This window comes from Methylobacter sp. (genome assembly GCF_036845245.1).
Lineage (GTDB): Bacteria > Pseudomonadota > Gammaproteobacteria > Methylococcales > Methylomonadaceae > Methylobacter_A.
Genome location: NZ_DAIUEH010000010.1, coordinates 1 through 57671, shown reverse-complemented (window position 1 = coordinate 57671; position 57671 = coordinate 1). Strand labels below are relative to the sequence as shown.

43 protein-coding genes and 3 tRNA genes (1 of these 46 running past the window's edge) are annotated in these 57671 nt (G+C 47.0%); 35 read left to right on the top strand and 11 right to left on the bottom strand.

The window, feature by feature from the left end:
* The 7 genes from V7051_RS06380 to V7051_RS06350 all read left to right on the top strand — a co-directional run.
* Positions 1–1671, top strand: the 3' portion of a protein-coding gene (locus tag V7051_RS06380; RefSeq protein WP_333874102.1) for an LTA synthase family protein. 204 nt of this gene lie to the left of the window's left edge; only the last 1671 of its 1875 coding nucleotides appear in the window; the start codon falls outside the window, past its left edge; the stop codon is at positions 1669–1671.
* A gap of 116 nt (positions 1672–1787) precedes the next feature.
* Entirely contained in the window at positions 1788–3047 is a 1260-nt protein-coding gene (locus V7051_RS06375) for a formylmethanofuran dehydrogenase subunit B (protein ID WP_333874101.1), read from the top strand.
* A 9-nt stretch (positions 3048–3056) separates the two neighbouring features.
* The gene (locus V7051_RS06370; protein WP_333874100.1) at positions 3057–4724 is read left to right on the top strand and encodes a formylmethanofuran dehydrogenase subunit A; all 1668 of its coding nucleotides are present in this window, start codon (positions 3057–3059) and stop codon (positions 4722–4724) included.
* Between the two features lie 19 nt (positions 4725–4743).
* Positions 4744–5040, top strand: a complete 297-nt coding sequence (locus V7051_RS06365; protein WP_333874099.1) for a DUF1640 domain-containing protein — start codon at positions 4744–4746, stop codon at positions 5038–5040.
* On the top strand, positions 5037–5933 hold the full coding sequence (gene fhcD, locus V7051_RS06360) for a formylmethanofuran--tetrahydromethanopterin N-formyltransferase (RefSeq protein WP_333874098.1): 897 nt from the start codon (positions 5037–5039) through the stop codon (positions 5931–5933). The genes V7051_RS06365 and fhcD overlap by 4 nt, the downstream gene beginning before the upstream one ends.
* Positions 5930–6745, top strand: coding sequence for a formylmethanofuran dehydrogenase subunit C (locus tag V7051_RS06355; RefSeq protein WP_333874097.1), 816 nt, complete (start codon positions 5930–5932; stop codon positions 6743–6745). The genes fhcD and V7051_RS06355 overlap by 4 nt, the downstream gene beginning before the upstream one ends.
* Positions 6746–6847: 102 nt before the next feature.
* On the top strand, positions 6848–7702 hold the full coding sequence (locus V7051_RS06350) for a radical SAM protein (RefSeq protein ID WP_333874096.1): 855 nt from the start codon (positions 6848–6850) through the stop codon (positions 7700–7702).
* Between the two features lie 8 nt (positions 7703–7710).
* On the opposite strand, the gene V7051_RS06345 is transcribed toward V7051_RS06350, so the two are convergent.
* Positions 7711–7962, bottom strand: coding sequence for a hypothetical protein (locus V7051_RS06345; protein ID WP_333874095.1), 252 nt, complete (start codon positions 7960–7962; stop codon positions 7711–7713).
* 207 nt (positions 7963–8169) lie between these two features.
* On the opposite strand from V7051_RS06345, the gene V7051_RS06340 reads away from it, so the two are divergent.
* The 9 genes from V7051_RS06340 (at position 8170) to V7051_RS06300 (ending at position 16853) form a co-directional block, all read left to right on the top strand.
* Positions 8170–8254, top strand: a tRNA-Leu gene (locus V7051_RS06340).
* 111 nt (positions 8255–8365) lie between these two features.
* Positions 8366–9655, top strand: a complete 1290-nt coding sequence (gene tig / locus V7051_RS06335) for a trigger factor (protein WP_333874094.1) — start codon at positions 8366–8368, stop codon at positions 9653–9655.
* Positions 9656–9670: 15 nt separating this feature from the next.
* The gene (gene clpP / locus V7051_RS06330; RefSeq protein ID WP_333874093.1) at positions 9671–10318 is read left to right on the top strand and encodes an ATP-dependent Clp endopeptidase proteolytic subunit ClpP; all 648 of its coding nucleotides are present in this window, start codon (positions 9671–9673) and stop codon (positions 10316–10318) included.
* Between the two features lie 87 nt (positions 10319–10405).
* Positions 10406–11680, top strand: coding sequence for an ATP-dependent Clp protease ATP-binding subunit ClpX (gene clpX / locus V7051_RS06325; protein WP_333874092.1), 1275 nt, complete (start codon positions 10406–10408; stop codon positions 11678–11680).
* 160 nt (positions 11681–11840) lie between these two features.
* Positions 11841–14273, top strand: a complete 2433-nt coding sequence (lon, locus tag V7051_RS06320; protein ID WP_334181128.1) for an endopeptidase La — start codon at positions 11841–11843, stop codon at positions 14271–14273.
* Between the two features lie 194 nt (positions 14274–14467).
* Positions 14468–14740: an HU family DNA-binding protein gene (locus V7051_RS06315; RefSeq protein WP_333874145.1), complete on the top strand. Its 273-nt coding sequence runs from the start codon at positions 14468–14470 to the stop codon at positions 14738–14740.
* A 13-nt stretch (positions 14741–14753) separates the two neighbouring features.
* A tRNA-Val gene (locus tag V7051_RS06310) sits at positions 14754–14829 on the top strand.
* 6 nt (positions 14830–14835) lie between these two features.
* A tRNA-Asp gene (locus V7051_RS06305) sits at positions 14836–14912 on the top strand.
* Positions 14913–14990: 78 nt separating this feature from the next.
* The gene (locus V7051_RS06300) at positions 14991–16853 is read left to right on the top strand and encodes a SurA N-terminal domain-containing protein (protein WP_333874090.1); all 1863 of its coding nucleotides are present in this window, start codon (positions 14991–14993) and stop codon (positions 16851–16853) included.
* Positions 16854–16917: 64 nt separating this feature from the next.
* Here V7051_RS06300 and V7051_RS06295 read toward each other — a convergent pair whose 3' ends face one another.
* Positions 16918–17700, bottom strand: a complete 783-nt coding sequence (locus V7051_RS06295) for an enoyl-ACP reductase FabI (protein ID WP_333874089.1) — start codon at positions 17698–17700, stop codon at positions 16918–16920.
* Positions 17701–17747: 47 nt separating this feature from the next.
* Here V7051_RS06295 and V7051_RS06290 point away from each other — a divergent pair, with 47 nt between their 5' ends.
* From V7051_RS06290 to V7051_RS06270, 5 genes are all read left to right on the top strand, one after another.
* Positions 17748–19946 (top strand): ABC transporter substrate-binding protein, encoded by a 2199-nt coding sequence (locus V7051_RS06290; protein ID WP_333874088.1) that lies wholly within the window; start codon positions 17748–17750, stop codon positions 19944–19946.
* Entirely contained in the window at positions 19943–20920 is a 978-nt protein-coding gene (locus V7051_RS06285) for an ABC transporter permease (RefSeq protein WP_333874087.1), read from the top strand. Before V7051_RS06290 ends, V7051_RS06285 begins: the two co-directional genes overlap by 4 nt.
* Positions 20920–22263, top strand: coding sequence for an ABC transporter permease (locus V7051_RS06280; RefSeq protein ID WP_333874086.1), 1344 nt, complete (start codon positions 20920–20922; stop codon positions 22261–22263). Before V7051_RS06285 ends, V7051_RS06280 begins: the two co-directional genes overlap by 1 nt.
* A complete protein-coding gene (locus V7051_RS06275; protein WP_333874085.1) occupies positions 22256–23860 on the top strand; it encodes an ABC transporter ATP-binding protein in 1605 nt (534 codons plus the stop codon). The genes V7051_RS06280 and V7051_RS06275 overlap by 8 nt, the downstream gene beginning before the upstream one ends.
* Before the next feature lie 97 nt (positions 23861–23957).
* Positions 23958–24425, top strand: a complete 468-nt coding sequence (locus tag V7051_RS06270; RefSeq protein WP_333874084.1) for a CreA family protein — start codon at positions 23958–23960, stop codon at positions 24423–24425.
* A 176-nt stretch (positions 24426–24601) separates the two neighbouring features.
* Here the strand turns inward: V7051_RS06270 and V7051_RS06265 are convergent, their stop codons facing one another.
* Positions 24602–25183, bottom strand: a complete 582-nt coding sequence (locus tag V7051_RS06265; RefSeq protein ID WP_333874083.1) for a Uma2 family endonuclease — start codon at positions 25181–25183, stop codon at positions 24602–24604.
* Between the two features lie 185 nt (positions 25184–25368).
* Positions 25369–26682, bottom strand: coding sequence for a TRZ/ATZ family hydrolase (locus V7051_RS06260; protein WP_333874082.1), 1314 nt, complete (start codon positions 26680–26682; stop codon positions 25369–25371).
* Positions 26683–26742: 60 nt separating this feature from the next.
* Between V7051_RS06260 and mtnA the strand changes: the two genes are divergently transcribed.
* The gene (gene mtnA / locus V7051_RS06255; RefSeq protein WP_333874081.1) at positions 26743–27783 is read left to right on the top strand and encodes an S-methyl-5-thioribose-1-phosphate isomerase; all 1041 of its coding nucleotides are present in this window, start codon (positions 26743–26745) and stop codon (positions 27781–27783) included.
* Positions 27773–28492: a sulfate transporter CysZ gene (gene cysZ, locus V7051_RS06250; protein ID WP_333874080.1), complete on the top strand. Its 720-nt coding sequence runs from the start codon at positions 27773–27775 to the stop codon at positions 28490–28492. Before mtnA ends, cysZ begins: the two co-directional genes overlap by 11 nt.
* 71 nt (positions 28493–28563) lie before the next feature.
* On the opposite strand, the gene V7051_RS06245 is transcribed toward cysZ, so the two are convergent.
* On the bottom strand, positions 28564–29592 hold the full coding sequence (locus tag V7051_RS06245; RefSeq protein ID WP_333874079.1) for an STAS-like domain-containing protein: 1029 nt from the start codon (positions 29590–29592) through the stop codon (positions 28564–28566).
* 136 nt (positions 29593–29728) lie between these two features.
* Between V7051_RS06245 and V7051_RS06240 the strand changes: the two genes are divergently transcribed.
* The 3 genes from V7051_RS06240 to tusC are packed head-to-tail and all read left to right on the top strand — an operon-like array spanning position 29729 to position 30705.
* Entirely contained in the window at positions 29729–29947 is a 219-nt protein-coding gene (locus tag V7051_RS06240) for a hypothetical protein (protein ID WP_333874078.1), read from the top strand.
* 6 nt (positions 29948–29953) lie between these two features.
* A complete protein-coding gene (gene tusD / locus V7051_RS06235) occupies positions 29954–30343 on the top strand; it encodes a sulfurtransferase complex subunit TusD (protein ID WP_333874077.1) in 390 nt (129 codons plus the stop codon).
* A gap of 5 nt (positions 30344–30348) precedes the next feature.
* Complete coding sequence (tusC, locus tag V7051_RS06230; RefSeq protein WP_333874076.1) at positions 30349–30705, top strand: sulfurtransferase complex subunit TusC; 357 nt, start codon at positions 30349–30351, stop codon at positions 30703–30705.
* Between the two features lie 95 nt (positions 30706–30800).
* Here the strand turns inward: tusC and ettA are convergent, their stop codons facing one another.
* The 3 genes from ettA to V7051_RS06215 all read right to left on the bottom strand — a co-directional run bounded on the left by ettA (position 30801) and on the right by V7051_RS06215 (position 36922).
* Positions 30801–32468 (bottom strand): energy-dependent translational throttle protein EttA, encoded by a 1668-nt coding sequence (gene ettA / locus V7051_RS06225; protein WP_333874075.1) that lies wholly within the window; start codon positions 32466–32468, stop codon positions 30801–30803.
* Between the two features lie 1271 nt (positions 32469–33739).
* Positions 33740–36346, bottom strand: coding sequence for a PAS domain S-box protein (locus V7051_RS06220; RefSeq protein WP_333874144.1), 2607 nt, complete (start codon positions 36344–36346; stop codon positions 33740–33742).
* Between the two features lie 132 nt (positions 36347–36478).
* On the bottom strand, positions 36479–36922 hold the full coding sequence (locus V7051_RS06215) for a host attachment protein (protein ID WP_333874074.1): 444 nt from the start codon (positions 36920–36922) through the stop codon (positions 36479–36481).
* Between the two features lie 283 nt (positions 36923–37205).
* On the opposite strand from V7051_RS06215, the gene dnaE reads away from it, so the two are divergent.
* Entirely contained in the window at positions 37206–40688 is a 3483-nt protein-coding gene (gene dnaE, locus V7051_RS06210) for a DNA polymerase III subunit alpha (protein ID WP_333874073.1), read from the top strand.
* Positions 40689–40791: 103 nt separating this feature from the next.
* Here dnaE and V7051_RS06205 read toward each other — a convergent pair whose 3' ends face one another.
* Positions 40792–43245, bottom strand: coding sequence for an Rne/Rng family ribonuclease (locus tag V7051_RS06205; RefSeq protein ID WP_333874072.1), 2454 nt, complete (start codon positions 43243–43245; stop codon positions 40792–40794).
* Positions 43246–43743: 498 nt separating this feature from the next.
* On the opposite strand from V7051_RS06205, the gene rluC reads away from it, so the two are divergent.
* From rluC to V7051_RS06175, 6 genes are all read left to right on the top strand, one after another.
* A complete protein-coding gene (gene rluC, locus V7051_RS06200) occupies positions 43744–44703 on the top strand; it encodes a 23S rRNA pseudouridine(955/2504/2580) synthase RluC (protein ID WP_333874071.1) in 960 nt (319 codons plus the stop codon).
* Positions 44687–45340 (top strand): HAD family hydrolase, encoded by a 654-nt coding sequence (locus V7051_RS06195; RefSeq protein WP_333874070.1) that lies wholly within the window; start codon positions 44687–44689, stop codon positions 45338–45340. Before rluC ends, V7051_RS06195 begins: the two co-directional genes overlap by 17 nt.
* A 6-nt stretch (positions 45341–45346) precedes the next feature.
* On the top strand, positions 45347–46312 hold the full coding sequence (gene sppA, locus V7051_RS06190) for a signal peptide peptidase SppA (protein WP_333874069.1): 966 nt from the start codon (positions 45347–45349) through the stop codon (positions 46310–46312).
* Between the two features lie 238 nt (positions 46313–46550).
* Positions 46551–46805, top strand: coding sequence for a PepSY domain-containing protein (locus tag V7051_RS06185; RefSeq protein WP_333874068.1), 255 nt, complete (start codon positions 46551–46553; stop codon positions 46803–46805).
* Between the two features lie 25 nt (positions 46806–46830).
* Positions 46831–47508: a response regulator transcription factor gene (locus V7051_RS06180; RefSeq protein ID WP_333874067.1), complete on the top strand. Its 678-nt coding sequence runs from the start codon at positions 46831–46833 to the stop codon at positions 47506–47508.
* A 100-nt stretch (positions 47509–47608) separates the two neighbouring features.
* The gene (locus V7051_RS06175; RefSeq protein ID WP_333874066.1) at positions 47609–48952 is read left to right on the top strand and encodes an ATP-binding protein; all 1344 of its coding nucleotides are present in this window, start codon (positions 47609–47611) and stop codon (positions 48950–48952) included.
* A 58-nt stretch (positions 48953–49010) separates the two neighbouring features.
* On the opposite strand, the gene V7051_RS06170 is transcribed toward V7051_RS06175, so the two are convergent.
* On the bottom strand, positions 49011–52451 hold the full coding sequence (locus V7051_RS06170) for an AAA family ATPase (protein ID WP_333874065.1): 3441 nt from the start codon (positions 52449–52451) through the stop codon (positions 49011–49013).
* A gap of 227 nt (positions 52452–52678) precedes the next feature.
* On the opposite strand from V7051_RS06170, the gene V7051_RS06165 reads away from it, so the two are divergent.
* Positions 52679–54820 (top strand): AMP-binding protein, encoded by a 2142-nt coding sequence (locus V7051_RS06165; RefSeq protein WP_333874064.1) that lies wholly within the window; start codon positions 52679–52681, stop codon positions 54818–54820.
* Between the two features lie 240 nt (positions 54821–55060).
* Complete coding sequence (lplT, locus tag V7051_RS06160) at positions 55061–56230, top strand: lysophospholipid transporter LplT (RefSeq protein ID WP_333874063.1); 1170 nt, start codon at positions 55061–55063, stop codon at positions 56228–56230.
* A gap of 40 nt (positions 56231–56270) precedes the next feature.
* Here the strand turns inward: lplT and V7051_RS06155 are convergent, their stop codons facing one another.
* A complete protein-coding gene (locus tag V7051_RS06155; RefSeq protein ID WP_334181127.1) occupies positions 56271–57614 on the bottom strand; it encodes an MFS transporter in 1344 nt (447 codons plus the stop codon).
* Positions 57615–57671 lie beyond the last annotated feature (57 nt).

Here is a 57671-nt window from a genome sequence, read left to right as displayed (position 1 = left end):
CAAAGTAAAATTCATAAAATCATTGCTATTAGCGTATTTATTGTTTGTTTATATAGCCTGTTTTTTATCGAGCTATCGGAATGGACATTTTGGGATGAGTTCGGGGTCAGGTTTAATTTTATTGCCGTTGATTACCTGATTTATACACACGAGGTCGTTAACAATATCATTGAATCCTATCCTTTGGGCTGGTTGCTGTCGGCTATTTTAGTCGTTACCGTGATTTGTTTTTGGTCGGTAAGAAAAGCGTTATCTGATACGTTTAATGCCAGCGAATCGTTTTTGTCGCGACTGAAAATTACCGGCGTTTTACTGTTGCTGCCGGCGATAAGTTACGCTGCGGTAGGATCGACATGGTATCAATTTTCAGCCAATACTTATCTTAATGAGTTGGCAGCCAACGGGCCTTATCAGTTTTTTTCTGCATTTCGAAACAACGAACTGGATTACCGGCGTTTTTACAAGATAGGCGATGATCAGCAGCTATCCTCTGTTATCAAAAAACAGCTGAGCGTCGAAAATAGCTCCGATAATTTATATGACATCAAACGACTGGTTAAACCGGCAGGCGAAGAGAAACGGCTGAATATCGTTTTAATTACCGTCGAGAGCTTAAGCGCCGAGTTTTTAGCGACCTTCGGCAATAAAGAGAATATCACACCGTTCATGGATGAATGGTTTAAACAAGGTTTATTGTTTACCAATTTCTACGCGACCGGCACCCGGACTATCAGGGGGCTTGAGTCCTTAACTTTATCCATTCCGCCTATTCCCGGTCAGGCTATCGTCAAGCGGCCTGACAACGGCAATTTGTTCAGCTTTGGCCGGGTTTTACAGCAAAAAGGTTACGACACCGCGTTCTTATACGGTGGCCGGGGTTATTTTGACAATATGAACGCGTTTTATTCTGGTAACGGTTACCGCATTGTTGATCAGACTGATTTCACTGAAGAAGAAATGACCTTTACTAATGCCTGGGGTGTTTCCGATGACATCATTTTTAAGCGTACCCTGAAAGAAGCCGACAAAGATTTTCAAGACAACAAGCCGTTTTTCTTTCAGATCATGACCACCAGTAATCATCGTCCCTTCACTTATCCTGGAGGAAAAATCGATCTTCCTTCAGGCAGCGGTCGGCAAGGCGCGGTTAAATATACCGATTTTGCGATACACCAATTTATCGAGCAGGCCAAAACCAAGCCCTGGTTTGATAACACTATATTCGTGATGGTTGCAGACCACTGTGCCGGTAGCGCGCGCAAAATCGAGCTACCTGTGGACGAATATCATATTCCGTTGTTTATTTACGCGCCCAAACATGTGCCGGCAGCAAGAAACGACGTTTTATCTAGCCAGATCGACGTCGCTCCAACGGTGCTTGGGTTTTTAAATAGCAGCTACGAAAGCCAGTTTTACGGGCGCGATATTATGCAGACGCATAAAGATGAAGGTAGGGCGCTGATCAGTAATTACCAGAAGCTGGGCTTGTTTAAAGACAATAAATTGGTGTATTTGTCGCCTCAACAAAAAGTCGATGTGGTCGATGATCCTTTAGGCGCGCATAAGCCGCTGGATGTGGATGCGGCCGTCCCGCTGGTAACGGAAAATATGGCTTATTACCAGTCGGCGGACTATGTTTGGTCGCATCGTTTGAGTCAGTATCAGCGCTAATATAAACGCATATGCCACATAACAGATAGTTGATTTAGGGAGATACCTAGAGTTGTACCAATAGAGGTCATCTGTCACAATAACCTTATTATAGTGACTAACATAAGGACGGCCCCATGGCTGAGATAACTGAAGTACCTAGCCCTTTTTGCGGTATCGGCACGGATGACCTGAACATTCAGGTTGACGGTGTATCGCTGAAGGTGGTTAAAAACGGCTGTGCGGTTAATACACCCGCTTTTGAACAGGCTGTTACCGATACCAGTCCAAGAGTAGATGGTAAGAATGTCAGTCTGGATGTGGCCGTAGCGAAGGCAGCGGCGCTATTAAGAAATACCAACCAGCCGGTTATCGGCGGTTGCGCAACGGATGTCAACGGGATGCGGGCGTTGCTGGCATTGGCGGACCGTAGCGGTGCTGTGGTCGATAACATGAATTTTACCGGCGCACGCAATAACTTTCTGGCCTTGCAGGATTCCGGCTGGATGAATACGACGCTGGCGGAAGTAAAAAACCGTTGCGATTTGTTGCTGGTGGTCGGCGTCGACCTGGAAAGTTTTTCACCGCGCTTTTTCGAGCGTTATCTTTGGAATGAAGAATCGATGTTCCTGGATGATACCGGCAAGCGTGAGATTATCTATTTAGGTAAAGCGCCTTCCGGTGATGCTTCTACTTCACCTAGCGGCCAAAAAGCGCAGGCTTTTGAATGCGCAAACGAAGATTTGCCCGATGTTGTTGCCGTGTTAAGGGCGCTGGTTAAAGGCAACCCGATTCGGGTCGATTCAGTCGGCGGCATTGCTGTAGCTGATTTACAAGCTATTGCCGACAAATTAAAAGCGGCAAGCTATAGCGTAGTAACTTGGGCGGCCGGGGCATTGGCTTATAGCCAAGCCGAATTGACGGTACAGACCATTTCTGAAATGGTTAAAGAAATTAACGACCAAAATACCCGCAGTTCCGGATTGCCGTTAGGCGGTAAAGAAGGCGATCAGACCGCTAACCAGGTTTGCGGATGGACTACCGGTTACCCGGCACGCACGCGCTTTTCCAGCGGTTTTCCTGAATACGATCCTTATTTGAATGACGCCAATTTCCTGCTAAGCAACGGCGAGGCTGATGCGTTGGTTTGGGTTCAGGCATTTAATGCTAAAGCCGTACCGCCGGTAACCGCTTTGCCGACTATTGTCGTAGGCCGTTCCGGGATGACATTTGCAAAAGAACCGGATGTGTTCATTCCTGTCGGTACGCCGGGTATTGACCATGTCGGTCATGCTTATCGTATGGATAACGTAGTCGCAATTAGGCTGAAAAAATTACGCGAATCCGGCCTGCCCAGTACGTCTGACGTACTCAATGCCATTGAACAAGCTTTGTAGGTAAATAATATGTTGATTAGATTAACAGGCGGGGCTGTTTATGATCCTGCCAGCGGGATTGATGGCGCGAAACAGGATATTTACATTCAGGACGGACGCATCGTCAATAAGCCTGTCGGCGATTTTAAAGTCGATAAAGAATACGATTTAAAAGGCAAGGTGGTAATGTCCGGCGCGATCGATATGCATACGCATATTGGCGGCGGTAAAGGCAATATCGCCAGAACTTTGCTGCCGGAAGATCATCGTGCCGATCCAGTTACGCGCACTGATATTACCCGTTCCGGCTGCGGTCATGCGATGCCCAGCACTTTTGTGACCGGTTATCGTTACGCGGAAATGGGCTATACCGCCGGTTTTGAACCTGCCGTGTTGCCGATTAACGCACGTCAGGCGCATATGGAAATGGCCGATATTCCTATCCTGGATAAAGGCGGTTATGTGTTGATGGGCAGTGACGATTATTTGCTGCGTATGCTGACCGCAAAAAAAGACCAAAAAGCTATTAACGATTATGTTGCTTTCACCATGCAGGCCGCTAAAGCCATTGGCGTTAAAGTCGTTAATCCCGGTGGCATTAATGCGTTTAAGTTTAATCAGCGCAAACTGGATCTGGACGAGCAAAATGTTCATTATGGTGTGACTCCGCGTGAAATTTTGCGCGTATTGGCGACAGCCGTTAAGGAGCTGGGTATCACGCATCCTTTGCATGTGCATGGTTGTAATTTGGGCGTGCCGGGCAATATGAATACCACGCTGGACACCATTCAGGGCATAGGCGGCTTGCCAATGCATTTGACCCATATTCAGTTCCATAGTTACGGCAAGGAAGGGGATTTCAAGTTCTCATCGGGTGCGGCGCAGATTGCCGAAGCCGTCAATAAAAACAAAAACATCACTATCGATGTTGGGCAGATTCTGTTCGGGCAAACCGTAACCGCGTCCGGCGACAACATGCGTCAACATGCCAATCATAAGCATGCCAGCCCGAATAAATGGGTGACGATGGATATTGAATGTGATGCCGGTTGTGGCGTTGTGCCGTTCAAATACAAAGACCAGAACTTTGTTAATGCGTTGCAATGGGCGATTGGTTTGGAAACTTTCCTGCTGGTTGATGATCCTTGGAGGATTTTCCTGACCACGGATCATCCGAACGGTGCGCCATTTACCAGTTATCCGCATTTAATCCGCTTGCTGATGGATAGAAGTTTCCGTAACGATATGCTGGCGACGATTCATCCTGAAGCGCAAAAAATGACGACATTGGCGTCAATTGAGCGTGAATACAGTTTTCAGGAAATCGCGATCATGACCCGCGCCGGTGCAGCCAGATTAATCGGGTTAAAAGATCGCGGCGGCTTGAGTGCGGGCAATTGGGCGGATATTACCGTTTATACCGATAATGTCGACCGGCAGCTGATGTTTGAAAAGCCGGATTATGTGTTTAAAGACGGTGAGTTGGTGGTAGTTGACGGCAAGGTCGTTCATACCAAATGGGGTACGACTCATGTCGTTAAACCTGATTTTGATGCGTCGGTAGAAAAGGATTTGCAGAAATATTTTGATCGGTTCCTGACCATGAAACTTAGCAACTTTAAAATCAGTGATGATGAGATTACTGAAGATGGCCGCGGCAGCTTGACGGTGCATCCGCTTAAGGGGGATGTGGCATGATGGGTAAGGGTATTGAATAATGACAACATTGGCCTTTGATACCTATGCGTTTATTCGTAAGCTGAAAGAGTCGGGTATAACCGAGGAGCAAGCGCGGGCGCAAGTAGAAGCACTGAGTTTGGCTTTTGAGCAATTTCAATCTGAATTGCACTTATCCGAGTCTGCCACCAAGCAGGATATTAGAGAGGGTGAATTAAAGCTGGAGTTAAAAATTGCTGAAACTAAAGCCGAATTGGTTCGCTGGATTGTTGGAGCTGGATTTTTACAAACGGCCTTGATCGCCGCATTATTAATTAAACTGAGCGCTGGAATATGATTATTAACGGTGTAGCTATAGACGCAACCTTTGCAGAAGCTTTCCCGATGAAAGCAACGCGCGCAATCATCACTGCACAAAATGAAAAATGGGCGATGATTTCGGCCCAAGCCATGACCGGCTTTGCCACGTCGGTAATTGCCTGCGGCTGTGAAGCTGGGATTGAACGGGTTCTTGATCCATCCGAAACCCCGGACGGTCGTCCCGGTGTATCTATCATGATTTTTGCGATGGGCGGCAAAGGCTTGGCCAAGCAGCTTGAAACCAGGGCGGGACAGTGCGTATTGACATCGCCGACCTCAGCCCTGTTTGCCGGCATTGATGGCGGTACGCGCATCGCGTTAGGTAAAAACCTGCGTTATTTCGGCGACGGGTTTCAGGTCGCTAAACTGATTGACGGTAAGCGTTATTGGCGTATTCCTGTGATGGATGGCGAGTTTTTAACCGAGGCGACGACCGGGCAAGTCGATGCAGTCGGCGGCGGCAACTTTTTGGTATTGGCTGAATCGCAACCGCAAGCTCTGGCAGCCTGTGAAGCGGCGATTGAAGAAATGCGTAAGTTTCCTAATGTGATTATGCCTTTCCCTGGCGGAGTGGTACGTTCCGGCTCCAAGGTCGGTTCAAAATATGCGAATTTAGGCGCATCGACCAATGACGCCTTCTGCCCGACTTTAAAAGGCATGACCAAAACCGATCTTTCACCGGAAATCGAATCAGTCATGGAAATCGTCATAGACGGTTTAACCAAGGAAGACATTGATAAAGCCATGCGTGTCGGTATTCAGGCGGTGTGCGACTTAGGCTCTGCGAATGGCATCAAACGCATTAGTGCGGGTAATTACGGTGGCAAGTTGGGGCCGTTTCACTTTCACTTACAGGAGATTATGGCATGAGTGCTTTAACCTTTACGTTGCGACAAAGACCGGATCAACGCGTGGATATGTCGCCACTGGTTTGCCAGAAACTGGCAAGTTTGGAACTCACTGAAATCGCAGCGATTACCTTGCAGAATGGCAAGCGCAAAATCCGGGTAGATGAAATATTCAGCATTTCAGGTGCCGATGCGCAAAACATCGTGATAAAAAACAGCTTTGGCAAACTCGATTTTATCGGTAAGGAACTGGACGGCGGTCGTATAACAATCGAAGGTGATGCAGGGGCTTATCTTGCGTTGGGCATGAAATCAGGAGAGATCGAAGTATCGGGTGATGCCGGTCTTTATGCGGCCTGCGAAATGAAAAAAGGTTTGTTGATTATTAACGGGAATGCCGGAGATTTTTTGGGTGCGGCTTTGCCCGGCAATAAAATGGGTATGAAAGGCGGCACCATTCTGGTGAAAGGCAATGTCGGCGAGCGTGCCGGTGATCATATGCGTCGCGGCAATATCCTGATTGAAGGCAATGCCGGTGATTATTGCGGTTCCAGAATGACTGCGGGTACTATAGCCGTCATGGGACAGACCGGCAGGTACTTGGGTTTTGCAATGCGCCGGGGTACGTTATTATTGTGGAGTCAACCGCAGGCATCGGCAAGATTTAATGATTGCGGTGCACATACATTGGCGTTTTTGCCGATATTGTTTGCATCGTTCAGAAAGCTTAATTCCAAATTTGCCGATAACTCGGCGGCCTTTAACCGAGTACAACGTTATGCCGGCGATATGTCGGAAATGGGTCGAGGTGAAGTTTTGGTTAAAATAAGCTGATCAATAGTATTCGCTTAAGGATAAACGAAAGCCTCGGTATAAAAACTGAGGCTTTTTTATTGGTTCGCCAATATATCCTTTAACCGGTTTATTCATATAGTTATGTCGATAAAGTTAACAACAACGAACCATAGCCGGGATATTGCCGGGTTAAAGTACGTATATCCGGTGCTTTCCAGGCGAGCAGGCGGCTTATCTATCGGTATCAATTTTAATACTAATAATGCCTGTAACTGGCGTTGCATTTATTGCCAAGTGCCTGATTTAAAAATCGGTGCCGCGCCGGACTTGGATTTTCAGCTTTTGGAAGATGAACTGAGGTTTTTTCTTGACGATGTGTTGAATGGTGATTTCTATCAACGTTTTCAGGTTGATGAGGATAAACAAGTCATTAAAGATATTGCTATTTCCGGTAATGGCGAGCCGACCAGCTTAAAAGACTTTGATAGGGCTGTCGCTTTGATTGGCAGAGTGGCTACAGAAGCAGGAGTTTTACCGCAGAGTAATTTTGTGTTGATTACCAACGGCAGCTTGATACATCGACCTAGCGTCCAGAATGGCCTGAAGAAATTAAAGGAGTATGGCGGAGAAGTATGGTTTAAGTTGGATAGCGCTACCGAAGAGGGTCGGGCGTTAATAAATAATGCCGGGCAAAGTTGTCAGGCAAGCGTGGATAATCTGTTGCTTTGTGCAAAGCTGTGTCCTACAAAGCTGCAAACATGTTTATTGGATTACGATAAACAGGGATTATCCCCGAAGGAAAAAGACGCATTTGTTGATTTGCTGAGAAATATTAAAACAAAGGGCTGTGTGTTGAACGGGGTAATGTTGTATACGATTGCGAGACCGTCTCTTCAGCCGGAATCTAGTCGGTTGGAGAGACTGCCGGTAGAGGTCCTGAATACCTTTGCTGATGAAATCAGGCTTTTGGGTTTTGATGTTTTGGTGAGTTACTGAGTGGTATGTTAACCCTTGATATCCAATAGCGACCCAATCGTTTTTTTATCGGCTTCAAGTAGTTTAGCTGCGGCAGATGTTTCAAGTTCAGCTTCTTTCAGGCTAAGCACTGGCTTGATGATATCACTGGAGTTGAATTCTGGACTGCCGACTTCATCGTTTTGCATAGGCAGCTTAGCTATCACTTGAGCGGCATCCGCTGATTTATGTTGAGCGGTATTGAATAGATTAACTGCGCTGGTGGTTGGTGAAATGCTCATATCGTACCCCTTATACATTAGAGTTGGCTTCAAAGTAATACTACATCCAGTATGGGTAATATGCAAAGATTGGATTTTAATTTAAAGCATAAAGTGTGAATAGCAGGGTGCTTTTAAACGCTCAGCGATTAGGTACTGGTGTGTTTTAAAATTAATAACTTGTTGTATCCGTATAATTACGGATATAATCGCAAGCTCATTCAAAGTGCGAATGTGGCGGAACTGGTAGACGCGCTGGATTTAGGTTCCAGTAGGTTATCCTGTGAGAGTTCGAGTCTCTCCATTCGCACCACCCAATTCATATTAAGAGTTAGCGATTTGTCTCGTTAACTCTTCAGTTCTTTTAAGCCGTTTACCGGTGTTCTATAAAAATTCTTATTTAAATTTTAATTGAGGTAAAGAAATGCAAGTTTCTGTCGAAAAGACATCAGAATTAAGCAGAAAGATGACTGTTAGCGTGCCTGAAGAGGTTGTTCAGGAAAAAATGGCCGCTCGCCTAAAGTCGTTAGCGCGCGAAGTTAAAGTTGATGGCTTTCGTCCGGGTAAAGTACCCCAGCATGTCATTAAGAAAATGTATGGAGATCGGGTTCGCGGTGAAATAGCGGGGGATCTGGTTGAAACCACTTACTTTGAAGCATTGAAAGAGCAGGATTTAAGGCCTGCCGGTTATCCTCATATTCATTCATCAGATGAGGCCGAAGGTTTCAAATATACTGCTGAGTTTGAAGTTTATCCTGAAATATCATTGGAAGGCGTTGAGCAAATTGAAGTGTTGCGTCCTGTTGCCAACGTTAAAGATGGTGATGTTGATGACATGATTGAAAAGCTCAGAGCGCAAAAGAAAAGTTGGAGCATTGTTGAGCGAGCATCTCAGGAAAATGATCGCGTAACAATTAATTTTTCAGGTGCTTCCGATGGCGAGAACTTTACTGACGGAAAAGTAGAAAATTATCAGGTTGAAATTGGCGCGAAACAAATGATTCCAGGTTTTGAAGAAAATCTGATTGGTCTCATTGCGGGTGCTAATAAAACCTTTGAAGTGTCTTTTCCAGAAGAATATGGGAGTGAAAAATTAGCCGGTAAAGTGGCTGAGTTTGAAGTTGAAGTTGTCAGTGTTGAGGAAGCAGTGCTGCCGGAAATCGATGACGCTTTTATCAAGGCATATGGTATTGAGGGTTCGGTGGATGCGTTCCGTGAAGATATCAGAAGTAATTTGGAAAGTGAGCTCGAACAGGCATTGCGAGGCAAACTCAAAAATGCAGTAATGAATGCGTTATATGAAAAAATTCAGATTGCCGTTCCAAATACATTGGTCGATCAGGAAATCGAAAGTATGATGAAACCATACATCGAGACTGCCAAAAGACAGAAAATGAAGCTGGAAGATTTGAAATTGCCCAGAGATGCATTTGAAGAACAGGCAAAACGTCGTGTGGCGTTGGGCTTGATCTTAGGTGAAATTATTCATAAAAACGATATTAAAGTGGACGATAATAAAGTACGCTCTACTATTGAAGACATGGCAAAAAGCTATGAACGTCCTGGAGATGTTGTTGAGTGGTATTATTCCGACGACAGCCGATTGAATGATGTACGGCAGATGGTTTTGGAAAATCAAACTATCGATTGGCTGGTTGCGCGAGCAAAAGTGTCCGATGAAGCTATAAATTTTACTGACGCAATGAGCAAATAAGGGTAAGGAGTTTAAATGTATAACCAGTATGTAAGAAATCAAATGATAGCTCCAGAAGCAGCAGGTGGTTTGGTACCTATCGTTATTGAGCAGACAGCTCGAGGTGAGCGTTCTTTTGATATTTATTCAAGATTATTAAAGGAGCGGGTGATTTTTCTGGTAGGGCAGGTTGAAGATTACTCGGCTAATCTGATTGTTGCCCAATTGCTTTTTTTGGAATCGGAAAATCCTGATAAAGATATTCATTTGTATATCAATTCGCCTGGCGGGTCGGTGACGGCAGGTATGTCAATTTATGACACCATGCAGTTTATTAAGCCTGATGTCAGCACTATGTGTATTGGTCAGGCGGCCAGTATGGGGGCCTTGCTTCTGACTGGCGGAACAAAAGGTAAGCGTTATTGTTTGCCTCACTCAAGAATGATGATTCATCAGCCATTGGGCGGTTATCAGGGGCAGGCTTCTGATATTGATATTCATGCCAGAGAAATACTGTTAATCAGAGAAAAACTGAATAAAATTCTCTCTGATCATACCGGTCAGCCGATAGAAAAGGTTCAGCAGGACACTGACAGAGATAACTTCTTAAGTGCAAATGATGCTGTTAGCTATGGTCTTATTGATCAGGTGCTGTTGAGTCGAGCAACTGTTGCTGATAAATAACGGTTGGTATTTTTTGGTATTTCAATATATTCTTTGCTCAATCGAAAGTAAAAACATCATCTCCGGATGTTTGCGGGAGTCCAATTTATGAGTAATGACAAAAACAGCAAAGATGACGATAAACTGCTTTATTGTTCTTTTTGCGGTAAAAGTCAGCATGAGGTTAGAAAGCTTATTGCGGGGCCATCAGTTTATGTTTGTGATGAATGCGTAGATCTTTGTAACGATATTATAAAAGATGAATTACAGGATGATTCCTCTTCTTTTGGTGGTGGTGAGCTGCCCAAGCCGAAAGAGATAAAAGAAGAGCTTGATAGCTATGTTATTGGGCAGGAAAATGCGAAAAAAATCTTGGCGGTGGCTGTTTATAATCACTATAAACGCCTGCGTAGTAAGTCTAAAAAAGATACCGTTGAATTAGCCAAAAGCAATATTTTGTTGATTGGGCCAACGGGGTCAGGAAAAACCTTACTGGCTGAGACATTGGCTCGTTTACTTGATGTACCTTTTACCATCGCTGATGCAACTACGCTGACAGAAGCCGGATATGTAGGTGAGGATGTAGAAAATATCATTCAGAAAATTCTACAAAAATGTGATTATGATGTAGAGAAGGCTGAAACAGGTATCGTTTATATCGATGAGATCGATAAGATTTCCAGAAAATCCGATAACCCGTCAATTACCCGTGATGTTTCAGGTGAAGGTGTTCAGCAGGCTTTATTAAAATTGATTGAAGGAACTATTGCTTCGGTTCCTCCTCAAGGTGGACGCAAGCATCCACAGCAGGAGTTTTTGCAAGTTAATACGGCAAATATCCTGTTCATAGTCGGAGGTGCTTTTGCCGGTTTGGATCGAGTCATTAAAGATCGCTCGGAGAAAGGTGGAATCGGTTTCTCAGCTGAAATAAAGACCAAAGACGAGTCTAAAAATATCGGACAACTCTTTGCCGAAGTCGAGGCTGAAGATCTGATTAAATACGGATTGATTCCTGAGTTTGTTGGCCGCCTTCCGGTTGTCGCAACATTAGAAGAATTGGATGAGAAAGCATTGGTGCAGATATTGACCGAACCTAAAAATGCGCTGATCAAGCAATATAAGCATTTATTTGAGATGGAAGGCGCTGAGCTGGAATTTCGCGATGATTCTTTGGTTGCGATTGCACGTAAGGCTATGGAAAGAAAGACGGGTGCAAGAGGGCTAAGGACAATTGTTGAGAATGTTCTGCTGAACACCATGTATGAGTTGCCGTCTGCGGATAATATCTGCAAAGTGGTAGTTGATGGGAGTGTTATTTTAGGTGAATCAGAACCTATTTTGGTATATGAAACCGAAAAGAAAAAGGCTTCTGCTGAGTCTTAAGTCTTACAATTTACTTACTGGATGATAAAAAGGGAGCTTTTATTTTAAAGCTCCCTTTTTTTTGCACTGTAGATACTTAAATTTTGAGTCGGCATCCTTGCTATTTTAATTAACGCCCCAATAACGTTCTTTTCTGAGAAATAGTTAGAAGGTTTCATTTATGGAAACGCACAAGATGACAGAGATACAACAAATAAATGCACTAATTCCGGTATTGCCGCTCAGAGATGTCGTGGTTTATCCGCATATGGTAATTCCTTTGTTTGTCGGCCGGGAAAGATCGATTGATGCTTTAGATGCAGCGATGAAAGACAATAAACAGATTTTGTTGGTCGCGCAGAAAGAAGCGGAAGTTGATGAGCCGGATATTGCTGATCTTTATGAAGTAGGTACTCTGGCTAATATTCTGCAGATGCTGAAATTGCCTGATGGGACAGTTAAGGTTCTGGTTGAAGGGATTCAGCGAAGTAAAGTATTACACTATAAAGAGACTGAAGGCTATTTTTCCGCTGTGGTAACGGAAATTTACAATATTTTAAAGCTAACCGAGCAAGAGCAAGATGTATTGCAGCGGACAGTAATTAATTCGTTTGATCAGTACGTTAAGTTGAATAATAAGATTCCTCCGGAAGTCTTGAATTCATTGTCGGGCATTGATGACCCGAGCCGGCTTGCTGACACTATGGCGGCTCATATGACTTTAAAAGTCAATGAAAAACAGGCTATTCTTGAAACGGCAGATATTGAAAAGCGCCTTGAGGATTTAATGGCATTAATGGAAGGGGAAGTTGACCTGCTGGAGATGGAGAAAAGAATCCGGGTGCGCGTTAAGCAGCAAATGGAAAAAAATCAAAGGGAATACTATCTGAATGAACAGATGAAGGCGATTCAAAAAGAACTGGGAGATATGGATGATGTCCCTAATGAAATTGAAGAGCTAGCGAAAAAAATTGAAAGCGCCGGTATGTCGAAGGAAGCCAAAACAAAAGCGGATGCAGAGCTTAATAAGCTCAAACAGATGTCGCCTATGTCTGCCGAAGCAACTGTGGTGCGTAACTATATTGACTGGATGGTCAATGTGCCCTGGAAGAAGAAAACCAAAGTGCGGCATGATTTAAAAGTTGCCGAGCAGGTTTTGGAAGCCGAACATTATGGTTTAGATAAGGTTAAAGAGCGTATTCTTGAGTACCTTGCGGTTCAGCAGCGGATGAAACAGCTTAAAGGCCCGATTTTGTGCTTGGTAGGGCCTCCAGGTGTGGGTAAAACCTCATTAGGCGAATCCATTGCCAGGGCGACCAATCGTAAATATGTGCGTATGGCCTTGGGCGGCGTGCGTGACGAAGCCGAAATTCGTGGTCATCGTCGAACTTATATAGGTTCTATGCCGGGTAAGATTTTACAGAATTTGTCCAAAATTAAGACGCGTAATCCGATGTTTTTGCTCGATGAAATTGACAAGATGGCTGCCGATTTTCGAGGAGACCCTGCGTCAGCTTTATTAGAGGTGCTAGATCCCGAGCAAAATCATACTTTTTCGGATCATTATCTGGAAGTGGATTTTGATTTGTCGGACGTAATGTTTGTTGCGACGGCTAATACCATGAATATTCCTCCTGCATTATTGGATAGAATGGAAGTTATACGTATCGCCGGTTATACAGAAGACGAGAAAATTAATATCGCAATCCGGTATTTAATTCCAAAGCAAGTTAAGAATAACGGTCTTAAGGAGCAGGAAATTCAGATCACAGAAGAAGCAGTTAGAGATGTAATTCGTTATTACTCTAGAGAAGCAGGGGTTCGAAGTCTTGAACGGGAAATTTCGAAAATTTGTCGTAAAGTGGTTAAAGATTTGTTATTGATGCCGAGTAAAACAAAAGTCGTGGTTAATTCTGAAAGCTTGGATAAATATCTAGGCGTCAAGCGATTTCATTATGGTCTTGCTGAAGAGAAGGATCAGATCGGGCAGGTTACCGGTTTGGCTTGGACCGAAGTGGGTGGCGAATTATTAACCATTGAGACAGCGGTAATCCCGGGGAAAGGCAAGCATTCAGCAACAGGTAAGCTCGGTGATGTGATGAAAGAGTCAATTGAAGCTGCAATGACGGTGGTCAGGAGTCGATCAGACATTCTGGGCATTGATAATGAGCTGTTTCAGAAGAATGATATACATATCCATGTTCCTGAAGGCGCAACGCCGAAAGATGGTCCTAGCGCCGGGGTAGGTATGTGTACCGCCATTATTTCAGCTTTGACCAAGATACCTGTTCGAGCTTCTGTGGCAATGACCGGCGAAATTACTTTACGAGGTGAGGTATTGCCTATCGGTGGCTTAAAAGAGAAGCTTTTGGCTGCTCATCGCGGCGGTATAACAACAGTTCTAATTCCTGCTGAGAATGAAAAAGACTTGGCTGAGATACCTGAAAATATTAAGCAAAATCTGAAAATAAAACCTGTCCACTGGATAGATGAGGTATTGGAAGTTGCTCTGCAATATATGCCCGTTCCTATTGAAAAAATAGAAGCTGAAGAGCAAGGGAAAAATGAAACTGAAGCGGTTAAGGTAATAAAACCGGGTCTAACCGCGCATTAATTAAATTGTGGTTTTGTCGAGAAAGTTGGCAAAACCACAAAAATCATGGCTTGCAGGGTGGTTAGTGCTTGACACTGCGTAAGTCCAGTTGTTATAAATACCGGTGTTTTTCGTGCCGTTGACAATGGGACGTAAGAATTATCGTGCTAGTCTTCTAGAATATAACTTTAAAAATGACTTCCTAAGGGGGAATGATGAATAAATCGGAACTTATTGACGCTATAGCAGAGTCTGCTGAATTGACTAAAGTGGATGCAGGACGTGCATTGGATGGCTTTATTGGAGCTGTTACAAAAGCATTGAGCAGCGGTGATTCAGTCGCTTTAGTCGGATTCGGAACATATGCGGTAAAAGAAAGGGCGGAGCGCAAAGGACGTAATCCACAGACTGGCGCTGAGATTACCATTAAGGCTGCAAAAATTCCTTCATTTAAAGCTGGTAAATCTTTAAAAGATGCTGTAAACTAGGGTTTCTTTAGTCGGGTGCTTAGCTCAGCCGGGAGAGCATCGCCCTTACAAGGCGAGGGTCGGGGGTTCGAACCCCTCAGCACCCACCAGACTTTGGAGTGGTAGTTCAGTTGGTTAGAATACCGGCCTGTCACGCCGGTGGTCGCGGGTTCGAGCCCCGTCCACTCCGCCAAAATCAAAAAGCTCCGGATCGATTGGTTCGGGGCTTTTTTTTTGATTAAAATTTAAGTTGTTTCTTTAGGACAGAGCTATGCTGACAAAGATTAGAGAAAAAGCACAAGGTGCTTTTGCATGGGGTATTTTGATAATAATTTGTGTGCCTTTTGCTTTATGGGGTATTCAGAATTATCTGGATACCGGAGAAGAAGCTCCCGTCGCTTCCGTAGGTGATAAAGATTTTTTTCAGCGCGATGTTAATAAGGCTTATGAGCAATATAGCCAGAATCTTCAAGGGATGACGATTGACGAGCAAAGCTTGAAAGCGCAAGCGCTAGAGAAGCTGATAAAGGATGAAGTTTTATTGCAGTACGTGCGTGCCAATGGTCTTGTCACAACTGATGATACCGCGCGTGAATTTATACAATCGCTGCCTTATTTTCAGGTAGATGGTAAATTCGATGACAAGCGATATAAGACAATGCTCAATTTACAAAAAATGTCTTCAGCGGAATTTGTAAACAGAATCAAGAATGCGTTGATCATGGAACAGTTTCAGCGCAGCATTATAGATAGCAGTTTTGCAACGAAATATGATGTAGAGAGCTTCTTCAAAATCCAAAATCAACAGCGCGACGTGGATTATGTCACCGTTGCGGTACAAAAGTTGGCAGAACAACCCTCAGACGAAGAAATTGCAGCCTATTATCAGCAGCATCAGGATTTATACCAAACGCCTGAGCAGGTTTCTGTAGAGTACATAGAATTGGCGCTTGAAGACATAGCCAAGACGATAGCGGTAACTGATGACAAGTTGAAAGTCTTCTATGAAGAGCAAAAAGATCAATACACCACTCCCGAGAGAAGAAAAATCAGTCATATCCTGTTCGCAATTAATGACAAGGCCGACGAAAAGACTGCGCTCGAAAAAGCTTTAAAAGCAAAAAAAGAGCTGGAGAATAAAGACTTTGCCGCTTTAGCCGCGGAAGTTTCCGATGATAAATTAACTGCTAAAACAGGTGGAGATTTAGGTCTGTTTAATGCCGGCGTTATGGAGAAAGGGTTTGAAGATGCGGCGAGTGCTTTAAAGCTCGGTGAAGTATCAAATCCCGTTAAGTCGGGATTCGGTTATCACTTGATTAAAGTGACCGAATTAGTGCCGGGTGAAATCAAACCGTTTGACTCAGTCAAGAATGAAGTAACCAAAGCATATCAGAAAGCCCAGGCCGAAAACGCTTTTTATGAAGCCGGTGAAACTTTGACCGAAATGAGTTATGAAAATCCCGATAACCTGAAAACAGTGGCGGATGCTTTAGGCGTCACTATCAAGAAATCAGCGTTGTTCACCAAAGATAAAGGCGATGGAATTGCTATTGACGAGAAAATTCGTAATACTGCCTTTACTGAAGAAGTTCTGCATGGCAACAATAGTACGCCAATAGAGCTGGGAACCGATCGTTTAGTTGTGCTACGAATGCTGGATCATAAGCCGGCTGCAGCGCGAGAGCTAAAAGATGTTAAGCAGGACATAGTGGCTGTATTGCTGACTGATAAAGCCAAACAACAGGCTGTCGAAAAAGCTCGTCAAATCAAGGCTCGTTTGCAAGCAGGAGAGTCTATTCAAACCGTTGCGGCTGAAGATAAGCTGCAAGTAAAGACAGTCGCAGGATTAACACGGAGCAAGGAAGATGTATCGTTACCGTTGAGTCAGGCGATTTTCAAGGCGGCTAAACCTGTTGGCGGCAAACCGACCGTTTTTATGGCCGAATTACCCGCCGGCGAACAAGTGGTAGTGAGTTTGTCAAAAGTAAAAGAAGGCGTAATGACTGAAGATGACAAGAAACAGATGGAACTGGCGACTAAAAATATCGCTAAAGCTTTCGGTCAGACTGAATTCAATGCGTTGATAAACAGTTTGCAGGCGGATGCTGATGTAGAGGTCAGAGCACCTAAGTAAAGCGCTGTAATCAGGAATAAAAAAGGGAGCTTAAAGCTCCCTTTTTTGTGTCAAGGTTTTTGCGTTAGGATGCTGCTAAACCGGCAATATTATAGCCGCAATCGACAAAAGTGATTTCGCCGGTAATACCTGAAGCCAGATCGGAACACATGAATGCCGCAGCATTGCCGACCTCTTCAATGGTTACATTTTTCTTTAGCGGGGCGGTATCGGCTGCTTTGTTGAGCATCGATTTAAAGTCATTAATACCCGATGCGGCAAGGGTTCTGATAGGGCCTGCTGAAATCGCATTGACGCGTGTACCTTCGGCACCTAAGGCCACGGCCATATAACGGACATTGGCTTCCAGGCTGGCTTTAGCTACGCCCATGACATTATAGTTAGGAATCGCCCTGTCGGCGCCTAAATAAGTCAGGGTCAACAGAGAACCGTTACGGCCTTGCATCATCGCGCGTCCGGCTTTCGCCAGAGCGGTAAAGCTGTAGGAGCTGATGTCATGGGCAATCTTAAAGTTTTCGCGGGTAGTGACGTCAACATAATCGCCATTCAATGCATCGCGGGGCGCGTAAGCAACCGAATGCACGATACAATCCAAGCCATCCCAATGCTCGGCCAGCTTGCTAAATACAGTGTCGATATGCTCATCAATGCTGACATCACATTCAATAGTAATGTTGGAATCGCATTGCCCAGCCATTTCTTCGACCCTGCTTTGCAGCTTTTCATTTTGAAAGGTAAAGGCTAATTCAGCGCCTTCCCGGTGCATGGCTTGAGCAATACCCCATGCAATTGAACGGTTACTGGCTAAACCCACAATCAAGACTCGTTTGCCCTGCATAAAACCCATTATCATCTCCCAATGTTTTTGTTGTTACAATAGAGTTTCAAGTATCTATGACCCTTTTATTGATGTCCAGTCTTTTGTCTATGAAGATGCAAACCTGCAAAGCTCGTGTATTAGTTTTGATATTGTCGATTATATTTTGGGCAGGCTCGTTTTTATATGCGGTGTCGGCATCAGCACAACTGAACAACCCTTACTCCGAAGACGAGGGTAAACAGGCGGTTTTGTATGAATCATTTTCGGAGCGTCCCAAACATTTCGATCCGGCTGTAGCCTACAATGCCAACGAATATGCCTTTATCGCGCAGATTTACGAGCCGCCGTTTCAATACCATTACCTGAAACGGCCTTATCAAGTGGTGCCGTTAACAGCCGCTCGTATGCCTGAAGTTATTTACCTGAACCAAAAAGGCGAAAAGCTGGCCAATAGTGCAAATGACAGCGACATTGCATTTACCGATTATATAATTGAAATCCAGCCTGGTATTAGCTACCAACCGCACCCCGCTCTGGCTAAAAACGCTCAGGACGAGTATCAATATCACCAGTTAGACAACGCGCAAATCGACGCCGTTGCATCGCTGAATGATTTTATTGTCACCGGCTCGCGTGAGCTCACCGCAGAGGATTATGTTTACCAAATTAAACGTCTGGCGCATCCCAAAATTCAGTCGCCGATAGCCGAAATCATGAAGAACTATATTGTCGGTTTTGACGATTTTTCCAAACAGGTCAAAGATAAACCCAAGACAGCGATCAGGGATCTGCCGATAGAAGGAGCAAAAGCGCTCAGCCGTTATCAATACCGCATTCGCATTAAAGGCAAATATCCGCAGTTCAACTATTGGTTAGCGATGCCGTTTTTTTCGCCGATGCCGTGGGAAGCGGATGTGTTTTATGACCAGGCCGGGCTTGCCGACAAAAACATTACCCTGGATTGGTTTCCGATAGGTACCGGGCCTTACCTGATGGCGGAGAATAACCCGAACCGGCGTATGATTTTGCTTAAAAATCCGCTGTTTCATGTTGAAACTTACCCGGTCGAAGGCGAGCCTGAAGACAAGCAAAAAGGCTTGTTGGTCGACGCAGGAAAACAGTTGCCGTTTATCGATAAAGTGGTTTTTATGCTGGAAAAAGAAACCATTCCCTATTGGACAAAATTCTTACAAGGCTATTATGATGCATCGGGCATTGCCTCGGACAGTTTCGATCAGGCGATACAATTTACCGGTAGCGGCGGCGTCGCGTTGACGCCGTCGATGCTGGAAAAAGGCATTCAACTGCAAACTTCGGTAACAACATCCAGTTTTTACATGGGCTTTAATATGCTTGATGCGACCGTCGGCGGTGCGACCGAACAAGCCAGAAAATTGCGGCAGGCAATTGCTATCGCGGTCGATTATGAAGAGTTTATCTCTATTTTTATGAACGGGCGCGGCGTTGCGGCACAAGGCGTGTTGCCCCCAGGTATTTACGGCTTTGACGATACTAAAACCGGAATCAATCCTTATGTCTACGATAGTGAGGACGGAAAAGCGCAACGTAAAAAAATCGATGCTGCGCGGCAGCTGATGACCGAAGCCGGTTATGCCGGCGGCATAGACCCAAAAACTAAAGAAGCCCTGATTTTGTATTTCGATACCACGGCCACCAGCGTTGACGACCGTCCCAGAATGGGCTGGTATCGCAAGCAATTTGAAAAACTGGGCATCAAGCTGGTGATACGATCCACTGATTACAATCGTTTCCAGGAAAAAATGCGCACCGGTAACGCCCAGCTTTTTGTGTGGGGCTGGAATGCCGATTATCCTGATCCAGAGAACTTCTTTTTCCTGTTGTACGGCCCAAATTCCAAAGTACAGTACGGTGGCGAAAATGCTGCAAATTATCATAATCCTGAATTCGACCGTCTATTCGAGCAAATGCGCAACATGGATAACAGCGAGCAGCGTTATCGGGTTATTCAGCAGCTACAGGAAATAGTGCGACATGATGCGCCGTGGGTTTTCGGCTTTCATCCGAAAAATTTTTCACTGTTTCACGGCTGGTATAAAAATCTTAAACCGAATCTGATGGCGAATAACCAGCTTAAATATACCCGCATTGATACAGAGGCCCGAGTCGAAAAAAGGCAACAATGGAACAAACCGGTGGTTTGGCCTTTGATATTGGGCGGTGTAGTGTTTGTGCTAATGCTGATTCCGGCGGTCAATGCCTATCGCCGCCGTGCCCGGGAAACTGTTCAATGACTCAATATATTATCCGTCGGCTTTTGTATAGCCTGCCCTTGTTGATGGGCGTCAATATCTTAACGTTTGTGCTGTTCTTTGTTGTCAACAGCCCGGACGATATGGCGCGCATGCAACTGGGGCAAAAACACGTTACCGAGCAATCCATCGCCAACTGGAAACAGCAACACGGCTACGATGTGCCGCTGCTCTGGAATAGCGATGCGCAAGGCGAGAAAAAAATAACCGACACCATTTTTTACCAAAAATCGGTCGGCTTGTTTTTGTTTCGTTTCGGAGTGTCCGATAGCGGCAGGAATATCGGCGCAGACATTAAAGAGCGCGCTTGGCCCAGTCTTGCCGTGGCGTTGCCGACGTTGATCGTCGGTCTGCTGGTGAATATTTGTTTTGCGTTGATGATGGTGCTGTTCCGTAACAGTTACCTGGAACATGCAGGTATCGTGTTGTGCGTGATTTTAATGTCGATTTCCTCATTGTTTTATATTATCGGCGGGCAGTTTTTCATCGGCAAAGTCTTAAGGCTGGTGCCTATTTCCGGCTATGATGACGGTATGGCGGCAATCAAGTTCCTGGTCCTGCCGGTATTGATCGGCGTGTTTTCAGGTATCGGTTCGGGCGCTCGCTGGTACCGGACCTTGTTTTTAGAAGAAGTCGAAAAAGACTATGTGCGAACCGCAAGAGCCAAAGGCCTGTCGGAAACTCAAGCCCTGTTTCAACATGTGCTGCCCAATGCGATGATTCCTATTTTGACTGGTGTCGTGGTGGTGTTGCCGCTGTTATTTATGGGCAGTTTAATCATGGAATCGTTTTTCAGTATTCCCGGTTTAGGTAGTTATACGATTGATGCGATCAACAGCCAGGATTTCGCCATCGTTCGCGCGATGGTTTTCCTGGGTTCGGTGCTCTATGTGATCGGGCTGTTGTTGACCGATATTTCCTACACCCTGGTTGATCCACGCGTGAGGTTGTCGTAATGGTAGTGTTATGGACGGACGCGCTGATCTATTTGCTGATTGTTGTAATACTGGCGCTGGGTTTGTATCTACGCGGTAAGGAACATATTAAGCGTCCGTTACAACAGATTGGCCGCAGTAAAATCGGCATGGTGTCGCTGGTGGTATTGCTGTTTTTTGTGCTGATCGGCTTGCTCGATTCCGTACATTTTAAGCCCAGCGATGATAAGAAAAACGAAATTATCAGCCTGCTGGACAATTGGGCGACGCCGCTACGCGAGCATGGCGAGAAAACCTATTCCGCGCCATTTGCGACCACGCTGTATAGCAAGGAAATGATGACACTGGCAGACGGCTCCATGCAATGGGGGTATCCGCGCCTGGAATTTGGCGGCAGGCATTTAAATAATCCTGAGACGGAAAAAATCCCCGATATTCTACAAAAAGCATTTTATGGCTTAGCTCAAGGCGCCAGCCTGATGGTTTTTTTCATATTTCTAATGTGGGTGCTGCGTGCTAAGCAGTATCAGCGCCTCATGGGTAATTCAACGACGAAAACAGTCTTGGCGGTCGTGTTTGTTATCGTATCGTTTAGTTACGCTTTAATCTATCTATCCGGCTATTATCACGTTTTCGGTACCGATAAAGTCGGTGAAGATGTCTTTTATCAAGCCGTAAAAAGCATCCGCACCGGTTTGGTCATCGGTACATTGACCACGTTAATCATGCTGCCGATGGCGATTATCTTCGGCATTCTGGCTGGATTTTTTCGCGGTTGGGTGGACGACATCATTCAATATATCTACACCACGCTCAACTCCATTCCTGGCGTGTTACTGATCGCCGCTTCCATCCTGATGGTGCAGGTCTATATGGCCAATCATGAAGCGGCTTTTACCAGCGTTATCGTCAGGGCAGATATGCGCTTATTGTTTTTATGCATGATCCTGGGGGTGACCAGTTGGACAGGCTTATGCCGGTTGCTCAGGGCGGAAACCCTTAAACTCAGGGAAATGGAATACGTCCAGGCCGCTTCTGCGTTGGGCGTTAAGCAAGGCGCTATTTTACTGCGCCATATCCTGCCGAATGTGATGCACATCGTGTTGATTTCCGTCGTGCTGGATTTCAGTTCGCTGGTGCTGGCCGAAGCGGTATTGTCCTACATCAACATCGGCGTTGATCCGACCAGCTACAGTTGGGGCAATATGATTAACGGTGCACGGCTGGAAATGGCGCGTGAGCCAATTGTATGGTGGTCGTTATCGGCCGCTTTTGTGTTTATGTTCGCGCTGGTGCTGGCAGCCAATTTGTTTGCCGACGTGGTGCAGGATGCGTTTGATCCGAGACGGAGCGGCAATGAATAATCCGATACTGGCCGTCCGGCATCTTAGTGTTATCTTTAATCATCGGCAGACGGTAGTCGACGATATCAGTTTTGAAATCCAGGCAGGCGAAACTTTTGCGTTGGTCGGCGAGTCCGGTTCCGGCAAATCGATCACCGCATTGTCGGTACTCAGATTATTGCCGAACAATGCAATGCTGAATGCCGATGCGATTAACCTGCACGACGAAAATCTACTGAAGCATTCGGAATTTGAGCTGTGCAAAATTCGCGGTCGACGTATCGGCTTTATATTCCAGGACCCGATGTCTTCCCTGAACCCGGTGATGACCATTGGCAGCCAGATAGAAGAAGTCATCAATCTTCATTTTAATTTGTCCAGGGAAGCCGTTAAACAACGTGTGCTGGAATTATTGCAGCAAGTTGAAATACCCGAACCGCAGCAGCGCATTAAAGATTATCCGCATCAGCTTTCCGGCGGCCAGCGGCAGCGGGTGATGATTGCCATCGCATTAGCAGGTAAGCCGGATTTATTGATTGCCGACGAGCCGACCACATCATTAGATGTGACCATACAGGCGCAAATCCTGGCGCTGTTGAAAAATATCCAGCAACAAACCGGTATGGCGTTGTGGCTGATTAGCCATGACTTGGCGCTGGTGTCTACGATGGCGGACCGGGTTGCGGTCATGCAGCAGGGCAAAATCGTCGAAACCGGCGCGACCTCCGAGTTTTTTAGCCAGCCCAAACATCCTTACACCCGCAAGCTGCTGAATGCGCTGCCGTCGATGCAAAGTTGCTTAAAACACAGCACCGAGGAACAACCGCCGCTATTACAGGTCAGCGATTTTTATTGCTACTACCCGATCCGAAAAGGCATTTTCAAACGGATTGTCGATTTTGTCCGGGCAGTCGATGGCGTCAGTTTTAATATACAACAAGGTAAAACGCTGGCTTTGGTCGGCGAATCCGGTTGCGGCAAAACCACGTTGGGCAAGAGTCTGTTAAACCTGATTCCCGGCAACGGACGGGTTGTGATCAACGGCGTCGAGTTGAATGCCTTAACCGGCGAAGCTTTACGGCGGCAACGCGCCAATATCCAGATTGTGTTTCAAGACCCGTTTTCATCGATGAACCCGCGCATGCTGGTCGGCGATATCATCGCCGAAGGCATCAGAGCCTTGCATCCGGAAGTGAGTTTCGATCAGCGCAAGGCCATAGTCCGGCAATTGTTGCAGCAAGTCGATTTGCCGGAAGATTCGGCGTTGCGTTATCCACATGAATTTTCCGGCGGCCAGCGCCAGCGTATTTGCATTGCCCGCGCCTTGGCGGTCGATCCCAAACTGATCGTCTGCGACGAGCCGACCAGCGCGCTGGATGTATCGGTACAGGCGCAGATTATCCAGTTGCTGAAAACTTTGCAGCAGGAAAAAGGCGTCAGCTATTTGTTCATTACCCATGATCTTGCTGTGGTTGCGGAAATAGCCGATGACGTTGCCGTGATGTATCGGGGCAAGATCATAGAGCAGGGCAGTGTGGCCGAGGTTTTGACCAATCCCAAACAGGCTTATACCAAAAAGCTGCTGGCTGCTGTGCCTGTTTTGAAAATGGATCATTGAGAGTAAAACTTGAATAGGTTCGCGACAAGGATTTAATATCCAAAGCAGCGTTCAGGTAATAAAGACAGTATAACTTCTTAACTTTGTGGATAAACTTATGAAAAAACAAATCTTGCTTGCGGCAACAATAGTTCTCGGCTCCTTAGCTTTTACTGTGTCAGCCGAAGAAATCGGTGATGTAACCACGACATTTAAGCTGCTCGGAGCTAATCATAAAATTGTGGTTGAGGCTTTCGACGATCCTGATGTTCCGGGTGTTGCCTGTCATATATCACGCGCTAAAACAGGTGGGATGAAAGGCGCAGTCGGTCTGGCTGAAGACCCAACGGAAGCATCGATTGCATGTCGGCAAATAGGCCCAATTGATACGAGTAAATTGGATAAATTGAAAAGCGGCGATGTGGTGTTTAAAGAAAACCTGTCGCTGGTTTTCAAGACGCTGCAAGTGGTGCGTTTCTACGATAAAAAACGCAATGTCCTGGTTTATCTGGCTTACAGTGACAAAGTGATTGAAGGTTCGCCAAAGAATTCCATTTCATCTGTGCCGGTTATGAAGTGGGATTAGTCCGTAGTCTGTAGAATGGGTACAACTGCACGGATGCAGGAGGTACGACCCCACGGATGGGGAAGTAGAATCGCGTCGGGAGCAGCGATCGAGAGCAATGCAGGAGCAATTGCCGAGAGCGTTATTGGGATGGGTTTCACTTCGTGCTTACAAGTCGCGTTGCTACCCATCCTACCTCACGGCAAAACAGCCGCCATAAACGACCAATCAATGCTCAAATCCGGGAACCGTTGTACGACGGTGGGTTCATCCATGCCAAATACCCCGGGTTGTCCGTAGCGTCCTTGCTCATCCGGCGTATATACTAAAATCCAACGGTCTTCCGGGTGGATAATCCAATATTCCTGCACCCCATGCTGTTGGTAAAGGCCGCGTTTGGTGTTCATATCCTTCAGTGCGGTAGAAGGGGAAAGCACTTCAACAATCCAATCCGGCGCTCCCCGGCAGCCTTGGTTGTCCAGCTTGGACGTGTCGCAAATGACACTTAGGTCGGGTTGCACCACTGTTTCCACATTGGCGTCGGCTTCATCCTTTCGCGGCAGGCGCACGTCGAAGGGGGCGGTATAGCCTTTACAGGGCTTGCCTTGCAGGTAATTGCGGATTTGCCCCGCCAATTCAAACACAATATCCTGATGCAACCGTTGCGGTGCGGTCATCGCATACGGTACACCGTCAATCAATTCCCAATGCTCATTTTCAGGCCATTGGGCATAATCGGCATAGGTGTACTTTTGTTGCAATTCTTTTGCAGTACTCATGGTCTTTCTCCAAAACAAAAAGGTTGCACAGCCCACCCTACATGACTCCGTACCGGAGTACAAGGCTCGCCTTGTACTTGTAAAGCGTTCAAGGCCGGCTTTGAACGCCGATCGGCAGAATGGATCTATCACATTCTGTGGTTAGATTCGAAATAGGTTTAAACATACGAGCTTTCCTTTAATAATCAGCCCGACAACCGCTGCTGCCATTCGGCGATTTTCATCCGTAACTCATTAATATTAACCGTAGTCAGATGACGCTGCTTTAACAACCGCTTACCTGCCACCCATACATCGGTGACTTGCTGGCGACTGGCGGCATAAACAATTTGCGAGACAGGGCAATATAACGGCTGGGTTTCCAAATGCGATAGATCAACGGCAATCACATCGGCGGCTTTGCCGATGCTCAACGAGCCGGTTTCATGGTCCAGGCCCAAGGCCTTGGCGCCGTTAATGGTCGCCATGCGCAACGCGGTCATCGCCGGAATCGTGCTGGCGTCCCCGGCCACGGCTTTACCTAGCAGCGCCGCGGTGCGCATTTCGCCGAACATATCCAGGTCATTGTTACTGGCCGCACCGTCGGTGCCTAACGCGACATTGATACCTGCCGCGATACATTTGGCAACCGGGCAAAAACCGCTGGCCAGTTTTAAGTTGGACTCCGGACAATGCACAATATGAGCGCCGGATTCGGCAAAGCGGGCGATTTCGTCATCGCTTAACTGGGTCATGTGCACGGCGATGAACGATGCATCGATCAGCCCGAGTTCATGTAATCTTTGCAGCGGCCGCTGTCCGGTTTTTTCCTGCTCCTGTTCGATTTCATGCAGCGTTTCGTGGACATGCATATGGATCGGCAGTTCCAGTTCGTCGGCAAGGGTTTTGATTTTTTGCAAAGGTTCGTTCGAGACTGTGTACGGCGCATGCGGAGCAAACGGCGTCGAAATCAACGGGTGGTGACGTAGTTGATCATGCAGCGCCAGACCTTTCTCAATATAGGCGTCGCTGTTTTCGGCCCAAACCGTTGGGAAATCGATGACGATCAAGCCGACACTGGCGCGGATGCCGTGCTGTATTGCCTGCGCCGCAGTGATTTCCGGGAAGAAGTACATATCGTTGAAGCAGGTTGTACCGCCCAGTATCATTTCGGCTATCGCCAGATCGGTACCGTCTTTGACAAACGCCTCGCTCATCCATTTTTGTTCCAGCGGCCAGATATGGTTTTGCAGCCAATCCATCAGTTGCAAATCATCGGCAATGCCGCGCATTAACGTCATCGCGGCATGAGTGTGGCTGTTGATCAAGCCGGGCAGCAGCGCATGATTGTCCAGGTTTTCGGTCGTCGTGCCCTGATATTTTTGCCTGGCAATTTCGGTAGGCAACAGGTCGATAATTCGACCGCCATCGATAACCAGCGTATGGTGTTCATAGGTTACGGATTCCGGTTCAACGGGTATAATCCAGCGAGCGTGGATGAGGGTATCGACAACTGTCATAAGATATTCCTGTATTGGGTTACCAAATTATAACTTTTTACCATTGGTTTTTTGATAAAAATGACTATGCAAAATAAATTGACTGTACAAGCTTTGCAATGGACAGGCGATGCTTTAAAAGTGTTGGATCAGCGACAATTGCCGGAAAAAATCGTTTACGATGAATACAAGGATGCTGCCGGCGTAACAGAAGCCATTGCAAGCATGCGGGTCCGCGGCGCACCGGCCATCGGCATAGCCGCAGCTTATGGTGTGGCGCTGTCGGTGCGCAAGCATTACGCACAGTCCAATCATTGGCGGCAAAAAGTCACCGCCGATATCGCTTTGTTGGCGACATCCAGGCCCACGGCGGTTAATCTGTTTTGGGCGTTGGACCAGATGAAGGCTGTGTTGGCCAAGCAGCTTGATAATCCGATAACAGCCGTTCTGGCTTGTGCGGAGAAAATCCATGCCGATGATATTGCAGCCAACCACAAAATGGGCGAGCTGGGCGCCGATATTCTGGCTGGCGCCAAAGGCGTGATGACGCATTGTAATGCCGGCGCTTTGGCAACAGGCGGTTACGGCACGGCGCTGGGCGTTATCCGCAGCGCTTATCAAAGAGAACTGATCAATGTGTATGCGGGCGAAACCCGACCCTGGCTGCAAGGTGCAAGATTAACCGTTTGGGAATTGGCGCAAGACGGGATTCCGGCGACATTAATTGCCGATTCGGCGGCGGCATGGCTGATGAAATCCGGTGCGATTGATTGGATAGTCGTCGGTGCTGATCGCATTGCCGCCAATGGCGATGCCGCCAACAAAATCGGCACGTATTCGCTGGCCGTGTTAGCCAGACAACATGACGTAAAGTTAATGGTGGTCGCGCCGACGACGACCATAGACTGGAAAATCGACAATGGCGACCAGATAGAAATCGAACAACGCAACCAGAACGAACTATTGCCGGGGTGTTATAACAAAGAAGGTTCTTTGGTCAGTGCCTGGAATCCGGTTTTTGATGTGACCCCGGCGGAATTGATTTCAGCGATTGTGACCGAACGCGGTGTCGTGTTGAATCCTTCCGAGCAAGGTGTGAGAGGTTTAAAAAATGCAATTTAATAAAAAAGGCAATAATCCGGTGCTGGCTGTCGGCTTTTTATTTAAGGGCCTGCAATTGTTGACCAGCCCGGAATTGCGCAAGTTTATTATCATTCCGGTATTAATCAACGTGGTGCTGTACAGCGTTGCCTTAACGTTGGGTTATTTTTATATCTCGGATTTGATCGATCAGTTTATCCCCGGCTGGTTGCAATGGTTGAGCTGGATATTGTGGCCATTGTTTTTCATCAGCTTTTTTATAGCCGGTTTTTTTACCTTTACGGTATTGGCGAATATGCTTGCCGCGCCATTTTACGGCAAGTTATCGGCAAAAACGCTGGCGATGGTCAGCGGCAAGCCCTTTGCAACCGCTGAACAGCCGTTGCCTAAAGTTATTCTTGCGGAAACAAAGCGCATGGGCTATCTGGCGACCCGAGCCTTGCCGCTGCTGATACTATCGATAATTCCCGGTATTAATGTCATTGCGCCATTTCTATGGGCATTGTTCGGTGCTTGGGGGATGGCATTGGAATACTTGGCTTATCCGCTGGAAAACCAGGGCGTATTGTTTTCCGAGCAGAAAGACTTGGTCAAAAGTATCAGGCTGGGCGCGTTGAGTTTTGGCGGATTGGCAGTGCTGGGGCTTACCGTTCCGGTGCTGAATATCATCGTCGCACCGGCTGCTGTGATTGGCGCTACGCTTTATTTTAATGAGATTAAGAGGGATTGAGCGGTTAATATCTTGGTTGCGATAAAGTCCATCCGTGTCCCCCTGCACCATATTGCCGAAGAGGCACTGACTCAGTTTTTAAATCCCGCCCGTGAAATCATCTGCTCAACTTCTTGACAGGTCTTTACGTAACTCAATTTAACGTCAGGATGCTGTTTACTAAAAACCCGAAAAATCTCATCAGCAAAAGCTTGGCCAATCATTTCAACGCCTTCAAAATCAAACATAACCACTTTAAAGCGTTCGATTCGCGCCAATAATCGCTTTGCTTGCGAACGGGAAATCAATTTTTCATGTCCATATTGCGCTAAACGCACCGGTACAACAGTTCTCGCAAAGCTATAATCTTCGTCTGTAAAAGAATCAAAAACCTGCTTTATATTTCGATGTGAGTTGTTATTTAGCTGCATAGACACAGTCGTTCCAGTAATAGGAAACTCATTTTCATCAATCCAATCCACTTCCTGTTCTTGCCGATGGTCAAAAAACACATTTCCTGACAGAATCCAAAAACTATCAAACAATCGTGATGAAAAAAAGATACCTTCGCCGCTATGATTATCTGGATCGGTAGTTAATTTTCCTTTCGCCAATTCGAGCAAAGCCTGTCTTTCGTCCGTTAAGTTTAAGATTCGCTGAATCTTCTTGAATATGCCTTCTCCATTGTCGCGTATAATGATCTCGCAGTTTGCGGCGGTTCTTATCAGCTGAATATCAACTTTTGTCCCTGACGAGTGATCAATAGCATTATTGAGCATCTCGGTAAAACCATATTGCCAAATGTCCATAACATTTTCTGACATCTGACCTAATCTTGGTTCAATATCGTTTTGCCAAACAACATGCTCTTCAAGCGCTTTATTCAGTGCATAAGAATTTTCCCAGCGTTCCAAAGATTGCAAACTGTAATGCCTGCTTTGAGTTGTACCACTGAGTTGTAAAGCTTTTTGCTCGACTAAAATTTGAATATGTTTATTAACCGCTTGTCGAGATATATCAAATTTTTTTGCGGTCACATTAGCGATGTCTTTTGGATGATACGCTACATTGGCAACAATAAATTTGCGAATCTCTTCTGTTCTTTTGCGTAATTTAGTCATAGTAATAATCCTATGGTCAACTTTAATTTAACTTATTGTCAATATAAAATATATTATTGTCAATTTATATCAGTCAAGCAGATTGGGCATGCTGTTTATGCCTGACATTTATACGAATTGATTAGAGAAAATAATAATGCAAGCAATAAGACAAATTGTCGAAACCCAAAAGCTTAAAGACCTGATTGATATATCTGACGATTTCAGTTGTGACACCATTGAAATTATAGTTTTCCCAATGCTGTCCACAGAAACCGAAAAAAAACAGTTTAATCCAGAACAATTTTTTGGCGTCAGTCATTTAGAGTGTGTCGATCAATTATTTGAAAATATGCGCGATGAGAGGGAACACTAAAACCCAATGAAATTCGCAATACAAGTTAACGCCAGCCCCTATCAGTCCAATGCCGGCTATACCGCGTATCAATTTATCAAGGCCGCCTTGGCAGCGGGACATCAAGTGTTCCGGGTGTTTTTTTATCATGACGGCATTTATCACGCATTCAAATACGCGACACCGCCGGATGACGAACTCCAGTTCACCGCACAATGGAGCGAGCTGGCAAGACTGCATCAGATCGACTTGGTAGTGTGCATTTCCGCCGCCCAGCGGCGAGGCTTATTATGTAGCGACGAGGCCAAGCGGCAGGGTAAGCAGGATGATGATCTGGCTGAGGGTTTTCGTATTTCCGGTTTGGGGCAATTGGTCGAGGCTACCTTGAAAGCCGACCGCTTTATTGTATTCGGGTGAGAGCAATGAAAAGTTATTTATTTGTCCTCCGTAAACCTCCGCACAGCGGCGCCCAAGTTCAGGAAATGCTCGATATTATTTTAATTACCGCCGCTTTCGACCAGAAAGTCAGTATTCTGTTACTGGATGATGGCGTGTTCCAGCTCAAAAGCGGCCAGCATCCTGAAATCGCGGGCATGAAAGATACTGCCGCTATTTTTAAAGCGCTGGAAATCTATGATGTTAACGATATCTATACTGAGGTGGAATCGCTACAGGAGCGCGGCTTAAAGCCGGGCGATTTGTGCTTGCCTGTACAGGAGTTTTACCGGAAAGACATAGCCGGATTGATGAAGCGGTTTGATGTGGTGTTTGCGGGGTAGGGGTTTAAGCAGATATTTTAATTCACCACGAAGACACGAAGAGCACGAAGAAAAGCCAAGATAAAAAAACTTCGTGTCTTCGTGGTTTTATGTTCTTAACCAGTCAGCTTCTTATACTTCAAGCGATGCGGATTATCCGCATCGCTACCCAAGCGGCGATGACGGTCGGCCTCGTAGTCTTCATAGTTGCCCTCGAACCAGACCACATTACTGTCGCCTTCAAACGCCAGCATATGCGTGGCGATTCTGTCCAGGAACCAGCGATCATGCGAAATAACTACCGCGCAACCGGGGAAAGACAGTAACGCTTCTTCCAGCGCGCGCAGGGTTTCAACGTCCAGGTCATTGGTCGGCTCATCCAGCAGCAGCACGTTGCCGCCGGTTTTGAGCAGCTTGGCTAAATGCACACGGTTGCGTTCGCCGCCGGAAAGATCGCCGATACGTTTGCCCTGATCCGCACCTTTAAAGTTAAAACGACCGACATAAGCGCGGGATGGGGTTTCATATTTGCCGACGGTAATCAAATCCAGTCCGTCGGAAATTTCATCGAATACGGTTTTCTTCGGGTCGAGGTCATCGCGCAACTGATCAACATAGGCGAGTTGAACGGTTTGCCCCAATGTTAGGGCGCCCGAATCGGGCTTGTCGACACCGGCCATCATGCGGAACAGCGTGGTTTTACCCGCGCCGTTCGGGCCGATAATGCCGACGATGCCGCCGGGCGGCAGTTTAAAACTCAAACCGTTAAATAGCAGCTTGTCGCCGAAAGCCTTGCTGATGTTGTCAGCCTCAATCACTATGTCGCCCAAACGAGGTCCAGGTGGAATATAAATTTCCTGGGTCTCGTTGCGCTTTTGCACGTCGGTTGACGATAGTTCGTCAAAACGGGCCAATCGGGCCTTGCTTTTGGCATGTCGGCCTTTAGGATTGGAGCGCACCCATTCCAATTCTTCTTTCATGGCTTTTTGGCGGGAAGATTCTTGTTTCTCTTCCTGCAACAGACGGTTGCTCTTTTGCTCTAACCAGCTGGAGTAATTGCCTTCCCATGGAATGCCGGAGCCTCTGTCCAGTTCCAGAATCCAACCGGCGACATTATCCAGGAAGTAACGATCATGGGTGACCGCAACCACGGTGCCCGGATAATCATGCAGGAATCTTTCCAGCCAGGCGACCGATTCCGCGTCCAGATGGTTGGTCGGTTCGTCCAGCAACAGCATGTCGGGGTTGGATAATAACAAACGGCACAATGCTACGCGGCGTTTTTCACCGCCTGACAACTTGGTCACATCAGCATCCCAATCCGGCAGCCGCAACGCATCGGCCGCGACTTCAAGCTTGCGCTCCAGGTTATGGCCGTCGCAGGCGTTGACAATGTCTTCCAGGCGCGCCTGGTCGGCGGCTAGTTTGTCAAAATCGGCGTCGGGTAGCGCGTAAGCGGCATAGACCGCATCAAGCTGTTCCAGGACTGCTTTGATTTCGGCGACCGCTTCTTCGACATTGCCGCGCACGGTTTTAGTGGGATCAAGCTGCGGCTCTTGCGGTAGATAGCCGATTTTAATGCCTTTGAGCGGGACAGCCTCGCCTTCAATCTCTTTATCGATGCCCGCCATGATACGCAGCAGCGTCGATTTACCGGAGCCGTTTAAGCCCAGCACGCCGATTTTTGCGCCGGGGAAAAAAGACAGCGAGATATTCTTGAGGATATATTTTTTGGGCGGGACAATCTTGCCGACCCGGTTCATTGAATATATATATTGCGCCATAGTGTTTAGTTGATCAGTTTAATGTTAATAGAGGGTACCAGAAGTAGGCGCCTTAAGCGACCCGATGCCGGCTATTATTCCATGTTATTTAGCAATTTTTAAGTGTTGATGATGGATAGGAGGCTTTATGGGTTTAGCTTTTTATGCAAAGGCTGGACGGATAAGTCTTGATAAACCAAGGTTTGATTAAGTGAGTCGCGCAGTTTTTCTGATTGTTGTTCGACATTTTTTCCGATTCGCGCATCATTCGCAGAGTGAATCAAATCCTTCAGATTAGATGCCGGAAGTAGGTGCTTTAGGTGGCAATTTGCTATTTTCTCATTGCAGGATTCAGCCAAAATTGTACATTTTCAAAGCATCGCTAAAGTTGTTCTTTTTCGTGCATGAGAGTATGCTGAATTTGTTGTATTTGGTAGTCAAACTTTGCCACATCAATTTTCAAACATTGACATACTTGTGTCATTTGCATGAATTTTCAGAACCCCCAACAATTATTTGGAGCGAGTACTATGAGCAAAGAACAAAAAAGCAATAAAGAAGACAAGAAAAAACCGGCATTGAGTCCGAAAGAAAAGAAAGCTGTAAAAAAATCGAAGAAAGATTCCAAGAGTTAATAGATTTAACGAAAATTTAATATCATTCTTCAGGACTCCTAAGCCCGGAATAGGAGCCCTGAAGATATCAGGCCTCAAAAACCGAACGTCCAAACTTGAGCTTGATCGCTGCGGACTCATCTTGCAGTGTTTTATTGAGCTCATCAAATCCGCGACGAGCGCGACGTTTTAAAAAACTTAGCCATTACATTATTGGATCCGGCGAAACATGCTTGAGTTCGGTAAATGCCGGTTTGGTTTTTCTCCAGATTCTATATTTACCTTTAACACAAATCCATTGAACTCTTTTGAATGCTTTGGCTGGTGGATAATGCGTGATTTACGGTTGTTCGTGAATTCGGCAGATCCTAGAGCTCTTACGAAGCAATTTTGGCGGCAGAATGGGGGAATGGTTTTGATTCAATAGTATTTACGCACAGCAACAATCAGTAGCTTAGCGTTGCTTTTGAATGAGCCGTATAAAGTCCGGTGAACAGTCATAAGTCATTGATAGTTTATAAAATTCTTGGTTTGTTGAATTTTTATACGATTTAACAAAACTGTAATAAAAACCGCAAGTAAGCGATAAGTAGAACAATCAATCCACAGAGTTATCCACAGTTTTTGTGAATAACTATTGAACCTATGATTAACGATCAGTCAATAACAAGAAAGACCTTATAAGGATGCCAGTACGGCGGATAATTCATCAAAATTCAATGGTTTGAGTAAATAATGGCTGAATCCGGCCGATTGAGAGCGTTCGTAATCTTCAGTCTGTCCGTGACCTGTTAAGGCGATCAAGGTCGCTTCCTGAGCCTCCGGCAATGCACGCAGCCGTTTGGCGGTCTCATAACCATCCATATCCGGTAGACCGATATCGAGTAGCACAACCTGCGGGTGGAAAACTTGAGCCCGCTCTATTGCTTTCATGCCGCAATCGGCTATTTCGACTTCATGACCTTTTGCCTGCAACAGCATCATCATACTTTCGGCCGCGTCGGCATAGTCATCCACAACCAGAATGCGGAGTTTAGGCGTCGGTAATACAGGTTCGGCCAGCGCGGGTTCGGCAGCAGACGAATCCATCGGCAATGCCGGCAGTCGCACTTTAAATGAGCTGCCTTGACCAATGCCGCCGCTCGCTGCGGTGACCGTGCCGCCATGTATTTCCACCAGCCGACGCACCAGCGTCAAGCCAATGCCCAAGCCGCCCTGAGAATAGGCCAAGCTATGGTCGGCTTGGGAAAAAAGGTCGAAGATATGGGGCAGAATATCAGCAGAGATACCGATGCCGGTATCCTTGACTTCAATCACGGCATTGGCATCTTCACGCATCACGTTCAACATAATTTTACCGCCCTCACCGGTATACTTGGCGGCGTTGTTTAAGAGGTTAGACAGCACTTGCGCCAGCCTGACACGATCGCCGATAAGCCATTGCGGCGGCGTAGTCTGGGAAATAATCAGTTCCTGCTTACGGGACTCGATCAGCGGACGGCTGGTTTCAACAGCATTATTTATAATATCGTTAAGCTCGAAACGCTCAAGCTCCAACCTGACTTTGCCCTGCATGATGCGAGCCACGTCCAATAAGTCGTCAAGCAGCCGCACCATATGAGTCACTTGGCGATCGATAACATCGCTGCTCCATGCCAGCTGAGACGTTGTGGTTTTCTGCATTTTCAGCAGCTGCACGGCATTGCGGATGGGCGCCAGCGGATTGCGAAGCTCGTGGGCCAGCATCGCCAGAAACTCGTCTTTACGGCGGTCAGCCAGGCGTAGCGCTTCTTCGGCACGCTTGCGCTCGGTAATGTCGGTCGCCACGCCCAGCAGCTTGGTACAATGATCGTCGTCGATTAGCGGAATCTTGACCGTGCTGTACCAATGCAGGGAACCATCGGCATGCGTGACTTTTTCCTCCGGGATGATCTTGGGCTTACAAGTGCTTATGATCTCAATGTCATTTTTATAAAACTGAGCTGCTTCGTCAGTGTTGGGATTGACGCTCTCGCTGGTTAAGCCGATCAAATTTTCAATGCTGGTGCCACAAAACCGGGCTAAAGCTTCATTGCCTAAAAGAAACCGCCCCTCCGCGTCTTTGACAAAAATCACACTGGGCACGGCATCGATGACTTGTCTGAGGAAGGCGCGTTCATGTTGCAATGCCTCTTGGCTGTTTTTGATATCGGTAATATCTTCACTCGTTCCGAAACCGCCTAATAGCGCTCCATGCTCGTCAAATTCCAGCTCAGCCAGTTCACGCACCCATTTGACGTTTCGGTCCACTATAATTCGGTGTTCGATATCGTAAGGTTTGCCGGTAAGGGCATCTTGCCATGTCGCATCGACTAACTCCCGGTCTGCCGGGTGGACAGCATTAAGAAAAGATTGATAGGTTAAAGGCGTGTCTTTAGGTAGACCAAAAATTCGGAAATTTTCATCAGACCATTCCAATATATTATTGCGAACGTTCATTCGCCAGCTGCCGACATGAGCAACTGCCTGGGCACGGTTCAGGTCCATCTGACTCTCACGCAAAGCATTTTCAATTCGTTTATGTTCGGTGATATTGGTGCTCACAGTGCCAAAGCCAACTATTTTGTTGCTTGAGTCCTTCAGGGCGAAGACGTTATAGATCATCCACAACGCTGCTCCGGTTTTGAAATGCCGGAAGCGGATTTCGACATCCCCACTGCCGTTCTCGAATACTGTCGGAAAGAACTGATCCACAATAAATGCCTGGTCTTCCGGAAAAAAGAAGTCCTCGACAGGTGTTTTAAGAGCCTGTTCGAGACTGTCCAGGCCGACCAGACGCAGTCCGGCCTCGTTAATAAAAAAAGGTATGCCTTGGGTATCGCACATGCCAATAAACTCGGTGCTGCTTTTAGTCAGTGAAATATATAAGTCCCGCTCTGCTTGAGTCCGGTTGTGCTCGGAAATTTGCTGTTTAAGCTGTTCCTCGCGATCCATGACCCTATGTAATATTTGTTGCTCCTGATTGTGCAGGCGGGTAATCAATAAGCTGGACATCGCGCCTATGCCAACCAAAAGCACAAGACGCACTATTTCGCTAGGTTGAGCTATATAAAACGAACTATAAGGCTCAGTTAAAAAATAATCGCTGGTTGCCGCACTTAACAGCGTAATAAAAAGCCCGGCTCTTAACCCTCCGTACCAAGCGGCGTAAGCGATCAAGACTAAAAAAACTAATTGCTGTGACGGGCCTCCAAAAGTGAGCTGCAGCCATTTTAAAATAAACAAAATCGCCGCAGTTCCCAATATTGCAGCGATATAGATGTTGTTGAAAAAAACTTTAATGGGAACCTCTCATAGCTTTTCCATAACATGCTTCAATGCATGTTGTTAAAAAGTCATATAAAGAATTTTTAACATTGAATAAGTGGAGGTTCTTGGTCAAAGATCCGGCAAATATTGGGGAAGATGTTGGCGAATATCAGCGGCGCTCAACAGGGTGAGTTCTTTGTCGAGTTCGAGACGAACCCGTTTTTTAATCTGTTCCGGTAGATGGTTACGCAGCAAGCCAAGAAAAGAAGGGGGAGCAATAATCAGCAGTTGTTCAAACCGGTTTGTGTTATGAGCGTTTTCCAGATACTCAGTAATTCGATGTGCAAAATTGTCGGATTCATGTTTTTTCGGATCGGTAGGTTGCTCAAAAGCATGTCCGACTGCATTGGAACTCTTGATTCTTCCAGGCAGATCGGACGTTATTTCCCGGTCGTGTAAACGACCTTCAGTATGGGATAAGTCTTCGATTTCCTCTAAAGGAGAAGAAGGCGTGTCAGCAGTAAAAATGCGTGCACGAGTATTATCAGCAACGAGTATCCAGGTCAATTTCATGGTTGTTCCCTCTGTGGCGGTTTTGTTTAAATAACACGCTACTTGCAACAATATTAAACTTCATCCGCTTTTGTATGACTGATAGTAGGTGTAGGCTTTATATTACATGTTGTAAGCTTTTAGGATAGAGAAATTATGGTCTTTAATCAATAAGTAATAATACTAAGCGGCTGAAGCTAATAGTAGGTTTGGTTAATTGCCTCTATCTTGGTCGCACGAAATCTTACGGACAGGGTAAAATAGATCATCCGTAACAGTAACGTGAATCAATTTTTCTAATTTCATGCAGCCGGCATTTGTCCATTTAAGACTTCACACTGAATTTTCCCTGGTAGACGGGATTGTCAAAATAAAACCCTTGGTTAAACGCCTGGCTGAGTTAAATATGCCGGCGATTGCAGTCACTGAACACGCTAACCTGTTCTCGCTGGTCAAATTTTATAAAGCGGCATTAGGGCAGGGCATCAAGGCGATAGCCGGTTCCGATGTACTGGTTTTTAATCCGGAAGATCCCGCTACGCCGTACCGGTTGACCTTGCTGGTCAACAATCACGCCGGGTATATCACGTTGACAGAACTGATTTCAAAGGCTTATCAGGAAGGCCAGCATCAGGGTGTGCCGATGCTCAGGCAAGAATGGATAGAAGCCAATCATAACGGTTTGATTGCGTTATCCGGCGCGATGAGCGGGTGTATAGGCAAGGCGCTGCTAGCCGAAAACCATGATGCGGCCAAACGGCTGGCCGAGTTTTGGGGAGGATTGTTCGAACAAAGCTTTTATCTGGAATTGCAACGGGTCGGCAAGCCGGAAGAGGAGCGTTATATTGCCGCCGCTGTCGAGTTGGCGTTGGAAACCGGTTTGCCGGTGGTGGCGACCAATGACGTGCGCTTTGTCTATCAACAGGATTTTGCGGCTCATGAAGTGCGGGTCTGCATCAATCAGGGTCGGGTGCTGGACGATACGCGCCGTCCCAAGGATTATACCGATCAGCAATATTTACGCAGCGTCGAGGAGATGCAGGCGCTGTTTGCCGATATACCCGAGGCGTTGGAAAACACCGTAGAAATCGCCAAGCGATGTAATTTAAAACTGACGCTTGGGCAAAATTTCCTGCCGGATTTTCCGGTACCCGAAGGCATGAACTTGGGCGAGTTTATGGCCGAAGAGTCGATGAAAGGCCTGGAACAGCGCTTGCAGCATCATCCGGCGGTAGGCAAAGGCACGGACGAGGAAAACCGGCGCGTTTACTACGAACGCCTGGATTTCGAGTTGAAAATGATCACCCAGATGGGTTTTCCGGGTTATTTCATGATTGTTGCCGACTTTATCCAGTGGGCTAAAAACAATTTAATTCCGGTCGGGCCGGGGCGGGGGTCCGGTGCGGGATCGCTGGTGGCTTATGCGCTTAAAATTACCGACCTCGACCCTATCGAATTCGACCTGCTGTTTGAGCGATTTTTGAATCCCGAACGGATTTCGATGCCCGACTTTGACGTGGATTTTTGTATGGATCGCCGGGATGAGGTGATCGATTATGTCGCCCGGAATTACGGCCGCGATCATGTCGCGCAGATCATCACCTACGGTTCGATGGCTGCGAAAGCGGTTATTCGCGACGTCGGGCGGGTGCTGGGTTTTGGTTACGGTTTCGTCGATCGATTATCCAAGCTGGTCCCGTTTGAAATCGGCATGACGCTGACTAAAGCACTAAAAGACAGTCCCGAACTGAAGCAGCTTTACGATACCGAAGAGGAGGTCAAGGCGCTGATCGATATGGCGCTGTCGCTGGAAGGCACGTCCAGGAATGCCGGAAAACATGCCGGCGGCGTGGTGATTTCGCCGACCAAGTTGACCGATTTTACGCCGCTGTATTGCGACCAGGACGGCAATAACCTGGTCACCCAGTTCGACAAAGATGACGTGGAAGCGGTCGGTCTGGTCAAGTTCGACTTTTTGGGCTTGCGTACGCTGACCATTATCGATTGGGCATTGCAGGACATTAACGCCAAACATAAGAAACTGGGCAAGCCGTTGGTCGATATAACGACCATTCCACGGGATGATCCGGCTTCCTATAAGCTGTTAACCGCAGCCCAAACCACCGCCGTGTTCCAGCTCGAATCGCGGGGTATGAAAGAGCTGATCAAAAAGCTCAAACCCGACTGCTTCGACGACATTATCGCGCTGGTGGCGCTGTTCCGTCCGGGGCCGCTGGAATCGGGCATGGTCGACGATTACATCAACGTCAAGCACGGCGCCAAAGCGGAGTACGCCCATTCGTTGCTGGAGCCGATTTTAAAGCCCACCAACGGCGTTATTCTGTACCAGGAGCAGGTGATGCAAATCGCTCGTGAAATGGCGCTGTATACGTTGGGCGGGGCGGACATGTTGCGCCGGGCGATGGGTAAGAAAAAGCCGGAGGAAATGGCCAAGGAGCGGGATAAATTTACCGCCGGTGCGATAGAAAACCAGGTCGATGAAAAAATCGCCACTTACGTGTTCGATTTGATGGAAAAGTTCGCCGGTTACGGTTTCAACAAGTCGCATTCCGCCGCTTACGCGCTGGTGGCCTATCAAACCGCCTGGCTGAAAGCCCATTATCGGCCCGAGTTCATGGCCGCGGTGCTGTCTGCCGATATGGACAACACCGACAAGGTGGTGATTTTGATTGAAGAATGTAAACAGATGAAACTGGAAGTTTGTCCGCCGACCATCAATGTTTCTAAATATAAATTTACCGTTAACGATGCGGGCCATATCGTTTACGGTTTGGGCGCGCTAAAAGGAGTAGGCGAGGCAGCCATTGAAGAAATGCTGATCGAGCGGGAAACTTACGGACCGTTTTCAGGCCTCTATGATTTATGTAAGCGGGTGGATTTGCGCAAGTTTAACCGGCGGGTGCTGGAGGCGTTAATACGCGCCGGAGCTTTCGATGAATTCGATGATAATCGGGCAGGGCATCTGGCGGAGCTGCCCACGGCATTAAAAGTCGCCGAACAGCACGGAAAAAATGCGCAAACAGGCCAGAACGATTTATTTGGCCTGGCGGTTAATGCCGACTCTGCGGATGATGCAGACGCTTATTCCACTGGGGTTGAGCCCTGGTCGGAAAATGAACGGCTGGCTGCGGAAAAGCTGGTTCTGGGTTTGTTTTTAACCGGGCACCCGATCAATCAATACGAGGCTGAATTAAGGCAATTTACCAACGGAACCATAGAGTCGCTGTTGGCGAATGTAGAACGATCCAAAAGCAGGAAAATGGAAGCCCGAACGGCTGGATTGGTCGTCGAAGTGCGCACACGTCAGACCAAGAACGGCAAGATCATGGGTTTTGCGACGATTGATGACCGAACCGGCAGGCTTGAAATTGCGGCTTTCGGCGAAGTTTACGAAAAATACCGGGGCATCTTCTCCCGCGACAGTTTGTTAATTGCCGAGGGTGCGCTGGGTGTTGACGATTATTTGGGCACATTGCGCTTAACCGTCGAAAAACTGTACAGCATGGAGCAGGCCAGAGAAGCTTTTGCCCGGAGTATCCAGTTGGTATGGAATGCGGTGGACGACGATGGTTTTGTGGCGAAGTTGATCGCCGTTCTGGAACCTTTTAAAGGCGGCGGCTGTCCTGTGGGTATCGCTTATACATCAAAGGTTGCAAAAGCCAATCTACAGTTGGGAGATGAGTGGCGCGTTCATCCCACTGATGAACTGGTTGCTCGATTGAGAGCGTTGCTGGGAGGCGAGGCTGTAGAGGTGAGGTACAGGTAGAAAAGAAAGGAGCTAAAGATAGCAGCTGCCCTGTATAGCCATTCGGGGCGTCATGTTTTTAGTTGATGAAGATCGGGGCAGTGTTGCCCCGATCTTCGTTTTATTATTCCGTTTCTTGCCTTACCACTTCAACTGGTTTTGGCGCCGCTTCAACCGGTTTTGGTGTTGGGGCTGGCGTTGCTGCCGGTGCGGCGATAACTGCCGGTTTTCTGGCTTCTGAATCTTGGTTGCCAGTGTCCGCATGGCTGGGGGCATTAGCCGGAGATTCAGGACGTTCGGTTCTTTCCACTCTTTTGGCAAAATCATTATCATAAGAGCGGGGAGCCGTTGGGCGCGATTCGTCGTTGCTGTCGCTGGACGCTTCAGAGACGGTATTTGAATCGCCATTTGTTTCAGGCTTTTTATAGTTTGGATTACGCGGCCTTCTACGATTCGGTCCTCTTCTGGCATTATTCCTTTTGGGATGCTCTCCGGCAACAAGAGCAAGTTCCGGTGCGCTGGAAATAGCCTCGCTAACCTCAACCGCTTCAGTTTTAACCTGTTCGGTTTTTGCTACAGGCAAATTAGCCGGATCGAGATTACGCTTTACGTTTCTATTTTGACCGCGTGGAGGACGGTTTTGGCGAGGAGCGTCCGGGTTTTGTTCAGGCTTTGGTTTTTGTGCCTGTTCCGGCGCTTGAACTTGTTCCTGATTGGGCGTGGGATTTTGACCGCGTCCTTGACCACGTCCGCGGCCGCGGCCTCTTTCCTGGTTTTGACCTTGGCCGGGTCTGTTACCTCTGTTTTTATTCGGTTGACTCTCGTCAATCGCCTTGGTTCTTTCAATAGTTTGAACGGTACCCGCCGTTCTGGCCTTAGGCTCGGCACTGCCGGCATTGGAACCTATCAGTTTATGCCAGAAGCGTTGAATCAGGCTGGCTGATTCATTCTTGTTTTGCACCGGCGCAGGAGAGTCATGCAGGAATTCCTTGACTGCGGGTTTTGCTGTGCTCGGTTTTACTTGCTGGGCAAATTCAGGGATAGTGATGTCTTCCGCTTTGATTTGTAAATAGCTGGCTTTGCCATTTTCGCCGGACTCTTTTTCCTTGATGCGTTCAATGTCATAGGCCGGTGTTTCCAAATGCTTGCTGGGCAGGATCACAATGCCGACTTTCAGCCTGTTTTCAATTTGCTCAATGGCGCTGCGTTTTTCATTTAATAGGAACGTCGCGCACTCGATAGGCAAGTGGGCAATGACTTTTTCGGTGCCTTTCTTCATCGCTTCTTCTTCAAGAATACGCAGAACGGAAAGTGCGACCGATTCTACATTACGAATCGTACCTTGGCCTTTGCAACGCGGGCACGGTAGTTGAGTCGAGTCGCCGAGCGAAGGACGCATCCGTTGCCTGGACATTTCCAATAGGCCGAAACGCGAGATGCGGCTGGTCTGAATACGCGCGCGGTCGATTTTAAGGGCGTCGCGCAGGTGATTTTCAACGGTTTTCTGGTTTTTATTGGACATCATATCGATGAAGTCGATAACAAACAGGCCGCCCAAATCCCGTAGTCTCAGTTGGCGGGCAATTTCATCGGCCGCTTCGAGATTGGTATTTAATGCCGTTTCTTCGATATCGCTGCCTTTGGTGGCGCGTGCCGAATTGATGTCAATAGAGGTCAGTGCTTCGGTATGATCGATGACCAGCGAACCGCCGGACGGTAACGATACTTCCCGGCCATAAGCCACTTCAATTTGGGACTCAATCTGATAGCGGTTAAACAGCGGGACAGCGTCCTGATACAGTTTTGCCTTGGGCAAAAAGTGCGGCATGACTTGTTTTAAGAAGTTTTGCACCAGTTTGAAAGAGTCTTCATTGTCGATCAAAATCTCGTCAATATTACCGCGCAAATGGTCGCGTAAAGCTCTAATGATAACGTTGCTTTCCTGAAAGACCAGAAACGGTGCGGCATGTTCACTGGCAGAGCGTTCTATGGCTTCCCAGAGTTGCAGCAAATAGTTTAAGTCCCATTGCAGTTCTTCGACATTTTTGCCGCATCCGGCCGTTCTAACAATGAGTCCCATGGTTTCAGGAATCTCAAGCGCCGCCATGACTTCACGTAGGTCACTGCGGGTTTCGCCTTCTATGCGCCGTGAAATACCGCCCGCTTTAGGGTTGTTGGGCATCAACACCAAATAGGTGCCGGCCAGGCTGATATAAGTGGTTAAAGCTGCGCCTTTATTGCCGCGTTCTTCTTTTTCAATCTGAACAACAATTTCCTGACCTTCTTTAATCAGGTCTTTTATGGCTGGACGACGGCCGTCGTTTTCGACGCCATCTTGCAGTTGACGGTAGAGGGGAGAGATTTCTTTGAAAGGTAAAAAGCCGTGTTTTTCAGCGCCGTAGTTTACGAAAGCCGCTTCCAGACTGGGTTCTACGTGGGTTACTATGCCTTTGTAAATATTAGACTTTTTTTGTTCTTTCGAAGGTACTTCTATGTCAAAATCATATAGTTTTTGACCGTCTACCAAAGCAACTCGCAGTTCTTCCGGCTGCGTAGCGTTGATAAGCATTCTTTTCATTCAATATTCCTTGTTGTGTCCTGCTCCATGGTCAGATTTTACTGAACAGACTGGTTTTGGTTATCGTGTTTGTGTAGAGGGGTCTGCTAAAGCCGCTCTTACATAACTTAGTTTTTACGGTTTTAATGTTCCGTTTCTGCGTGTTGTCGTTGGTATCCCGCCCTTCACTTAGGTGAAGGCCGTGGATAGTTGCACGGACAGAGTCTAAGCAAATAAATATTTTTTCAGTCTTGGTTGTAAATTCCGTCTTAAACAGGAGTTATAAATCGTTCGTCTAGGGTCGAACGATGAACCCGAAAATCTTAAGATGATGAGCCGGCGTAAGAGTTAATCGCCAGGTTAATCATCATCGAGTAATGCTCCAAAGCAGTTTTGTTAGCGAAAACAGGAGCAAAAGCATGTTTTTTATATTAAAAAAACTTGCTTAATATAACAATCTTATTGCTATACATCAATTTAAAGAATCAATCATAGCCGGATACTGGTATTATTTGCATTATGAATAATGAAGAAAAAAGCGTAACCCCCAAAGTTCAACTGGTCGAAATCACTGAAGATTTGTGCGATCAACGGTTGGATAATTTTTTAATTGCCCGCTTGAAAGGCGTGCCTAAAAGCCGAATTTACCGGATTGTTCGTAAAGGTGAAGTGAGGGTTAATAAAGGACGCGTCGATGTTAAATATCGTCTGGTTACCGGCGATATCGTCAGAATTCCTCCGGTCAGGGTGGCCGAACGTAGCGAAGAATCGTATGTTCCACAGGGTTTGCAAGCGGCTTTGCAGCAGGGTATTTTGTTTGAAGATGAGGGCTTCCTGATCGTTAACAAACCGGCCGGTTTTGCCGTGCATGGCGGTAGCGGCGTGAGTTCCGGTATTATCGAAGGCCTACGCCTGATAAGGCCGGAAGCGCATTTTTTGGAGCTGGTTCACCGACTCGATAAAGACACCTCCGGCTGCCTGATCATTGCCAAAAAACGTAGTGCGTTGAAACTGTTGCACGAGTTGTTTCGCGACAATCATATCCATAAAACTTATGTGGCCTTGCTCGCAGGGCAATGGGCGAGAAAAAAGCTGGTCGTCACCGCGCCCTTGCTAAAAAATGTCAGTAAAGGCGGTGAACGTATGGTTGTTATCAGCCAAGCCGGTAAAGAGGCCGAGACGCTGTTTCGCCGTTTGAAATTATTTAGCGATTCGACGCTGGTCGAGGCCTCGCCAAAAACCGGGCGTACCCACCAAATACGCGTTCACGCCGCAAGCCTTGGGCATCCGATTGTCGGTGACGAGCGTTATGGCAGAGATGAAATCAACCGTGGATTTAAGGGCCGAGGCTATAAGCGCATGTTCCTGCACGCGGAAAAATTAAAATTTCAGCACCCTGTGACCGGGGAGCCGTTAACCATTTTGGCGCCTTTGCCTCAGCCATTGGAAGATTTGTTAAAACATGAAGAACAAGTTTGATTTAATCATATTCGACTGGGACGGTACCCTGATCGACTCGATAGACTGGATCGTACATTGTCTGCAAACGGCAGGAAAACAGTGCGGCTGCGATATTCCCGAAACTCAGGCGGCAAAGGATGTGATCGGCCTGAGCATTAGAAACGCCTGTAGCGCGCTATTTCCCGGTGTTGATCAGGAAACGCTGACGCAATTAACCGTCTGTTACCAGCAAACTTATTTATCCAGACAATTAGGCCGGGAAGATTTATTCCCCGGCGTTTATGAGATGTTGGTCGAACTGAAACAGACAGGTTATCAGCTGGCTGTTGCTACCGGTAAAACCAGGGCGGGTTTACAGCAGGCCTTACAGGCGACAGACACGGAAGACTTATTCTGCATCACCCGTTGCTCCGATGAAACCGCCTCTAAACCGGACCCGCTAATGTTGCAGCAGATTATGCAGCATACTAATGCGGCGAATGACCGTAGTTTAATGGTCGGCGATTCCACCCATGACTTGCAAATGGCGATGAATGCCCAAATATCATCCATAGCAGTGTCATGCGGAGCGCATCCGGAAGACATATTGCAACGATACAGTCCGTTGATGTGCTTACAGCAGCCGGCAGAATTATTGAATATTATTAGAGGTTAACAAGGCATGGACAATCAGAACACACCAGAAATTACGCGCGAATCCGGCTGGGAGCGAGAGGTTATTGAAAAACTGGCTCTTTCTGCAATCACCGAACAAACAAGAGCAAGACGTTGGAGCATTTTCTTTAAGAGCTTGATGTTCGCGTATTTGGTCGCCTTGCTCGGAATGGCTATGTATCCAAAGTTTAGCCAGAATATTGGCGGTAATAATAAAGATCATACAGCTGTTGTCGATGTGGTCGGCATGATTGCCGAAGGCAAAGATGCCAATGCCGACAGCATTATCGAAAGTTTGAGAAATGCAGTCAAAGACAAGCACACCAAAGGTATTATTCTGCATGCAAATTCGCCTGGCGGCAGTCCGGTGCAGTCGTCTTATGTTTATGAGGAAATCAAGAAAATTAAAAAAGAACATCCAGATTTGCCGATTTATGCGGTGGTCAGCGATATTTGCGCATCGGGTTGTTACTTTATTGTCTCGGCCAGCGACAAGATTTTTGTGAATCCTTCCAGCCTGGTGGGTTCTATCGGCGTATTGATGGATGGCTTCGGTTTTGTCGATGTCATGCAAAAGCTGGGCGTGGAGCGCCGCTTATTCACCGCAGGCGCGCATAAAGCCATGCTTGATCCCTTTTCGCCATCGAAAGAAGACGAAACTCATTATATACAGAGCCTGTTAAATCAAGTGCACCAGCAATTTATCGGTGCGGTTAAAGCCGGTCGCGGTGACCGGCTTAAAGAGAATCCCGACATGTTTTCAGGATTGGTCTGGACAGGCGAAGAAGGCGTGAAGCTGGGTATAGTTGACGGCGTCGGCAATCAGGACTATGTCGCCAAGGAACTGATCGGTGCAGAAACACTGGTTGACTTCACTCGGCAAGAACAGTTGTTCGATAAAATCGCAGGCAAGTTGGGGGCATCTTTCGGACAAGCAATCGGTAGTATGGTTCAAGGCGTGTCGTTGCATTAAATGTTCAGTAGCGATTCAGGGGCATCGGTTAAAATGCTCTTTGCTCAAAGCATTTTGAAAAACGCATTGGGTAGGGTGACGATGGATTTGTGCTCAACACAATTCCGTGGTTTTTAAATTACAAAGCGAGCTTTAAACTCCGGCATCTGTGATTTTGGAGTCCAAAGCTTGCTTTGGTCGTTCAAAGCCTAAGAGTTGGCCTCGCCGTATCTTTTGGGCTGATAACTCTGGATTGCCTATGAGAAATTTGCTTAAAGTAGCTGTACTTCTGTTGACGTTTGCCAATTGTTGTTTTGCAGAAAACAACCTGTTGGCAACCATCAGTTTGGATGAGGCTACCAAACAAATAATCGAAGGCACCTACAACAAAGTATTGGCCGCGCAAACGGAAATAATTGATGGCAAAGCAGTGCATGTCATTAAAGTACTGACGCCGGATGGCCGTATCCGGTATTACAAAATTGATGCCGAAACCGGTCAATTAGTCAATTAACCTCACGCATAAGCAGACTAAAAACATGCGTATTCTAGTTGTTGAAGATGAAGAAAAACTCTGCGAGCAGATCCAGCAATTCTTTGCGGATAAAGGTTTTGCCGTTGATACTGCAAATACCGGTCGCGACGGCTATTACATGGGTAAGGAATATCCTATTGATGCCGCCGTTATCGATATTGGTTTGCCCGATTTTTCCGGCATTGAACTGATCAAGCGCTTACGTAAGGATAAAGTCACAGTTCCCATCCTGATTTTAACCGCCAGAAGCCGGTGGCAGGAAAAAGTAGAGGGGCTGGAAGCGGGAGCGGATGATTATCTGGTTAAGCCTTTTCATTATGAAGAGTTGCTGGCCAGGATTAATGCGTTGATAAGGCGCTCGGCCGGAGTGGCTCATCCGGTATTAACCCATGACAACATTGAACTGGATACTGTGGCGCAAGAAGTGACCGTGTCCGGGGTCAAGCTGGAATTAACCGCTTATGAATACAAGGTATTGGAGTACCTGATGTTCCGCAAGGGCGAAGTGGTTTCAAAATCCGTTTTGACGGCGCATATTTATGATGAAGACTTTGAACGCGACAGCAATGTTCTTGAGGTTTTTATCGGTCGATTAAGAAAAAAGCTTGATCCCGACGGTACGCGTAAACCCATTGAAACCTTGCGTGGCCGAGGTTACCTGATTCATGCCGAGCGCGATTGAGTCAGTTCTCAAATATATTTTTCTTATTGATGAAAGGTAAGTTCTTGGGATACCTATTTATTAAGAACTTACGATCCGTGTTTATTCCTAAAGGCCTTGAGTGCAGATTAAATCATTAAGCTTTCGACTGCTGGTTTCGGCCGGCCTTGTGCTTGCAGCATTCTTTGCTTTGGCATCGGTGGTGCTTGAACAGGGCTTTCGTGAGAGCGCCGAACAGGCTTTAAAGGAAAAGTTACAGGTTTATGTGTATTCGCTGCTATCGGCCGCCGAACTTAAAAATTCCGGTGATTTAAGCATGCCGGCCAATTTGCCTGAGCCACAGTTTGCAACTCCGGGCTCCGGTCTTTACGGCTTTATACATTTGGCAAAAAAAAATCTGGTATGGCGTTCGCCATCGGCTATCGGGCTCAATATAGAGCCCCCGCCGGAATTAAGCGCGGGCAATTCTGCATTTTTGTTAGCCGAGCATGATCGTTATGCGCTGCATTACGCGGTCATCTGGAAAAATGTAGCCGGCGTGGAGCGCGAATATATCTTTACTGTTACTGAAGACGCCCAGTTTGTCAGCAATCAGGTGGAGCGGTTTAGAAAAACCTTAAGAGTCTGGTTATTGGCTTTAGGATTGGTGTTAATAGCGATTCAACTGACCTTGTTGCGCTGGAGCATAAAGCCTTTGCGGATTATCGTAAAAGATCTTGAGGCGATAGAAAAGGGCCGCAAAACCCATTTGGACGGGGACTATGCAACCGAACTGGAAGGTCTTGCCGGTAATCTTAACGCCTTTATCAACAGTGAGCGGGCGCATCTGGAGCGTTATCGCAATGCCTTGGCAGACTTGGCGCACAGCCTGAAAACGCCGCTGTCGATATTACGCGGCTGTGTCGAATCGTTCAGTGTCAATAAAGAAACGGTAAAAGAGCAGATTTTCCGCATGAATGAGATCGTCGAGTATCAATTACAGCGGGCTGCGGCAAAAGGCGAACATAAAACCTCCGGAGCCGTCGATTTATCGGTAATTATCAAAAAAATAAGCGCATCGCTGAATAAGGTTTATATCGACAAAAACATGATTTTCGATATGACAATAGCGGAACAAAGCCTGGTTTATTATGACGAAGGCGACCTGTATGAAATAGCCGGAAACCTGATGGATAACGCCTGCAAGTGGTGCAGGCATACAGTGAAAATCAGCGTCTCCCTGAACCAACGTAAAGGCAGGAAGAATTTTGCAGTATTACTGGAGATTGAAGACGATGGGCCGGGGATTCCGGCCGGGAAACTGGCTGAAATTCTAAAAAGAGGCGTTCGCGCCGATGAAAATATTCATGGGCACGGTATCGGCATGGCCGTCGTTCATGGATTAGTCGGGTTGTTGGGCGGACTATTGGAAGGCAAAAAGAGTGAAACCTTGGGCGGAATGAAATGGAGCGTTTATTTGGCATGATTCGCTCCACGCCGATTTCAGGGTAGTGCGGAACGGGATAAATTGTGTAAAGCCGCGCTTATGACACCTGCTTCAACATACCCATACCGTTAGGCTTTTTAACGACCTGCAGTTGGGCTTTAAAGCGTTTTTGAACCCCTTCAACATGAGAAATAACGCCGACGGTTTTTCCGTGGGTATGCAGGCCTTCCAGCGTGCTGATGACTGTGTAAAGCGTTTCCGCATCCAGGTTACCGAAGCCTTCATCGAGAAATAGCGAATCCACGGACTTGCCGCTATTGGCTAACTCGGAAAGTCCCAACGCCAGCGCCAGACTGACTACAAAACTCTCGCCGCCGGACAAGGTTTTGGGCAGCCGGTGTACATTGCCTTGGTAAGTATCCTCAACTGCCAATGCCAAGCCCTGTTCGCTGGGCATTTGCCGCAGATAATAACGGCCGCTGACTTTTTCCAGCACAGCATTGGTTTGGGATAATAACTGTTCGGCTACGCGTTGCTGAACCCGACGACGAAAAGCCATGCCGCTTTCCTCGGCTATTTGAGCGGCTTCGGCACTGCATAGACGGACAACTTCTTCCTGATCCTGTAATTGCGCCAGAATCTTATCGGTTTTTTGCTTAAGTTGCTTTTGCTCGTTCAACAGCTGTTTAAGACGTTGTGCTTCCAGATCGGCTATCGCCCGTTTTTCGGTCACGCTTTTTAGTTGGGCATCCAACTGCTCCGGATTTAGCTCAGTTGCAACCAGTGTATTTTCTGTCTCCAGCTCGAGTCGGCTTTTTTCCAGCTCTATGGTTTTGGCGTCGATTTCCTGTTCCAGTTCCGCCAGATGACGTTCCAGTTCCGGCTGATGTTGCAGCAGCTCCAATATTTCAGTCAGCTCATGCAGGCTGGTAAATTGCGTTCCCTGGATTTTGTTTTGCAATGCCTGCTTCAATACGTCGAGCTCGGCTTCCTGCTTGGTAATCAGCTGTTCTTTTTCGGCAATCAGTTTTTGTTTTTCAATTAATGCCAAATGTAAGCCGACGGTTTCTTCGCTTTGTAATTGCTGATTGTAACGCTCAAGTTTTTCATTACATGCGGCTATTTCAATTTGGCAGTGCCCGGCTTTTGCTTTTAATGTTTCCAGTTCCTCGGCTAAGCTTCTTTGCCGGAAAGCATAGCTTTGATAATCCTGGCGACGCGCATTCAGCCGGTCAAACAGCGCATCCTCTTTGCCTTTAGCGGGCATTTTTTCGCCCAGTAAGGCTAATTGTGCAATGACTTTGTCGGCTAGTTGTTGCTCTTCCTGCTGACGGGTAGCCAATACGGCGTCGTAATCGATTTCTTCGTTCGGACGTTGCCGCCATTCGGCATCCAGCTGTTGGGTGTTTAGCTGTAAGCGTTCAACCGTGGCTTCGCTCTTGGCGATCAAGGCTGCCAGCTGCTCGATACCGGCCTGTTTTTTTCGATAGTCGGCAATCACGCCGGTGATGGTTTTTAATGCGCTGATTTCGGACTTTAACCGGTGTTGCAGCAAGCCTAATTTATTGATTTTCAGGTCTTCGCTTGCCGTGTTAAGCCGGTTGCTCAAGGTTTGCCATTGGGATTTAATCTTAATCTGTTCTGTCTGGTTGGCCTGATTTTTTTCCGCCAGTTTTCGTGCTGTTTTAAGCTGTAGTTCCAGCTTGCCGGCAGCGATCATTAAGGCTTTTATTTTTGCCTTTTGATCCGTTAGAGCTTGTTGAGAGTTGGCTTCTTTCGGTGGATGCTGGCTATAAGGGTGCTTTAATGCGCCGCATAAAAAGCAAGGCTCGCCATCGACAAGATGCGGGCGCTCTGCGGCCATTTTTCTTAGCAATGTTTCACGGAAAACAGCGGTTTCCAGCGTGAGTTTAATATTTTCTTCCCGGCCGGTTTCTTGTTTTATGACTGCAAGCTCGGATTCCAGCTCTTCAATATCATGGTTCGGCTGCTCTTTGCGACCGAACAGTCCGAAAAAGCTAAAACCGCTTTTGGACAGTTTTTGATAAGCTACAGCCAGATTATAAAGTGCCCGAAAATCATTAACCCGCTCTTGTTGCTCTCGTTGAAACTCTTCAAGTTCAGCCAGGTTTTTACCCTGAGCCAGTCCTTCCAGCGCCTTTTCTGCCAGCGGTAGTTTGTGTTTTAATTCGGCAATTCTTTTATTTTCCTGCGCAATCGCAGATTTGTTATTTTTTAGTGATGCCGCCGTATTTTTTGACCATCTGGTAAATGTTTTTTGTTTTTCTTTCAGCCCAAGCAATTCAGCCCTGAGATTTTTTAATCGGCCTGTTTCGGGAAAGCTTGCCAGCAAAGATTCGTCCGCGGCGTGCTCTTCCAGCCATTTTGACACGCTAGCAAGATTGGCTGTCTTATCATCAATTTGTATGTCTAATGACTGCCATAATTCTGATTCCGATTGTTGCTGGGAAGTCAGCTGACCTATTTGCGCTCTGATTCCGGATAGGGTTTGTCCTTGTTCGGTAACTGATTTATGGGGCAATCTATCCGGAGCTGATCCTGTGCCGATATGGTTTTGTATCTGCTTAAGTTCGCTCCGGAAATCCGCCAGTATTGTTTTACTCTGATGAACTTCATGATTTTTTTCCTTAATCACGTCCAAATCGTCTTTAAAGAGCAGTGCGTCCTGGGCTATCGTCAGCTGATCCAGCTTTTGCTGCTCGCTTGATGCCGATGCTTTGGTTTGTTGCAGGGCTTTGTCCTGATCGGCAATCCGGCTTTGCAGGATTAACACATTCTGCAGCGAGGTTTTCTGCTGTTTCAGGCTGCTTTGCTCCTCCCGTAGCTCGGCCGATTGATCAATAAAATCGATCAAATCATGCTCGCAGGCTTCCAGCTTTTCCGGTTCCATGATCGGTATGACCGATAAATCCTGTTTTAAATAATCCAGGCGTTGTTGTGCGTCAGAGGCTTTTTTATTGACTTCGTTTTTATAGTCCGCATAAATATCGGTGCTGATGATTTTTTCCAGAATATCCATGCGCTCATTGTCCAGCGCGTTCAGGAATGCGGCAAAATCGCCCTGCGCCAACAGTATTGAACGGGTGAAGTTACGGAAATTCATTCCGGTAATTTCAGTAATTCGTGCGCATACTTGCTGGGATGTGGTTGCCAGCACTTCGCCGTCGCTCAAACGGGTCAGTTTCATTTCAGGTGGCGTTAATTCAGCTTCCGGGGCCGCGTCATGCCTTTGTGCATGCCAGCTGGAGCGGTATTTCACCTTATCCAGGGTAAATTCAATTTCCGAAAAACACTCCGCCGTGTGTTGGGTCATCACATGTCCGGCAGGCCGGTCAAAACGGAAAGTCTCGCCATACAGGCCCAGCGTAATGGCATCTAAAATACTGGATTTTCCGGATCCGTTAGGACCGGTAATCGCAAAAACTCCGGTGTCTGAAAAAGGCGATTGTTCAAAATCAATCCGGTTCTCGCCTTCCAATGAGTTGATATTTTTAAAATGAATATTGAGTATTTTCATTGGTTGACGACTTTAAGTTTTTGCAACAGCTGGGGATTTCTAAATAAAACATTATAACGCTGTCTGGCGATTTTTTCCCACCTATGCGACATGCTGTAATAAGCCGGAAATATAATGACTGAAGCAAAATAGTTGAGAGATAACTGATGAGTCAAAACATTGCCCGTGACTCTAGCGTTCCAAAATTAAATAAAACATCTGCTAAAATGGCGCAAGGAGGAAATTTAATGCTGAAAAAAACTTTACGTTGGCTGCTGACCTTGATTTACAAGGTTGAAATCAAAGGGCTGGACAACTACAAAAATGCCGGAAAACGCGTTCTGATCATATCCAACCACACTTCTTTTCTGGATCCGTTACTGTTGGGTGTATTTCTACCCGATGAAATCACTTTCGCGATCAATACCCAGATCTCCGAGCGTTGGTGGTTAAAGCCTTTTCTGAGGTTATCCCGCGTTTTCCCGATGGATCCGACCCATCCTTTATCCCTGAAAGATTTGATTCATCATTTGCAGCACGATACGCGCACCGTTATTTTTCCTGAAGGACGCATTACCGTAACCGGTTCGTTGATGAAAATCTACGACGGCACCGGTATGGTTGCCGATAAGTCCGAAGCGGCCATCTTGCCTGTACGGATTGAGGGGGCTGAATATACGCACTTTTCCAGGTTGCGCAATATCGTTCGCTTGCGTTTATTTCCCAAAATTACTATCCAGATTTTGCCTCATACTTTCGTTTCCCCGCCTCAAGGCTTGACCGGCAAAAACCGTCGCAAATACAGCGGGCATGTTTTGGCCGATATTATGACCGAAATGATGTTTGCGACCAGTCATTACCGGCAAACCATCTTCGCCAGTCTGCTTGAAGCGCGCAAAATACACGGCGGCAAACATACTGTTGCCAATGATCTGGAGCGAATTCCATTATCCTATGACAATTTAATTACCCGAACCGTTGTCATCGGTAATGCTTTAAAGAAGATTACGGTCGAGGGAGAAAATATCGGGGTTTTTTTACCCAATTCGACCAAGACCCTGTCGGTTATTTTGGGCCTGCAGCTTTATGGCAGGGTGCCGGCCATGTTGAATTTTTCCACCGGTTCGGCCGGTATGGTTTCTGCTTGTAACATTGCCCAAGTCAAAACGGTTTTGACTTCCCGCCGGTTTATAGAGTTGGGCAAGTTAACCGAGGAAGCCGATCACTTGGGCGAACAGGTTAAACTGGTTTATCTGGAAGATTTGGCCGCACGCCTGTCGGCTTGGGACAAGTTTCAGGCGTTGCTGCAATGCAAAACCGCAAATATCTGGTACAAACACACCCAATACAGTCCTGACAGTCCGGCGGTGGTTTTATTTACCTCCGGCTCTGAAGGTACGCCCAAAGGCGTGGTGCTGTCCCACGCCAATATTCTGTCCAATCTTAAACAGCTGGAAGCCCGGATCAATTTTAATGCGCGCGACGTGGTGCTCAACTTTCTGCCGATGTTTCATTCTTTCGGCTTTACCGTCGGCACTATGCTGCCGATATTGCATGGCATGACCACTTTTTTTTATCCAACCCCTCTGCATTTCGCGGTCATTCCTGAAATCGCTTATGAAATCAGCGCCACCATTATGTTCGGCACCAATACCTTTTTAGCCGGATATGCTAAAAAAGCCCATGCCTATGATTTTTTTAATATGCGTTATGTGGTTGCCGGTGCGGAAAAATTGCAGGAAACCACTCGCCAACTCTGGGCGGATAAATTCGGCATACGCATACTGGAGGGTTATGGCGCGACCGAAACGACGCCTATCGCCTCCGTCAATACCCCGATAGACTTTAAAGCCGGGACTGTAGGGCGATTTATGCCGTCTATGGAATATAAACTGGAGCCGGTCGAAGGCATTGAAGACGCAGGCAGGCTGCACGTCAGTGGACCCAATATCATGCTGGGTTACCTGTTGGCCGACAATCCGGGCAAGCTGGTGCCGCCCAAATCGATCTATGGCGAAGGCTGGTACGACACCGGCGATATTGTGAATGTCGATAATGAGGGATTTATCAGCATTCGCGGCCGCAGCAAGCGCTTTGCCAAAGTCAGCGGTGAAATGGTCTCATTAACCGCAGTAGAGCAGTTGGCCTCCCATGCTTGGCCGGATGCGCATCACGCTGTCATCAGCCTGCCCGATCCCAAAAAAGGCGAGCAGGTTATTTTGGTCACCACCCAAAAACAGGCGACTGTCACTGACTTGGCGGCGGCATCTAAAGGTGTGGCTCAAATATCGTTGCCTAAAAAGATTTTGATTGTGGATGCGATTCCGGTGATGGCGACCGGTAAAACCAATTATATTGCAGTGACGGAACTGGCGGCCGGCAAGGTATAAAAGAGGCTAAAGGCTAAATTCTTAGGCGATGTCCGGTAAAGAATATACCTCGTATAATTTATTTTTTATTCACCACGAAGATACGAAGGACACGAAGTTTATGTTTTTTCTTCGCGCTCTTCGTGTCTTCGTGGTGAGAAAATAATGCGTAATTCGGGTATGTTCTTTCATGGAAACGGCCTTAAACCGCAATGCAAGTATTTTTTGCCCTTCGTCCTTCGCCTTTTGCCTTAAATAATTATGAACAAACAAATCTATCCGTTACTGATCGCCCAGTTCTTATCCGCATTTGCCGATAACGCTATTTTATTTACAGTGATTGCGATGGTGATGCAATCTACACAGCTGGCCAGTTGGTATGTTCCTGCTTTGCAGAGCGCGTTTTTGGTTGCTTTCGTATTACTTGCGCCATGGGTGGGCGGATTTGCCGATAATCATTCCAAATCCAGAGTGTTGATTATCGGCAACCTGATTAAAGCGGTGGGCGCAGCATTATTGCTGTGCAAAGTCGAACCGCTGATTGCTTATTGCGTGGTCGGAGTGGGTGCGGCCATTTACAGCCCGGCAAAATACGGTATTTTGCCGGAGCTGGCAGGACATGAATTTCTGGTTAAAGCGAACAGCTGGATCGAAGGCTCCACTATTTTGGCTATTTTGCTGGGCATGATGATAGGCGCCAAGGTCGCGGATTATTCGATAGCTTGGGCGCTGATTGGAACCATCGTCATTTTTATAATCTCTGCCTTGACCACTCTGTTTTTACCGGTCAGCATTGCCAAAAAGACGACTCCCGGTTCGGTATTGCTTATGTTTTGGCGGGAAATAAGCCTGTTTTTTACTACGCCTCGATCACGCTTTGCTATTCTTGGCGGGTCTTTATTCTGGGCTGCTGCGGGAACATTAAGAGTCATTATTGTTGCTTGGGCGCCGCTGATTTTATTGTCAAAAAATGCGTCTGAAATTGCGGAACTCACCTTATTTATCGCTATCGGCATCATAGCCGGATCAGCATTGGTGCCGGGACTCATTCCTCTTGAACATTTACGGCGGGCCAGAGTCCCCGCTTATTTAATGGCTTTATTTATCGTTGCGCTGAGCCTGACTGACAGCATTTGGCCTGCCCGGTTTATGCTGTTTTTTATAGGCGTAATGGGCGGCATGTTTATCGTTCCTGTCAACGCCGCATTGCAGGAACTGGGGCAACAGAGCATCGGTAGCGGCAGTGCGGTTGCTCTGCAGGGTTTTTTCCAGAATCTCGCCATGCTGGCGGCGGTCGGCAGCTATACCTATGCCGCGTCACAACATGCCGATCCTGTTTTAGCCTTGTTGAGCTTGGGTATATTGGTTTTTATAGCGACTTTTCTGGTATCGCTGCACCTGCCGGATAATTATCCTGAAAAGCTGAGTTGATTCATCGCTGCAACAGCGCTAAGTCCGGTTTGAACACCCGTTAATCGGTATTGTCGATTATTGCAGCGGCTTTGCCTCTGCTCTCATTGACCCTGAACAGCAAAACCAGCCCGACGATAAAAAACGCTAAGGTCGACAGCAATGACATCCGGTGGTTGCCGTTGCTCCAATAATTTATCAGTCCGTAGCTTAATGGCCCGACTATGGCCGATAAGCGGTTGACCAATCCCCATAAGCCTAAGAATTCTCCTGCCCGTTCGGTGGGTGAAAATTTACTGACTAAAGCGCGTCCGACAGACTGGCTTGCCCCCATAGCCAAACCGATAATATTTCCGGCTACCCACATCATTGCGGGCGTGGTGGCAAATAAAGCTACCATCACCGCGACAATCCAGAGCAGTAGCGTAATTGCCAGCGTGGGAATCGCCCCTATCCGATCTTGTAAATGTCCGCAAATAAAAGCACCAACGGCGGCAGTTACATTAACGACCATAATTAGCACAATCAACGATTGGGTATCAAAGCCCATGACTTCTTGGGCATAAACGGCGGCCAGAACCACCACTGTGCTAACCCCGGACTGATACACGGCCAGTGTTATTAAAAACCGGATCAGGTCACGAAAGCGGGCTGCTTCTTTAAATGTATGCGCCAGCCTGGCATAACTTATCTGTAGGTTTGACAAGGCCTGATTTAGCGCCCCCGGAATTGCCCGTTCATGAAGCCAAAGAAAAGTAGGCGTGGCCGTTAATGCAAAGATTGCGGCGGTGATCAGTAAGGTAACAGGAACAAAATGCGTTTCCGCCAGCCCGTGTTGCTTGGCCCAGGTAATGTAGGCAAGGCAAATCGCTAATGTCAGAAGGCCGCCGAAATACCCCAGGCTCCAACCGTAACCGGACATTTTGCCCATATTCTGTTCAGGCACAATCTCCGGAAGAAACGCGGCAATCAGGTTTTCGCCGCTGGCAAACATGATGGCGGAAAGAGTAACCAGCACCATGCCCAGCCATATATCGCCGGGACCGACCAGCGCCAGCAACGCTGTGGATACTATGCAACCGACGGAGGAAATCAGCAGGAAAAGTTTCTTGCAAGCACGATGATCAGCTACGGCCCCTATTAGCGGTCCGCTGATCATGACTATAAAATTGGCAATGCCGATAGCCAGGGACCATAGCAGGGTCGATAAGCCGGGGGCGATGCCTTGTGCCTCACCGGCAACCACACCAACAAAATAAGCGCTGAATATAGTGGTTTGCACCACGGTGGTATAGCCGGAGTTGGCAAAATCGTATAAGGCCCATGCCAGCAATTCTTTACGGCTGGCGTTGCCAATGAGTTGGCTGTTTTCGTCAGTAGACGGCTTGTTTGGATCACTATTCATACTCTGGACTTTCGCTACAATCATTAGTTGTCATCCTTCAATATCGAAGGAATTATT

Excerpts from the sequence above, each read along its gene's own strand:
- V7051_RS06215 (WP_333874074.1), bottom strand. The coding sequence starts at position 36,922 with ATGAAATTGACCTGGATACTCGTTGCTGATAATACTCGTGCACGCATT.
- V7051_RS06180 (WP_333874067.1), top strand. The coding sequence starts at position 46,831 with ATGCGTATTCTAGTTGTTGAAGATGAAGAAAAACTCTGCGAGCAGATC.
- V7051_RS06295 (WP_333874089.1), bottom strand. The coding sequence starts at position 17,700 with ATGGGTTTTATGCAGGGCAAACGAGTCTTGATTGTGGGTTTAGCCAGT.
- clpP (WP_333874093.1), top strand. The coding sequence starts at position 9,671 with ATGTATAACCAGTATGTAAGAAATCAAATGATAGCTCCAGAAGCAGCA.
- tusC (WP_333874076.1), top strand. The coding sequence starts at position 30,349 with ATGAAAAGTTATTTATTTGTCCTCCGTAAACCTCCGCACAGCGGCGCC.
- V7051_RS06280 (WP_333874086.1), top strand. The coding sequence starts at position 20,920 with ATGGTAGTGTTATGGACGGACGCGCTGATCTATTTGCTGATTGTTGTA.
- rluC (WP_333874071.1), top strand. The coding sequence starts at position 43,744 with ATGAATAATGAAGAAAAAAGCGTAACCCCCAAAGTTCAACTGGTCGAA.
- clpX (WP_333874092.1), top strand. The coding sequence starts at position 10,406 with ATGAGTAATGACAAAAACAGCAAAGATGACGATAAACTGCTTTATTGT.
- tig (WP_333874094.1), top strand. The coding sequence starts at position 8,366 with ATGCAAGTTTCTGTCGAAAAGACATCAGAATTAAGCAGAAAGATGACT.
- V7051_RS06185 (WP_333874068.1), top strand. The coding sequence starts at position 46,551 with ATGAGAAATTTGCTTAAAGTAGCTGTACTTCTGTTGACGTTTGCCAAT.
- V7051_RS06370 (WP_333874100.1), top strand. The coding sequence starts at position 3,057 with ATGTTGATTAGATTAACAGGCGGGGCTGTTTATGATCCTGCCAGCGGG.
- V7051_RS06275 (WP_333874085.1), top strand. The coding sequence starts at position 22,256 with ATGAATAATCCGATACTGGCCGTCCGGCATCTTAGTGTTATCTTTAAT.
- lon (WP_334181128.1), top strand. The coding sequence starts at position 11,841 with ATGGAAACGCACAAGATGACAGAGATACAACAAATAAATGCACTAATT.
- mtnA (WP_333874081.1), top strand. The coding sequence starts at position 26,743 with ATGACTATGCAAAATAAATTGACTGTACAAGCTTTGCAATGGACAGGC.
- V7051_RS06300 (WP_333874090.1), top strand. The coding sequence starts at position 14,991 with ATGCTGACAAAGATTAGAGAAAAAGCACAAGGTGCTTTTGCATGGGGT.
- V7051_RS06170 (WP_333874065.1), bottom strand. The coding sequence starts at position 52,451 with ATGAAAATACTCAATATTCATTTTAAAAATATCAACTCATTGGAAGGC.
- V7051_RS06265 (WP_333874083.1), bottom strand. The coding sequence starts at position 25,183 with ATGAGTACTGCAAAAGAATTGCAACAAAAGTACACCTATGCCGATTAT.
- ettA (WP_333874075.1), bottom strand. The coding sequence starts at position 32,468 with ATGGCGCAATATATATATTCAATGAACCGGGTCGGCAAGATTGTCCCG.
- tusD (WP_333874077.1), top strand. The coding sequence starts at position 29,954 with ATGAAATTCGCAATACAAGTTAACGCCAGCCCCTATCAGTCCAATGCC.
- V7051_RS06315 (WP_333874145.1), top strand. The coding sequence starts at position 14,468 with ATGAATAAATCGGAACTTATTGACGCTATAGCAGAGTCTGCTGAATTG.
- V7051_RS06165 (WP_333874064.1), top strand. The coding sequence starts at position 52,679 with ATGCTGAAAAAAACTTTACGTTGGCTGCTGACCTTGATTTACAAGGTT.
- lplT (WP_333874063.1), top strand. The coding sequence starts at position 55,061 with ATGAACAAACAAATCTATCCGTTACTGATCGCCCAGTTCTTATCCGCA.
- V7051_RS06245 (WP_333874079.1), bottom strand. The coding sequence starts at position 29,592 with ATGACTAAATTACGCAAAAGAACAGAAGAGATTCGCAAATTTATTGTT.
- V7051_RS06195 (WP_333874070.1), top strand. The coding sequence starts at position 44,687 with ATGAAGAACAAGTTTGATTTAATCATATTCGACTGGGACGGTACCCTG.
- V7051_RS06205 (WP_333874072.1), bottom strand. The coding sequence starts at position 43,245 with ATGAAAAGAATGCTTATCAACGCTACGCAGCCGGAAGAACTGCGAGTT.
- V7051_RS06365 (WP_333874099.1), top strand. The coding sequence starts at position 4,744 with ATGACAACATTGGCCTTTGATACCTATGCGTTTATTCGTAAGCTGAAA.
- fhcD (WP_333874098.1), top strand. The coding sequence starts at position 5,037 with ATGATTATTAACGGTGTAGCTATAGACGCAACCTTTGCAGAAGCTTTC.
- V7051_RS06345 (WP_333874095.1), bottom strand. The coding sequence starts at position 7,962 with ATGAGCATTTCACCAACCACCAGCGCAGTTAATCTATTCAATACCGCT.
- V7051_RS06350 (WP_333874096.1), top strand. The coding sequence starts at position 6,848 with ATGTCGATAAAGTTAACAACAACGAACCATAGCCGGGATATTGCCGGG.
- cysZ (WP_333874080.1), top strand. The coding sequence starts at position 27,773 with ATGCAATTTAATAAAAAAGGCAATAATCCGGTGCTGGCTGTCGGCTTT.
- V7051_RS06260 (WP_333874082.1), bottom strand. The coding sequence starts at position 26,682 with ATGACAGTTGTCGATACCCTCATCCACGCTCGCTGGATTATACCCGTT.
- V7051_RS06155 (WP_334181127.1), bottom strand. The coding sequence starts at position 57,614 with ATGAATAGTGATCCAAACAAGCCGTCTACTGACGAAAACAGCCAACTC.
- V7051_RS06375 (WP_333874101.1), top strand. The coding sequence starts at position 1,788 with ATGGCTGAGATAACTGAAGTACCTAGCCCTTTTTGCGGTATCGGCACG.
- V7051_RS06355 (WP_333874097.1), top strand. The coding sequence starts at position 5,930 with ATGAGTGCTTTAACCTTTACGTTGCGACAAAGACCGGATCAACGCGTG.
- V7051_RS06285 (WP_333874087.1), top strand. The coding sequence starts at position 19,943 with ATGACTCAATATATTATCCGTCGGCTTTTGTATAGCCTGCCCTTGTTG.
- V7051_RS06290 (WP_333874088.1), top strand. The coding sequence starts at position 17,748 with ATGACCCTTTTATTGATGTCCAGTCTTTTGTCTATGAAGATGCAAACC.
- dnaE (WP_333874073.1), top strand. The coding sequence starts at position 37,206 with ATGCAGCCGGCATTTGTCCATTTAAGACTTCACACTGAATTTTCCCTG.
- sppA (WP_333874069.1), top strand. The coding sequence starts at position 45,347 with ATGGACAATCAGAACACACCAGAAATTACGCGCGAATCCGGCTGGGAG.
- V7051_RS06240 (WP_333874078.1), top strand. The coding sequence starts at position 29,729 with ATGCAAGCAATAAGACAAATTGTCGAAACCCAAAAGCTTAAAGACCTG.
- V7051_RS06270 (WP_333874084.1), top strand. The coding sequence starts at position 23,958 with ATGAAAAAACAAATCTTGCTTGCGGCAACAATAGTTCTCGGCTCCTTA.